The 57,671-nt window shown below is 57.3% G+C and carries 50 protein-coding genes (2 of these 50 running past the window's edge); 39 read left to right on the top strand and 11 right to left on the bottom strand.

What is annotated here, in order from left to right; genetic code table 11:
- The 7 genes from ruvC to QMG40_RS01860 form a co-directional block, all read left to right on the top strand.
- On the top strand, positions 1 to 28 hold the 3' portion of the coding sequence (gene ruvC / locus QMG40_RS01890; RefSeq protein ID WP_283527348.1) for a crossover junction endodeoxyribonuclease RuvC. Its footprint begins 644 nt before the window's first position; the window shows 28 of its 672 coding nt (coding positions 645–672); its start codon lies beyond the left edge, outside the window; the stop codon is at positions 26 to 28.
- 75 nt (positions 29 to 103) lie between these two features.
- Positions 104 to 733: a Holliday junction branch migration protein RuvA gene (gene ruvA, locus QMG40_RS01885; RefSeq protein ID WP_283527345.1), complete on the top strand. Its 630-nt coding sequence runs from the start codon at positions 104 to 106 to the stop codon at positions 731 to 733.
- Between the two features lie 3 nt (positions 734 to 736).
- Positions 737 to 1,867 carry a Holliday junction branch migration DNA helicase RuvB gene (gene ruvB, locus QMG40_RS01880; protein WP_283527342.1) on the top strand — a complete coding sequence of 377 codons (1,131 nt, stop codon included), beginning with the start codon at positions 737 to 739 and terminating at the stop codon, positions 1,865 to 1,867.
- A 281-nt stretch (positions 1,868 to 2,148) separates the two neighbouring features.
- Positions 2,149 to 2,589, top strand: coding sequence for a preprotein translocase subunit YajC (gene yajC / locus QMG40_RS01875; RefSeq protein WP_349361583.1), 441 nt, complete (start codon positions 2,149 to 2,151; stop codon positions 2,587 to 2,589).
- A 139-nt stretch (positions 2,590 to 2,728) separates the two neighbouring features.
- Positions 2,729 to 4,498, top strand: coding sequence for a protein translocase subunit SecD (gene secD, locus QMG40_RS01870; RefSeq protein WP_283527340.1), 1,770 nt, complete (start codon positions 2,729 to 2,731; stop codon positions 4,496 to 4,498).
- Complete coding sequence (gene secF, locus QMG40_RS01865) at positions 4,498 to 5,493, top strand: protein translocase subunit SecF (protein ID WP_283527338.1); 996 nt, start codon at positions 4,498 to 4,500, stop codon at positions 5,491 to 5,493. Before secD ends, secF begins: the two co-directional genes overlap by 1 nt.
- Positions 5,494 to 5,694: 201 nt before the next feature.
- The gene (locus QMG40_RS01860; protein WP_283527336.1) at positions 5,695 to 8,061 is read left to right on the top strand and encodes a RelA/SpoT family protein; all 2,367 of its coding nucleotides are present in this window, start codon (positions 5,695 to 5,697) and stop codon (positions 8,059 to 8,061) included.
- Between the two features lie 3 nt (positions 8,062 to 8,064).
- On the opposite strand, the gene QMG40_RS01855 is transcribed toward QMG40_RS01860, so the two are convergent.
- From QMG40_RS01855 to QMG40_RS01840, 4 genes are all read right to left on the bottom strand, one after another.
- Positions 8,065 to 9,015 (bottom strand): hypothetical protein, encoded by a 951-nt coding sequence (locus tag QMG40_RS01855; protein ID WP_283527334.1) that lies wholly within the window; start codon positions 9,013 to 9,015, stop codon positions 8,065 to 8,067.
- A 183-nt stretch (positions 9,016 to 9,198) separates the two neighbouring features.
- Positions 9,199 to 9,786, bottom strand: a complete 588-nt coding sequence (locus QMG40_RS01850) for a hypothetical protein (protein WP_283527332.1) — start codon at positions 9,784 to 9,786, stop codon at positions 9,199 to 9,201.
- 94 nt (positions 9,787 to 9,880) lie between these two features.
- Positions 9,881 to 11,494, bottom strand: coding sequence for a DUF349 domain-containing protein (locus QMG40_RS01845; RefSeq protein ID WP_283527330.1), 1,614 nt, complete (start codon positions 11,492 to 11,494; stop codon positions 9,881 to 9,883).
- Between the two features lie 121 nt (positions 11,495 to 11,615).
- The gene (locus tag QMG40_RS01840) at positions 11,616 to 12,416 is read right to left on the bottom strand and encodes a peptidylprolyl isomerase (RefSeq protein ID WP_283527329.1); all 801 of its coding nucleotides are present in this window, start codon (positions 12,414 to 12,416) and stop codon (positions 11,616 to 11,618) included.
- 235 nt (positions 12,417 to 12,651) lie between these two features.
- Here QMG40_RS01840 and hisS point away from each other — a divergent pair, with 235 nt between their 5' ends.
- Together hisS and aspS are read left to right on the top strand one after the other, a co-directional pair.
- On the top strand, positions 12,652 to 13,998 hold the full coding sequence (gene hisS / locus QMG40_RS01835; RefSeq protein WP_283527326.1) for a histidine--tRNA ligase: 1,347 nt from the start codon (positions 12,652 to 12,654) through the stop codon (positions 13,996 to 13,998).
- A gap of 234 nt (positions 13,999 to 14,232) precedes the next feature.
- A complete protein-coding gene (gene aspS, locus QMG40_RS01830) occupies positions 14,233 to 16,038 on the top strand; it encodes an aspartate--tRNA ligase (protein ID WP_283528571.1) in 1,806 nt (601 codons plus the stop codon).
- Between the two features lie 117 nt (positions 16,039 to 16,155).
- Here the strand turns inward: aspS and QMG40_RS01825 are convergent, their stop codons facing one another.
- Complete coding sequence (locus QMG40_RS01825; RefSeq protein WP_283527324.1) at positions 16,156 to 16,788, bottom strand: acVLRF1 family peptidyl-tRNA hydrolase; 633 nt, start codon at positions 16,786 to 16,788, stop codon at positions 16,156 to 16,158.
- 32 nt (positions 16,789 to 16,820) lie between these two features.
- On the opposite strand from QMG40_RS01825, the gene QMG40_RS01820 reads away from it, so the two are divergent.
- From QMG40_RS01820 to nusB, 14 genes are all read left to right on the top strand, one after another.
- Complete coding sequence (locus QMG40_RS01820; protein WP_283527322.1) at positions 16,821 to 18,350, top strand: replication-associated recombination protein A; 1,530 nt, start codon at positions 16,821 to 16,823, stop codon at positions 18,348 to 18,350.
- A gap of 238 nt (positions 18,351 to 18,588) precedes the next feature.
- Complete coding sequence (rpsD, locus tag QMG40_RS01815) at positions 18,589 to 19,215, top strand: 30S ribosomal protein S4 (protein ID WP_283527320.1); 627 nt, start codon at positions 18,589 to 18,591, stop codon at positions 19,213 to 19,215.
- Positions 19,216 to 19,582: 367 nt separating this feature from the next.
- Positions 19,583 to 19,957 carry a DUF948 domain-containing protein gene (locus tag QMG40_RS01810; protein WP_283527318.1) on the top strand — a complete coding sequence of 125 codons (375 nt, stop codon included), beginning with the start codon at positions 19,583 to 19,585 and terminating at the stop codon, positions 19,955 to 19,957.
- Between the two features lie 26 nt (positions 19,958 to 19,983).
- A complete protein-coding gene (locus tag QMG40_RS01805) occupies positions 19,984 to 20,217 on the top strand; it encodes a hypothetical protein (RefSeq protein ID WP_283527316.1) in 234 nt (77 codons plus the stop codon).
- A gap of 183 nt (positions 20,218 to 20,400) precedes the next feature.
- Positions 20,401 to 23,082 (top strand): alanine--tRNA ligase, encoded by a 2,682-nt coding sequence (gene alaS / locus QMG40_RS01800; RefSeq protein ID WP_283527314.1) that lies wholly within the window; start codon positions 20,401 to 20,403, stop codon positions 23,080 to 23,082.
- Positions 23,083 to 23,142: 60 nt separating this feature from the next.
- Complete coding sequence (ruvX, locus tag QMG40_RS01795; protein WP_283527312.1) at positions 23,143 to 23,700, top strand: Holliday junction resolvase RuvX; 558 nt, start codon at positions 23,143 to 23,145, stop codon at positions 23,698 to 23,700.
- Positions 23,697 to 24,992 carry an endolytic transglycosylase MltG gene (mltG, locus tag QMG40_RS01790; RefSeq protein WP_283527310.1) on the top strand — a complete coding sequence of 432 codons (1,296 nt, stop codon included), beginning with the start codon at positions 23,697 to 23,699 and terminating at the stop codon, positions 24,990 to 24,992. Before ruvX ends, mltG begins: the two co-directional genes overlap by 4 nt.
- Entirely contained in the window at positions 24,993 to 25,904 is a 912-nt protein-coding gene (locus tag QMG40_RS01785) for a shikimate dehydrogenase (RefSeq protein WP_283527309.1), read from the top strand.
- A gap of 5 nt (positions 25,905 to 25,909) precedes the next feature.
- Entirely contained in the window at positions 25,910 to 27,109 is a 1,200-nt protein-coding gene (gene aroC / locus QMG40_RS01780; protein ID WP_283527307.1) for a chorismate synthase, read from the top strand.
- A gap of 16 nt (positions 27,110 to 27,125) precedes the next feature.
- Positions 27,126 to 27,704, top strand: a complete 579-nt coding sequence (locus QMG40_RS01775) for a shikimate kinase (protein ID WP_283527305.1) — start codon at positions 27,126 to 27,128, stop codon at positions 27,702 to 27,704.
- A gap of 3 nt (positions 27,705 to 27,707) precedes the next feature.
- Positions 27,708 to 28,868, top strand: a complete 1,161-nt coding sequence (gene aroB / locus QMG40_RS01770) for a 3-dehydroquinate synthase (RefSeq protein WP_283527303.1) — start codon at positions 27,708 to 27,710, stop codon at positions 28,866 to 28,868.
- A 10-nt stretch (positions 28,869 to 28,878) separates the two neighbouring features.
- Entirely contained in the window at positions 28,879 to 29,370 is a 492-nt protein-coding gene (locus tag QMG40_RS01765) for a tetratricopeptide repeat protein (protein WP_283527301.1), read from the top strand.
- A gap of 147 nt (positions 29,371 to 29,517) precedes the next feature.
- Positions 29,518 to 30,081 (top strand): elongation factor P, encoded by a 564-nt coding sequence (gene efp, locus QMG40_RS01760; protein WP_283527300.1) that lies wholly within the window; start codon positions 29,518 to 29,520, stop codon positions 30,079 to 30,081.
- On the top strand, positions 30,081 to 30,527 hold the full coding sequence (nusB, locus tag QMG40_RS01755) for a transcription antitermination factor NusB (RefSeq protein WP_283527298.1): 447 nt from the start codon (positions 30,081 to 30,083) through the stop codon (positions 30,525 to 30,527). Before efp ends, nusB begins: the two co-directional genes overlap by 1 nt.
- Before the next feature lie 106 nt (positions 30,528 to 30,633).
- Here the strand turns inward: nusB and QMG40_RS01750 are convergent, their stop codons facing one another.
- A complete protein-coding gene (locus QMG40_RS01750) occupies positions 30,634 to 32,091 on the bottom strand; it encodes a PrsW family intramembrane metalloprotease (RefSeq protein ID WP_283527296.1) in 1,458 nt (485 codons plus the stop codon).
- A gap of 230 nt (positions 32,092 to 32,321) precedes the next feature.
- On the opposite strand from QMG40_RS01750, the gene pyrR reads away from it, so the two are divergent.
- The 13 genes from pyrR to QMG40_RS01685 all read left to right on the top strand — a co-directional run bounded on the left by pyrR (position 32,322) and on the right by QMG40_RS01685 (position 47,670).
- Positions 32,322 to 32,933 (top strand): bifunctional pyr operon transcriptional regulator/uracil phosphoribosyltransferase PyrR, encoded by a 612-nt coding sequence (pyrR, locus tag QMG40_RS01745; protein WP_283527294.1) that lies wholly within the window; start codon positions 32,322 to 32,324, stop codon positions 32,931 to 32,933.
- Positions 32,930 to 33,970 (top strand): aspartate carbamoyltransferase catalytic subunit, encoded by a 1,041-nt coding sequence (locus QMG40_RS01740; protein ID WP_283527292.1) that lies wholly within the window; start codon positions 32,930 to 32,932, stop codon positions 33,968 to 33,970. The genes pyrR and QMG40_RS01740 overlap by 4 nt, the downstream gene beginning before the upstream one ends.
- Positions 33,967 to 35,292, top strand: a complete 1,326-nt coding sequence (locus QMG40_RS01735) for a dihydroorotase (RefSeq protein WP_283527290.1) — start codon at positions 33,967 to 33,969, stop codon at positions 35,290 to 35,292. The genes QMG40_RS01740 and QMG40_RS01735 overlap by 4 nt, the downstream gene beginning before the upstream one ends.
- Positions 35,292 to 35,903 (top strand): PH-like domain-containing protein, encoded by a 612-nt coding sequence (locus tag QMG40_RS01730; RefSeq protein WP_283527288.1) that lies wholly within the window; start codon positions 35,292 to 35,294, stop codon positions 35,901 to 35,903. The genes QMG40_RS01735 and QMG40_RS01730 overlap by 1 nt, the downstream gene beginning before the upstream one ends.
- 2 nt (positions 35,904 to 35,905) lie before the next feature.
- Positions 35,906 to 37,117: a glutamine-hydrolyzing carbamoyl-phosphate synthase small subunit gene (gene carA / locus QMG40_RS01725; protein WP_283527286.1), complete on the top strand. Its 1,212-nt coding sequence runs from the start codon at positions 35,906 to 35,908 to the stop codon at positions 37,115 to 37,117.
- Positions 37,117 to 40,428, top strand: a complete 3,312-nt coding sequence (gene carB / locus QMG40_RS01720; RefSeq protein WP_283527284.1) for a carbamoyl-phosphate synthase large subunit — start codon at positions 37,117 to 37,119, stop codon at positions 40,426 to 40,428. The genes carA and carB overlap by 1 nt, the downstream gene beginning before the upstream one ends.
- Positions 40,418 to 41,266 carry an orotidine-5'-phosphate decarboxylase gene (gene pyrF / locus QMG40_RS01715; protein WP_283527282.1) on the top strand — a complete coding sequence of 283 codons (849 nt, stop codon included), beginning with the start codon at positions 40,418 to 40,420 and terminating at the stop codon, positions 41,264 to 41,266. Before carB ends, pyrF begins: the two co-directional genes overlap by 11 nt.
- 112 nt (positions 41,267 to 41,378) lie before the next feature.
- Positions 41,379 to 41,699: an integration host factor, actinobacterial type gene (mihF, locus tag QMG40_RS01710; RefSeq protein WP_283527280.1), complete on the top strand. Its 321-nt coding sequence runs from the start codon at positions 41,379 to 41,381 to the stop codon at positions 41,697 to 41,699.
- Positions 41,696 to 42,310: a guanylate kinase gene (gene gmk / locus QMG40_RS01705; protein ID WP_283527278.1), complete on the top strand. Its 615-nt coding sequence runs from the start codon at positions 41,696 to 41,698 to the stop codon at positions 42,308 to 42,310. The genes mihF and gmk overlap by 4 nt, the downstream gene beginning before the upstream one ends.
- An 80-nt stretch (positions 42,311 to 42,390) precedes the next feature.
- Positions 42,391 to 42,648, top strand: coding sequence for a DNA-directed RNA polymerase subunit omega (gene rpoZ / locus QMG40_RS01700; RefSeq protein ID WP_283527276.1), 258 nt, complete (start codon positions 42,391 to 42,393; stop codon positions 42,646 to 42,648).
- 30 nt (positions 42,649 to 42,678) lie between these two features.
- Entirely contained in the window at positions 42,679 to 44,085 is a 1,407-nt protein-coding gene (locus QMG40_RS01695; protein ID WP_283528569.1) for a bifunctional phosphopantothenoylcysteine decarboxylase/phosphopantothenate synthase, read from the top strand.
- 69 nt (positions 44,086 to 44,154) lie between these two features.
- On the top strand, positions 44,155 to 45,357 hold the full coding sequence (gene metK / locus QMG40_RS01690) for a methionine adenosyltransferase (RefSeq protein WP_283527274.1): 1,203 nt from the start codon (positions 44,155 to 44,157) through the stop codon (positions 45,355 to 45,357).
- A 171-nt stretch (positions 45,358 to 45,528) separates the two neighbouring features.
- The gene (locus tag QMG40_RS01685; protein ID WP_283527272.1) at positions 45,529 to 47,670 is read left to right on the top strand and encodes a primosomal protein N'; all 2,142 of its coding nucleotides are present in this window, start codon (positions 45,529 to 45,531) and stop codon (positions 47,668 to 47,670) included.
- 974 nt (positions 47,671 to 48,644) lie between these two features.
- On the opposite strand, the gene QMG40_RS01680 is transcribed toward QMG40_RS01685, so the two are convergent.
- The 5 genes from QMG40_RS01680 to QMG40_RS01660 all read right to left on the bottom strand — a co-directional run bounded on the left by QMG40_RS01680 (position 48,645) and on the right by QMG40_RS01660 (position 53,598).
- Positions 48,645 to 49,391 (bottom strand): hypothetical protein, encoded by a 747-nt coding sequence (locus QMG40_RS01680; protein ID WP_283527266.1) that lies wholly within the window; start codon positions 49,389 to 49,391, stop codon positions 48,645 to 48,647.
- Between the two features lie 154 nt (positions 49,392 to 49,545).
- Positions 49,546 to 50,655 (bottom strand): glycosyltransferase family 4 protein, encoded by a 1,110-nt coding sequence (locus QMG40_RS01675; protein WP_283528566.1) that lies wholly within the window; start codon positions 50,653 to 50,655, stop codon positions 49,546 to 49,548.
- A gap of 14 nt (positions 50,656 to 50,669) precedes the next feature.
- Positions 50,670 to 51,626, bottom strand: a complete 957-nt coding sequence (locus QMG40_RS01670; protein ID WP_459252952.1) for an alpha/beta fold hydrolase — start codon at positions 51,624 to 51,626, stop codon at positions 50,670 to 50,672.
- Positions 51,627 to 51,682: 56 nt separating this feature from the next.
- The gene (locus QMG40_RS01665) at positions 51,683 to 52,516 is read right to left on the bottom strand and encodes an aldo/keto reductase (protein WP_283527261.1); all 834 of its coding nucleotides are present in this window, start codon (positions 52,514 to 52,516) and stop codon (positions 51,683 to 51,685) included.
- 71 nt (positions 52,517 to 52,587) lie between these two features.
- Positions 52,588 to 53,598 carry a sugar-binding transcriptional regulator gene (locus QMG40_RS01660; RefSeq protein WP_283527259.1) on the bottom strand — a complete coding sequence of 337 codons (1,011 nt, stop codon included), beginning with the start codon at positions 53,596 to 53,598 and terminating at the stop codon, positions 52,588 to 52,590.
- A 119-nt stretch (positions 53,599 to 53,717) separates the two neighbouring features.
- Between QMG40_RS01660 and QMG40_RS01655 the strand changes: the two genes are divergently transcribed.
- The 3 genes from QMG40_RS01655 to glpK all read left to right on the top strand — a co-directional run.
- On the top strand, positions 53,718 to 55,493 hold the full coding sequence (locus QMG40_RS01655; RefSeq protein WP_283527257.1) for a glycerol-3-phosphate dehydrogenase/oxidase: 1,776 nt from the start codon (positions 53,718 to 53,720) through the stop codon (positions 55,491 to 55,493).
- An 82-nt stretch (positions 55,494 to 55,575) separates the two neighbouring features.
- Positions 55,576 to 56,316 carry an MIP/aquaporin family protein gene (locus QMG40_RS01650; RefSeq protein WP_283527255.1) on the top strand — a complete coding sequence of 247 codons (741 nt, stop codon included), beginning with the start codon at positions 55,576 to 55,578 and terminating at the stop codon, positions 56,314 to 56,316.
- Positions 56,317 to 56,366: 50 nt separating this feature from the next.
- Positions 56,367 to 57,671: the 5' portion of a glycerol kinase GlpK gene (gene glpK / locus QMG40_RS01645; RefSeq protein ID WP_283527252.1), read on the top strand. Its footprint extends 210 nt past the window's final position; the window shows 1,305 of its 1,515 coding nt (coding positions 1–1,305); the start codon lies at positions 56,367 to 56,369; the stop codon falls past the right edge of the window.

Here is a 57,671-nt window from a genome sequence, read left to right as displayed (position 1 = left end):
GGAAAAACCGGGCTCCACCTGGCACTAGGTGTTAGTACGTATGTTCTATATGCTTGTTAGTGTGTAGCCACCAGTCAGTTTGGTTTTGTCAGGAGAAGTTCTAATGATCAGTTTTGTCCGTGGGCCTGTGGCCGCACTTTCCTTGGCTCAGGCCGTCATTGATGTCAACGGGGTGGGCATGCTGGTGCACGCAACACCAAAGACTCTCGGCGGCTTGCGGCTGGGGGATGAGGTGCGCCTCACCACTGCCATGATTATTCGTGAAGATTCAATGACCCTGTATGGGTTCGCGGATGAACAAGAGCGTGAAGTGTTTGAGGTGCTGCTCTCAGTGAGCGGAATTGGTCCCCGGTTGGCATTGGCTATTTTGTCGGTGCTGGAGCCTGAGAGCATCAGAATCGGCGTGGACACAGGAGACGGCAAAGTGTTTACAAAGGTTCCGGGTGTGGGGCCCAAGGTTGCTGGCCGGATAGTCCTTGAGCTCAAAGGAAAACTCAAACCCACAGGTGCCCCGATTGCTTCGGCGCCTGCGGCCGCGCTTGAGTGGAAAGACCAGGTCGTAGCAGCCATGACAAGTCTTGGCTGGAATGAGAAGGATGCTTTGAAGGCTATTGACGCCGCTCTGGCGGCAGAACCTGAGCTGGCCGAGGGCGCCAACGTGCCCGCTGTTTTGCGTGCCACACTACGTTGGCTGGGCCAAGATAACACCAGGGCGAAGAACGGTGCGCGGTAGACGATGGCTGGTGTAGAAGAACCAACACCGTTGCTGCCTGGGCAGATCAGCATCGGTAACGGCGGCGCCCCCGCCGGACCAAGTGCCGCACGCGAACTGGCCGCGCCTCTTGTGGAACCGGCAGAACGCGAACTCGAAGCAGCGCTGCGGCCCAAAAATCTTGATGACTTTGTTGGCCAGGAGCGGGTGCGTAAGCAGCTTGCGCTAGTGTTGGCAGCATCAAAGATCCGGGGCCGTAGCGCCGACCACGTGTTGATGTCCGGCCCCCCAGGGTTGGGCAAAACTACTCTGGCCATGATTGTGGCTGCGGAAATGAACGCACCCCTTCGAATCAGTTCCGGACCGGCCATCCAGCATGCTGGTGACCTTGCCGCCATTTTGTCTTCGTTGTCTGAAGGCGAGGTACTCTTCCTCGATGAGATCCACCGGATGTCCCGCCCGGCTGAGGAAATGCTTTATATGGCCATGGAGGACTTCCGGGTTGACATCATTGTGGGAAAAGGAGCCGGGGCCACAGCTATTCCGCTGGAATTGCCATCGTTTACCCTCGTGGGTGCCACAACGCGCGCAGGCTTGTTGCCCGGGCCGCTGCGTGACCGTTTTGGGTTTACCGGGCATCTGGAATTCTATTCGGTGGCTGAGCTGGAGCTTGTCCTGCGCCGTTCTGCCGGCATGATGGATCTAAAACTAACTAGTGCTGGTTTTTCGGAGATTGCTGGCCGGTCCCGGGGAACTCCTCGCATCGCAAACCGGCTCCTGCGCCGAGTACGTGATTGGGCGCTGGTGCACGGGGTTGAAACGATTGATGCACGCACAGCATCGGCGGCCCTTGACATGTATGAGGTTGATGTAAAAGGCCTCGACCGTTTGGATAGATCGGTGCTGGAGGCGTTGGTGAAGAAATTCAATGGCGGACCTGTGGGACTCTCCACACTTGCCATTGCGGTCGGGGAGGAACCTGAAACTGTTGAAACGGTTGCCGAGCCGTTCCTGGTACGCGAGGGATTGTTGGGCCGGACTCCGCGGGGACGCATTGCCCTTCCAGCCGCGTGGGAGCACCTTGGGCTAAAGATGCCCGGAAACGCCGTAGCAGCAGCCATGCTCCCCTACGAGGAGGAACAGCTGGAGACTTAGTCAGCGCAACGCTCGATGCGTGCGTGGACGTTCAGCTCTGTCCAGCGGGCTCGGACGGACACACAGATAGTGCAGAGGTAAGGGCGTGAAAAAATTTAGTTCTCAAGAGAGAACAGCACACGACAAGCAGCTGTGTTTGGGGAATCTTTTACAACGATGTGTGCATTTGAGTGCAGATTCTGACTCGAAGTTCAGCTTTACCCCCTAGACTGTTATGACGTCGGGCACGTTCGCTCCGTGCCGGGCCTCCACCACTTACTTAGACGAATGGAATCCCAGCTGTGTCTTTTAGCAGTATATTGGCCAACGACCCCGCCCCGCAGGCGGGTTTCCTGAGCCCCATGAACCTTCTTTTGTTCGCCATGTTTGGCCTGCTCATCTTCATGATGGTCCGCAAACAAAAAAAGACCAAAGCAGCAGCGCAGGAGCAGCGTTCCAAGCTGGCGCCCGGCGTTGAGATGATGACTAACTTTGGCCTCTTCGGCAAGGTTCTTGCCATTGATGAGGAAGAAAACAAAATTCTGTTGGAAATCTCCCCCGGCACCACAGCAACTGTGCACCGTCAGACTGTTGCCAAGATCATCACTGCCGCGGATGAAGAAACCATTGTCCCTGATGATGCATCTTCACTGACACTAAACCTGGACAAGGCGTCAGAGTCAGGAGAGTCCGCAGAGGACTCGATCGAACGCCTGAAGAACGAAAACAACAAAGACAACTAACCATATCCGGGTTGGCAGCTGCTGGGCCTGTGAAGTTTCTGGGCACAGCAGCATTGTCATGTTCATAACTGCGCGGAGCGTTGCCGCACTCTTTGACTAATAGCTTGACCAATAGCTTGACCAATAGAAGGATCCCTTGATGGCACGAACTGGTCCCACGTCAACAGCTCGCAGAACTCTTCTGTGGCTTGCGGCGATCATCATCGCATGCACCCTGGCAGTAGGCGGCGGCGTTCTAGCCGGCGCAGCCACGTGGGCACCAAAACTTGGGCTTGATCTCGAGGGTGGTACCCAGATGATTCTGGCGCCCAAGGTTGAAGGTGCCGGTAACATCACCTCCGAGCAGTTGGATCAGGCCGTGTCCATCATCCGTCAGCGTGTTGACGGTTCAGGTGTCTCAGAAGCAGAGATTTCAACCGAGGGTGGACGCAACGTTGTTGTGAGCCTGCCGGGCAAGCCCACGGACCAGGAACGCGAACTCATCAAGGCATCCGCCAACATGAACTTCCGCCCGGTCATTGCGGCAACGCAGGCTCCCAGCGGAGCTGTTCCAGAGGCTGAGCGAACCCCAGAAGACAAGCTTCCTGTTCCCACGGCGGCTCCGGTGAATTCCAGCGACACTGACTGGGTTGATGCCGCGTTGATGAAAAAGTTTGAAGCCACCAGCTGTATCCCTCCGCTGACTGAACGGCCCACCACATCCGATCCGGATAAGCCTCTTGTGAGCTGTGAGCCCGATTCCGGTGTCAAATACATCCTGGGCCCTGTTGAGGTCCCCGGAAAGTGGATCAAAACTGCTTCCTATGGTCTTCAGGCTGGTGCCCAAGGCGCCACAACCAATGAGTGGTCTGTGCAGCTGACATTGCAGAAGCCTGACGGTGCGAAGGCTTTCAAAGACGTTACCCAGCGCTTGAATGCCAAGTACCAGGCAAACCCCAATGATCCGCAGGCCCGTTTCGCCATTGTTCTTGACGACAGTGTTATTTCGGCGCCGTCCTCTATGGCTGTCATCACTGACGGGCAGTCTTCGATCACAGGCCAGTTCACGGAAGACAGCGCAAAGTCACTCTCAGATAAACTGAAGTTTGGTTCGCTGCCGATCAGCTTCGAAATCCAAAGCGAAATACAGATCTCCGCAACACTGGGACTGCAGCAGCTTGAAATGGGCATGTTGGCAGGCTTGATTGGTCTTGGCCTGGTTGTTATTTACTCGCTGTTCCAGTACCGCGCCTTGGGCTTTGTGACCATTCTTTCCCTGGTTATTGCGGGTCTAATCACCTACCTGGCCATCATCTTGTTGGGTTGGGCTGAGAACTACCGGCTTTCATTGGCCGGTGTGGCGGGCATTATCGTGGCCATCGGCCAAACAGCTGATTCATTCATCGTTTACTTTGAACGGGTCAGGGATGAACTACGCGATGGACGAGGCTTGGTTGCCGCCGTTGAAAACGGTTGGGCGCGAGCCAAGCGGACAATTCTGGCATCCAAGGCAGTGAACATTTTGGCTTCCTTGGTCTTGTACTTTGTCTCTGTTGGCAGCGTTAAGGGTTTCGCCTTCACGCTCGGTTTGACTGCAGTTGCCGACCTCATTGTTGTCTTCATGTTCACTCACCCGGCTTTGCAGTTACTTGCACGCACCAAGTTCTTTGGTGAGGGGCACGCCTTCTCGGGTCTTGACCCCGTCCAGTTGGGTGCTGTGCCGCTGTACCGCGGTGCCGGCCGTTTCCGTACCCCCGAAGAGAGCCAAGAGGTTCACAAGGGCAAGAACGCCCGCGCTGCCGGTGAAGCTGAACGCCGACAAACCATTGCCGAGCGTCGCCTAGCTGCCAAGGAAACTCAATTGGTCGGCAGTAGAGGCGCAGGGACTGCAAAGTCCGAGTCACGTGACGACTCCGAGGAGAAGAAGTAATGAAGAGTTTCGCCACTTTCGGCAACGAACTGTACACCGGAGAACGGTCCTACGAGTTCGTTGGAAAACGTAAAATTTGGTTTGGTATTGCCGGCATCGCGGTACTGCTTTCAATCCTCTTCCCGCTGTTTGGGGGAGGGTACAACTTCGGAATTGAGTTCCGAGGTGGTTCACAGTTCACTATTTCCCAAGTGGCCCATACTGATGTGCTTATTGGTGAAGAGGCGGTTGCTAAAGCTGAACCCGGAACTGTTGCCGTTGTCACAAACATTGCAAGTGACACCATGCAGGTTCAGACGGACAGGCTCAGCGATGATGCGACGTTGAAGGTCAAGGATGCGTTGAAGGCTGCCTACGGGGTTACCGAGGACCACATCACGTCAACCTTTGTGGGCCCCACTTGGGGACAAGACGTTTCGCGTCAGGCCATCATCGGATTCTTTGTGTTCGTGCTGCTTGCCACTGTCTTGATGGCGTTGTATTTCAGGACCTGGCGCATGTCCATTGCTGCCATTGTTGGTTTGCTCGTGGTCATGGTGGTGACGGCGGGAGTCTACGGTGCCTCCAACTTTGAGGTCACGCCGTCGGCCATTATTGGATTCCTAACGATTTTGAGCTACTCCCTCTATGACACAGTGGTGGTGTTCGATAAGATCCGAGAGAACACTGTGGACATCACCAAATCTACTCGGCGAACGTTCGCCCAGGAGGTGAATCTGGCTGTCAACCAGACTCTTGTCCGCTCCATTAATACGATGATGGTTGCTGTGCTTCCGGTGGGCTCCATTTTGTTCATTGGTGCCCTCCTACTCGGTGCCGGAACCTTGCGGGACTTGTCCCTGGCGCTGTTTATTGGCATTATCGTCAGCACTTTCTCCACCATTTTCGTAGCAGCCCCTATGTACTCATGGCTGCGTGAGCATGAGCCCGAGCTGGTCAAACAAGCTAAAAAGGTTCAGCAGCGAGAGGCAACTGAAACGGCCGTCGCGCTCTAGCACATAGACACCCGTTGGGCGCAGGTCACTGAACCTTCCACCGGATGAGTCTGCGAACCAAACTGCAGGGGTGAAACCCGAAGTTCGAAACCAGGAGGCGTCGGATGCTCAGCATCCGGCGCCTCCTACTTTGGTCAATTCCACTTGCCAAGCACCTTAGACTGGATTAATGCCCCGGAGTTGGGGGCGCATGGTGAGCAAATGCGTGAGGGAGGTAATGCGTTGAACGAAGAATCGCCCTCGCATGAGATTTTGACTGATAGCAGCAGGAAGAGTGCATCGGGCGCTCCAGAGCGTCCGCTGGCCGCTGAACCCAAGCCCACGTTCCCAGGACGTCGTGAACGGACAAGGTCTCGCCTTGCCCGGCTTACAGGATGGTCGAACGAGAGCTATTCCCCTATTCTGGAACCGTTACTTCGCATAGTGCGTGCCAGGAATCCCAAAGAAGACTTTGACCTGATCCAGCGAGCTTTCACTGTTGCTGAGCAATACCATGAGGGCCAGAAGCGCAAGAGTGGGGACCCCTACATCACCCACCCTGTGGCCGTGGCCACCATCCTCGCCGAAATGGGGATGACCGGGAGCACTCTAGCCGCGGCACTGCTGCACGATACCGTGGAAGATACCTCGTACACGCTAGTTGAATTGGAACGCGATTTCGGGCCCGAGATCACGATGCTTGTTGATGGTGTAACTAAGCTGGACAAGGTCGAGTTTGGCGACGCTGCACAGGCCGAAACAGTGCGAAAAATGGTCATTGCCATGGCCAAGGACATTCGTGTGTTGGTCATTAAACTTGCCGACAGGCTGCACAACGCTCGTACTTGGCGGTTTGTTTCGGCAGCATCCTCAGGCAAGAAGGCCCGTGAAACCCTAGATATCTTCGCGCCTTTGGCCCATCGATTAGGTATGAACGCCATGAAGTGGGAGCTTGAAGAGCTTTCCTTCGCAGCACTTTATCCCAAAGTGTATGAAGAAATTGTCAGGATGGTTCAAGTCCGTTCACCCGAACGTGAGAAGCAACTGAGCATTATTCGGCGTGAGATCGTTGAAATGTTGCGTGTCTCAAAACTCAAAGCGGATGTCACGGGCCGGCCCAAGCATTACTATTCGATCTACCAAAAAATGGTGGTTCGAAACAAAGACTTTGATGACATCAATGACCTCATAGGTGTCCGCATACTAGTTGACTCCGTGGGCGATTGCTATGCTGCGCTGGGACAAATTCACGCGTTGTGGAGTCCCTTGGTTGGACGGTTCAAAGACTATATTGCGTTGCCTAAGTTCAATATGTACCAGTCACTGCACACAACGGTTGTTGGCCCAGGTGGCAAATTAGTTGAGATTCAAATTCGTACCCTTGAAATGCATCAGCGTGCAGAGTACGGTGTTGCAGCTCACTGGAAGTATAAGACCGGAAACAAGGCCCCAGTAAGTGTCCAGGAGGACATGAATTGGTTGCGCACCCTTGTCGACTGGCAGCAGGAGACCAGTGACCCCAATGAGTTTCTAGAGTCGCTGCGTTATGAAATGAACACCAAGGAAGTGTACGTCTACACTCCCAAGGGACAAGTTATAGCCCTTCCTGAGGGTTCAACCCCGGTAGACTTCGCTTATTCCGTGCACACGGAGGTGGGTAATAGAACTATCGGTGCACGAGTCAACGGTAAATTGGTGCCTCTGAACAGTGAGTTGGCGCACGGTGACACGGTTGAGATCTTCACGAATAAAGCGGAAGGTGCCGGGCCCAGCCAGGACTGGCAGAAGTTTGTTAAGAGTGCACGTGCCCGCAATAAGATCCGGCAGTGGTTCACGAAGGAACGCCGTGATGAGTCCATCGAAAAGGGCAAGGATCTCCTGACTAAGGCAATGCGCAAGCAAAACCTTCCGCTGCAAAAAATGATGACCCATGATGCTTTGATGGCTGTCACGGAGCACTTCCACTACACCGATATTGCTGGACTCTATGCCGGAGTAGGGGATGGGCACTCCTCCGCCCAGTCAGTGGTTGAACGCCTTCGTGACCTCCTAGGGGTCAATGAGGATATCGAAGAGGTGCCGGCGCCTCTTGAGACCCGTGTACCGGCAGCCCGTTCACGGGTGTCAGATTCCGGTGTCATTGTTGATGGCATCGATGACATGCTGGTTAAACTTGCCAGATGCTGTACCCCGGTACCGCCTGACCCCATTTCCGGTTACGTCACCAAGGGCTCGGGAATTTCCGTGCATCGCCAGGATTGCCCTAACCTGCTGAACCTGAAAAAAGAGCCTGACAAACTCATAGACGTTAATTGGGCGCCTACCCAGTCGGGCGTCTTCCTTGTAGAGATTCAGGTAGAGGCTTTTGATCGGAAGAATTTACTTTCGGATGTGACACGAGTTCTTGCTGAAAGTCACGTCAATATTCTAGCGGCCAGCATGAATACCTCGCGTGACCGGGTGGCCTTGTCCAAGTTTGCTTTTGAAATGGGTGACCCAAAGTATCTTGACCACGTGCTGAACTCTGTGCGCCGCATCGACGGGGTTTTTGACGTCTACAGATCAACGGGTTCACACAGACGCGCCTAGCCATCATCTACCGACGCGGGTAGGCCCATTCTGGCAAGCATGCCGGGAAGGGCTGCCCCGTCCACTGGCATGCCCCACATGTCCCGAAGCTGGCCCGTTGAAAATTCCAACAGCTCGATGGCGGCACCACCGCCCGTCGCCACCTGCCATCGAGTGCCCCGGTGCGCGGTGCTCAACGATGAAGTGCGCTATCGCCTCGGCGACGGCGGTGTTGGGCAGCGCATCCAGGCGGTAAGGGGAATCGACCTTCCTTCGGGCCCCGGGCCCGACTGTCAATGCTAACTTGGCCGAAAGTTTCCGGTTGTCCGCGTTACCCGGCGCCAGCGGCCAGTGCGTTTCCTGCCATGCGAGGCACGCGTGCCCCCCTTTGCCCAGATAAGCAATCATGTCCCTACGGGTATCTTCCGGCGACGGGCGGGTTTCCACTACCTGCACCACGGCCAACGGCGTGCGCAACGGTTGCGTGAGCAAAAGTGCGGCCGGGGTTGCCCGGCCGTTGGAGGCAACGAGTGAGAACTGTAACAGGGTCTTGGAAGGGCCATCTGGTTTTCCCATGGGGGCCCGCACCGTGTAGTTGCGCCACATCAGGTCGGCGGCTTCCGCATCTAGTAACGGACCCTCCGAGCAGGCTAGTGAGTGACCACGCCGCGCTGCCGTCCAGGCTGGCAGCTGTGCCGGGCTACCGTCGTCGTTGATGATGGGTGAGATGCCCTCAACCTGGCGGATCCAGCGGGGGCGCAGGGCAGCGGGCATCCACCAGTAGCTGAAAATGAGGCCCACGACAAAGACAATGACTCCGGTCCCGGCCAGGGCCGTGAGCAGCAACTGCCACCAAGTTCCTTCGGGAGTTGGCTGCGCATCGAAGCCATCGGCGATCAGACTCACCAGGCAGGTTGCCGCAAAAAACAGCAGTCCCACCCCCATATACGTCATGGCAGGACCCGGGTACGCCATCAACCTATTCCACGGCCGCCATTGGCCGCGATAGCTTCGAAGCCCCCACGGCAGGGCGGTTGCCCCGGCCAGGAGCAACACGAAGAAGAAGCCAAACAAAGTAGCCAGGTCTGTGGTGTCTATTGTGCCTGTGGTGTCGATGGTGTCTGTACCTTCGTCGGGGTGTTCTTGCTGTCGGTGGAATCATGGGGACTGGTCCTCGATCATACTCGCCAGCAGCGCCTCGCCGCGGCATTTCCCCGGCACGTGCCTTGCCTCTGCCAGCCCTTGACGGATCCTGCCCAGTGGGCAGTGCATTGCCGGGTGGCAACTGATGGCTGCTAAGACGGCTCTAGCCAGAGGCGCGGGAGCGCTCCGTGCCACATCTAGAGCCGTACGCAGCGGGCTTGTTATAAGCACCCCTCCCATTCTGAGCACATCAAACCTATCTAAATACACTTGGCGGAGGTTGCACCCGCTGAACAGCGGGAGCGAGGCGCTATTGCCGTCATTGTCCAGCAGAAGCGATATGACCTGTGGCGCGGGGGCACAGCCGTAAACCCAGGCGGCGGAGAGTTGTCCTAGGGCGGCCCGGTATGACAGAGCTGCCGGGACATGGTGCGCCAGGGCTTGGGCCCGCAGCCCCGGTGTTTCTTCCGTGTCGGATCTGCGAAAAGCGTGACCTGTGACTTGAACGAGAACGCCGTCAAGTTTCATTGCATGGAGTTCAGCAAGTATGAAAGGGACACCTGGCACAAGCAATGCGCTGGCAGCGTTTGGGGTTTCGTTCATGAGTCCACACTGCACCTCGGCTGCGAGAAGGAAAAGGCCCCTGGGCCGGGTTGTGGACAACCCGGCGCAGGGGCCTGATGAAACAGTTAAACCTCTATGAGAAGTCTGCTGCTGCCTTCTGAATTTGCTCCAGCCACAGTTCACGGGCCTCGAGTGCCTCAGTTGCTTTAGCGACCTTCCTGGCGTCCCCGGCCTTCTGGGCTTTCTCGAGATCTTCGCGCAAGCCTGCAATGGTCGCTTCAAGTTGACTCAAGGCGCTGCTGGTGCGGGCTTTCGCTTCCGGATCACTGCGGCGCCAGTTGTCTTCATCGGCAGCCCGAACAGCATCCTCGACCTTGCGCATTCCCGCCTCAACACGCTGCATGTCATCGCGTGGAACTTTACCGGCGACTTCCCAGCGGTCGCGGATGTTCTGCAGTGACTTCTTGGCGGTATTGAGATCCTTGATGGGAAGCAGTGCTTGTGCTTCGAGGATCAACGCTTCCTTGACAACAAGGTTGGCGCCGAATTCTTCATCGAGAGCGTTATTGGCGCCCTGTCGAGCGGCAAAGAACTTGTCTTGGGCCCCGCGGAAACGGGCCCACAGGGCGTCGTCATCTTTGCGGCTGGCGCGAGGGGAACTCTTCCACTGGTCCATTAGGCGACGGTACTCGCCAGCGGCGAAGCCCCAATCGGTCGATGAGGATAGCTGCTCGGCAGCTTCGATCAAGGCTTCCTTGGCAGTCTTTGCTGCAGCATTGTTGTTATCCAGCTGCGAGAAGTAAGCACGACGATGACGATCAAACACTGTTCGGGCGCTACGGAATCGCTTCCACAATCCCTCTTCTGTTGCTCGGCCAAGTCGCATGCCTGACTTTTGAGCCTGCTTCCAGGACTCAAAGAGCTCGTTCATACGGGCGCTGCTGACCTTCCACTGAATGGCCGCAGGGTCTTCGCCAGCAATGCCTTCGGCTTCGGCGACGATTGCTTCGCGGGCAGCCAGTTCTACTGCGCGGGCTGCGTCGTGAGTGGCGCGTTCGGCACCGGCAAGGGCTTTGATGCTGGCCTCGAGAGTGACAAGTCGGGTCAAAGCGGCGTTGACGTCTCCCACGGCAGTGCGTTCCCCGAGTTGCTCGCGCAGGTGTCCTACTGTCTTGTGCATATCCGTTGTGGCTGCTTTGGCCTCAACACGCTGTTCCAGCAAAGTTATCTGGGCAAGAATGTCATCAAATTTGCGGGCAAAGTAGGCCAACGCCTCATCTTTGCTGGCGCCTGGATATTGTCCCACGGGAAATTCTTCGCCATCGAGGAGCAGAAAAACGTGTCCGTCTTCCTCCGCCCGACCAAATTTGGCGGCCTCAACGAGGTCCACTACGGGCACGGCGGCGGCAGGAGCACCCGGTGCAGGTGCTTGAGCTGTGGCAGCCACCTTGGGCCGGGCGGCAAAAGCTGCCGGGGAAGGTGACGGCGCCGGTACCCGCGGTTTTGCTGGTGCAGCCGGTTTTGCCGGCGCAGGGGAATCAGTGGTCGGGGAATCTGTGGCAGGAGAGTCTGTGGCAGCGGAGTCAGCTGCTACTGAGGATTCTGCAGGCTCAGCACCTTTCGCAGGCACGGCCTCCTGGACAGGAGCCGCAGACGGGTCTTCCTGAGCAGGTAAACCAGGCTCTGTTGTGGAGTCATGCCCTGTGGCCGAGGCAAGTGTTTCGTCGGATTCTTGACTGTGTGTCACCGCTAAAAATCTTTCGCTTGTTGGAAACTGGCAGATGGTGCATGGGCACGGCCGGGACCTCAATGAAACTTTTCCCTCGGTGAGCACAAGCGTGCAGGACCAAGGGATGGCCTGGTGAAAATTAGTTGAGCTTGAACGAGTCTATCGTCACCTTGGTCTTGGGCGCACCGTCAGTGCTGTCGCCCTCAATCCCGGTCTTGGCTATTGCAGTTACAACGTCAAGACCGCTAGTGACCTTGCCAACAATGGTGTAGCCGCCGTCTTCCTGGGGGAGGATGGTGTCTTTGAAGGTGATGAAAAACTGTGTGCCGTTTGAATAAGTAGTTCCTGCGCGCGCCACAGCAATGGTTCCGGCTGGGTAGGTGCCATCTGCCGGGGTATTTTCTACCGGACCCCATTGGTACCCGGGATCACCCTCTCCATTGCCTTTTAGCGAGCCGCACTGCAGGACGCCAAAGTTGGGTGCGTCGGCCAAACGGTGGCAGAGCTTACCATTCATGAAATCTGAGTCGGCCAAGGACTTGAAGACGGCGGCCGCTTGGGGAGCTTTGGTGCCATCGAGGCTGATCCCCAGAGGCTTGCCATTGAGCGTCAACGTGCCGGTGAACGTTTTGCCAGCGGCCGCTTCTGCCTTGGGGACGGTGGGGCTGTTGGTCCCGGCAGGAGTGCCGGCTGGGGGAGTTGCATTATTCTCTGTTGCAGCTTTGTCCCCCGTGCTGCCGTCCGCTGCGCCGTTGTCCTTGGGCATGAACACAGTCAGTGCCAGCACGATGGCGATCACTAGAGCCACACCCATGGCGACGAAGGCGATGATATTGTCGCGCTTGCGTCGCTGCACTGCTCGCTGGTGCATCGCCTGGTTGGCTTGCATGCGGGCAACACGTGCCTTGGTTTCACGGCCTGGCTTACTTTTGTTGGCCAACTGTGCCTCTCCTTCAAATCGAGCGGTATGTTCACCCGGCGCGGACTTACTCAAGCGGGGTAGGTTAGGGATGGACCGCCGAAGAATATAAAATGGCTGTCGGTGCCAGTTTACCCATGTATTTCTCGCATAGAGGCGAGCATGACAAGGCAAGCTGGGCGCCATTACGTTTACCCGTCCCGCCGCATCCTGTGATTGAACTACGGATGCGGTGCATGTTAGGAGTCCAACCCCCATGGCACGCAACGCCTCCTTGTCTGGTTTTCCCGAATGGCTTCCCGAGGAACGGTTGGTGGAGCAGCATGTGCTTGACACACTGCGCCGGACTTTCGAGCTGCACGGGTTTAGTTCCATAGAGACACGAGCCGTGGAAACCGTTGGCCATCTGCTCCGCAAAGGCGAGATCGACAAAGAGGTTTACGGGTTATCACGCCTTCAGGACGACGATGGAAACGCGACAGTTGCTGCCAAAGAAGACCCGAACCAACTGGCTTTGCACTTTGATCTGACGGTGCCCTTTGCCCGTTACGTTGTGGAGAATGCCGGCTACCTGTCCTTCCCGTTCCGCCGGTACCAGATTCAGAAAGTCTGGCGAGGTGAGCGTCCGCAGGAAGGCCGAGCGCGCGAGTTCACCCAGGCTGACATTGATGTAGTGGCCGACGGCGTACTTCCCTTCCGCTACGACGTGGAACTTGCGCTGGTGATCGCCGAGGCGTTATCTGCTTTGCCCATCCCTGCTTTCAAGCTCAGGATCAATAACCGCAAGTTGGCGGAGGGTTTCTATGGCGGTATTGGACTAACCGACACGGCAGGAGTGCTGCGCAGCATCGATAAGTTGGAAAAAATTGGTGCCGGCGCCGTCGCCCAGTTGCTGATCACCGAGCTTGGCGCCACGCAGGAGCAAGCTGCGAAGGCACTGGCTCTAGCCTCGATTCGTACCGAGGACACCTCATTTGTTGCTGCAGTCCGCGCCCTTGGGGTCACGAATGAATTGCTAGAGGAAGGCCTTGACGAGCTCGAGCAGGTCATCTCTGCCGCTGTCAAAAGCGCACCGGGCTCCGTTGTGGCCGACCTCTCGATCGCTCGCGGACTCGACTATTACACAGGCACAGTTTATGAAACGGTGCTCGTGGGCCACGAGGCGCTTGGCTCGATCTGTTCAGGTGGGCGTTACGACGCACTTGCCTCCAAGGGGAACCGTAAGTTCCCTGGCGTGGGGTTGTCGATCGGAGTCACTCGCCTGGTGGCCCGGATCTTGAGCCAAGAATTTGCCAAGGCATCACGCAGTGTTCCCACCGCAGTGCTTGTCACCCTGGCAGATGAGGACAGCTGGAGTGAAGCCCAAGACGTTGCAGCGAATCTGCGTCGCCGCGGCATTTCCACGGAAGTGGCCGCAAAAGCAGACAAGTTTGGCAAGCAGATCAAGTACGCCGATAAGCGCGGGATTCCGTTCGTTTGGTTTACTGACGAATCAGGCGCCCACCAAGTCAAGGACATCCGTTCAGGAGAACAACTCGCCGCTGACCCGGCGACGTGGATGCCACCAGTCGATGACCTCAAGCCTCGCATTGTCATGGTCTAACGCTTTGAGCCTGAAATCGCGTTGAAGTTGGAGATGATGACACCCCCGTCATTCCCTCCGGGGTGTCATCATCTCCAACCTCAACCAGGGGGTGGACGGGTCACTGGGTGCCAACCCGCCGCGGAGCTAGTTCAGCCCGTGACCGGACCATGCTTGATCAACGCTAAACTTGATGGCAACTCCCTTATCTGGCCCCGCAACGTAGGGCCTTACATCACCATTGAAAGGACTGTTGTGCTGCGCACACATGACCTGGGCTCCCTGCGGGCCGAGCATATTGGACAGACTGTAACTCTCTCGGGCTGGGTTGCCCGCCGTCGAGATCATGGTGGAGTAGCCTTCCTTGACCTGCGAGACGCCTCTGGCTTCGCGCAGATTGTGGTTCGCGAAGAAGAAGTTTTTCATTCTCTGCGCAATGAATACGTGCTCCAAATTACCGGCACCGTTGCGCGGCGTCCTGAAGGTAATGAAAACGCCGGTTTAGACACCGGTGAGATCGAAGTGATGGCGGATACGGTCGTTGTACTGAACGAAGCTGCTCCCCTTCCTTTCCAGATTGACGAGCATGTTGAAGTGGGCGAGGAAGCACGCCTCAAGCACCGCTACCTTGATCTGCGCCGTCCGGGTATGCAGCGGAACCTGCGTCTGCGTTCGGAAGCCAACCGTGTGGCCCGCGAGTTGCTGCACGAACAGGGTTATACCGAAATTGAGACCCCGACGCTGACCCGTTCCACCCCTGAGGGTGCTCGCGACTTCGTGGTGCCTGCCCGTCTGGCGCCAGGCTCCTGGTATGCATTGCCGCAGTCACCGCAGCTGTTCAAGCAGCTTCTGCAGGTAGGTGGGTTTGAAAAGTACTACCAGATCGCCCGCTGCTACCGTGATGAGGACTTCCGTGCTGACCGTCAGCCGGAGTTCACACAGTTGGACATTGAAGCCAGCTTCGTTGACCAGGATGACATCATTGCCTTGGGCGAAAAGATTGTTTCGGCACTGTGGAAGCTGATCGATGTGCAGATCCCGCTGCCGATCCAGCGGATGACCTACCGGGACGCGATGGCCCGCTTCGGTTCGGACAAGCCAGACCTGCGTTTTGGTTTGGAACTGACCGATCTGACCGAGTTCTTCAAGGACACCGAATTTGGGGTCTTCAAGGCTCCCTACGTTGGCGCCGTTGTCATGCCAGGTGGGGCCACACAGCCGCGCCGTCAGCTCGATGCATGGCAGGAATGGGCCAAGCAGCGCGGTGCCAAGGGCCTGGCCTACGTCTTGTTCAAGGAAGAGGGTGAGCTGACTGGTCCGGTTGCCAAGAATCTAACGGATACAGAACGTGCCGGTCTGGCCGACGCCGTGGGCGCCAAGCCCGGTGACTGCATCTTCTTCGCAGCCGGTGAGGTTTCCCCCTCCCGGGCACTGCTAGGTGCCGCCCGTGTTGAGATCGGCCACCGAACCGGCCTGATCAACCCGGCCGACTGGGCGTTCGTCTGGATCGTGGACGCCCCCATGTTTGAGCCCGCCTCAGAGGCCGTTGCCTCAGGGGACGTGGCTGTTGGGGCAGGTAAGTGGACAGCTGTCCACCACGCGTTCACCTCACCCAAACCGGAGTTCATGGACACTTTTGATACGGATCCGGAATCTGCCCTCGCCTTTGCCTACGACATTGTGTGCAACGGCAACGAAATTGGTGGCGGCTCCATCCGTATTCACCGCCGCGAAGTCCAGGAACGAGTCTTTGAAGTCATGGGCTTGAGCCACGAGGAAGCGCAGGAGAAGTTCGGCTTCCTACTTGAAGGCTTCAAGTTTGGGGCCCCTCCCCATGGTGGAATTGCCATTGGCTGGGACCGTGCCGTGTCCTTGCTGGCCGGAGTGGATTCCATCCGCGACGTCATCGCATTCCCAAAGTCCGGTGGCGGCTATGACCCACTGACGGCTGCCCCTGCCCCCATCACGGCTCAGCAGCGCAAGGAAGCCGGAGTGGACTTCAAGGCCGAAGCCAAGGCCGAAGCCGGAGTCCAAAACCTGAGTTCAAAGCCGGAGTCCTAAGCGCTTGCGGCACATAATCCAGGCCCATTAATCTAGGCCCAAAGAAAGATGCTGCCCCGATGGGCAGCATCTTTTTTGTGTTGGCGTCAGGTGACTGCTGCGCAGTGGTGCAGTTCGTTAGCGCGTGGCGGGGCTCTGATGTTCGGTGCTCTGATACTCAGTGATCTGAACCCGGATGGCACAGAAATCAACTGCCGCCCGCTGAAGTACGGCCATATTAGGATCCGCCACGGCAAGGGCCCCTAACTGAGGTCGGTTCCTATGGCTACGCAGTAGCGGCGAGGCCAGAACAGCCTCCACCAGCGCCTTGTCACCTCCGGGGCCCATATACTCAAAATTCTCTCCACTGAAAATCTTTGCGGCTTCCTGCGCGGTGCGCTGGGTAATCGCCCACGCCTGGTCTGCGCCACGGGAGCGGGAGGAAACGGTTCCAACCTTGTGAACCACGAGTTTCCCGGCCACGGCAACTCCCACGGCGTAACCGCCACGTCGGATAAGGACCAGGCCCAGCCTGCGTTCCTGGACGCCCACGGACGCCAGCCGTGCTAACAAATCAGTGCCTCGCCCCGGTCTGCCATCGTCGGGCCACGGAGGTGCCAGCAGCGCTACCGAGCCATCATGCAAACGCAACCTCACGCCGTCGTCCGTGTCTTCGGTGACGTCGATGCCCTGATGGGCGGCGGCAAAACGCTCTACCCATCCGGTGAGGCGGTCTGCGGGGACAAAGGCCATACGGCGAGCGGTGTTCACGATGCCAGACTACCGCGCGCTAGCCTAGAGGGGTGAGTGACCTTTTTAGCAGCGCCTTCGATGGCGATGAAGCGGACGACGCCGGCACCCTCGCCTTTGGGGGAGGTCGGGAGGATGCGTCCTCGCGCCCTCGCAGTCCGCTGGCAGTGCGTATGCGTCCGCGAAGCCTTGCGGAAGTGGTGGGCCAGCAACATCTTCTTGGTGCCGGTTCGCCATTGCAAATGTTAGCGGCAGGCGGGGCCGCCGGGGGAGCGGCCGGGCCTGCCTCCGTCATGCTGTGGGGACCCCCTGGAACAGGGAAAACCACTCTTGCCCACGTGATTGCCCGTGGCCCGGGACGGAAGTTTGTGGAACTTTCGGCCATTACTGCCGGTGTTAAAGATGTTCGCAGGGTGATGGATCAGGCGCTGACGGACAGAGACTTGCACGGTCGCACCACAGTCTTGTTTCTGGATGAGATCCACCGATTCAACAAGGCTCAACAGGATGCGCTGCTACCTGGGGTGGAGAACCGTTGGGTGGTGCTGATAGCGGCAACAACAGAGAATCCATCATTCTCTGTTGTTGCCCCGCTACTCTCGCGTTCAATTCTGCTCACGCTCAAGCCACTGACCAATGCAGATATCCAAGACCTCCTTGAACGCGCTATCACCGACCAGCGCGGATTGGATGGGTTGCTCACCGTCACAGATGATGCCATGGATCACCTTGTGCGTCTGGCAAGCGGTGATGCCCGCCGTGCCCTGACCACATTGGAGGCGGCCGCCGGTGTGGCCCTTTCTGAGTGTGAAGGCGCCCGGGCCGGTTACGGTGACGCCACACTTACGCCCAATGACCCGCCCAATCATGCGGATGCCCAGAACGGGGTGGTGGAGAATGCGGTGGTTATTGACTTAGCTGTTGCCGAACGTGCCATTGACGCCGCCGCTGTGCGTTATGACAGGGCGGGGGATCAGCATTACGACATCATCAGCGCTTTCATTAAGTCGGTGCGCGGTTCTGATGTGGATGCGGCGCTGCATTATCTGGCCCGCATGCTGGAGGCGGGGGAGGACCCCCGTTTCATCAGCCGACGCATCATGATTTCAGCCTCAGAAGATGTGGGCATGGCTGATCCAACTGCCCTTCAAACAGCCGTGGCTGCGGCCCAGGCCGTCACGCTGATAGGCATGCCGGAGGCGCGGATCATCTTGGCCCAGGCAGTAGTTCACGTGGCTACGGCGCCGAAGTCAAACGCTTCCTACAACAGCATCAATGCCGCCGTGGCAGATGTCCGCGCTGGCAAGGGCACAATGGTTCCGGCTGCCCTTCGGGATGCCCACTATGCCGGTTCGAAGGGGCTAGGTCACGGCAAGGGCTACATCTACTCGCACGACTCCCCGCACGCCATAGCCACACAGCAATATCCACCAGATGATCTGATCTCGCGCGACTACTACTTACCCACCGCCAATGGGCATGAACGGGATCTAGGCCCACGGGTGGCTCGCCTGCGTGAAATAATTCGCGGAAAAAGTCCGTCCCCGGCTAGTAAATCTGAGAGTAAAGGCGAGCCGAAGTAGGCCGCCACCGGTGTCAATACCTGCGTCGCGAAGGCCACAGCGTAGGTGGTAGAGTTGATGGCGCACTGGCAAGCCTTGGCTCCATGCCCAACACCGCGAACTTCCGAGTGGCCCACAAGCCGCCCGATTTACCCGCGGATGGTCATGCCCAGGTGCTGTAGCGAAAAGGCGGCAATAGCCCCAGCTCTCCATAATGGAGGCCAGGACACTACTTATTGCAAATATTGGAAGGACACAAGTGGCTAACAACACACGTGCCCGCCGGCAGGCCCGCCTTTCGCGGTCCCTCGGCATTGCCCTGACTCCCAAGGCCGCCAAATACCTGGAGCGCCGTCCGTACGGCCCCGGTGAGCATGGACGTGCCCGCAAGAAGCAGGACAGCGACTACGCAGTACGGTTGCGCGAAAAGCAGCGTCTGCGTGCCCAGTACGGCATCCGCGAAGCACAGATGACACGTGCCTTCGAAGAAGCCAAGCACACCAAGGGCATGACCGGTGAAAACCTGGTTGAAATCTTGGAATGCCGTTTGGACGCCTTGGTCCTGCGTGCAGGCTTCGCCCGCACCACCGCTCAGGCACGCCAGTTGGTTGTGCACCGCCACATCATGGTTGACGGCGCCCGCGTGGACCGTCCCTCGTTCCGCGTTGCAGAGGGTCAGCTGATCCACGTGCACCCGCGCAGCCAGACCATGACACCGTTGCAGCTTGCTGCAGCCGGCGCCCACCGCGACGTGCTCCCCGCCGTCCCGGCATACTTGGACGTAAAACTGGAGAGCCTGCAGGCTCGCCTGGTTCGCCGTCCCAAGCGTGTTGAAGTTCCCGTAACCTGTGAAGAGCAGCTGGTTGTGGAATTCTACTCACGCTAAATTCATTTGGCGCGAAGTAGAGTTCGAACTACTCGCAGTTTGAAACACAAAACAGCCCGCGGCACCTGCCGCGGGCTGTTTTGTTAGCAAAACCTTATCTATGCACCAAGAATTGTCTCCTAGAACAGGTTTTTTACTAGTAAATTGGCCCGCAAAGCCCTTTTGTCACCCAAGCCTCGAGCCTTTTGGACTAGGGTATTTTGGAAAGACGTTGCCACAGGCACTGAGGCTGCACTTAGAGACAGATCATTAGAAACGAATCACCAGGTTGATGGCATGCGTAAGCGGGCCATGTAATAGCTGGCCATGTAATAGGCGCCGAATGACGGCGAACAGCCAACGAGTAAGGAATTGAGGCGGCACGCACATGAGTGGTGGCGACATTGCAGGATTGATTGCGGCAGGGGTCTTCGCCGTCTTGGTGGCCTTGTTGGCTGTGCCCATCTACAAGCTCGGCAAAGTGTTCGATGAAATTCGCACCACCATCAAGCAAATTGGAGACGGCACCACGCCGCTCATTGACGAAGTCACGGCCACTGTCGTTACGACCAATACACAATTGGGCAAGGTAGATGGGATCTCAAACAACGTCTCCGATGCCACTGCTAACATCTCAGCTCTGTCAGCCTTGGTCGCAGCGACCATCGGCTCACCGCTAATCAAGGTTGCGGCGTTCTCCTATGGTGTGCGCCAGGCCTTCGACAGCCGCAAGAAGCCCACCCGCGCCAGGCGCAGCCGCTAAAAGAAGCCACTAAAGGACGAAAACTGATGAAAAAGATCTTTTGGCTTGGCGTCGGCATCACGATTGGTGTCATTGCCGCCCGTAAAATTGCTGCCGCACAAGGGGTCATCGGCCCTGAAGGCCTCAACCGCGCTGTAGGGCGCATGAGCGATGCCGTTCATGACTTTGCTGAGGCGATGCGTGAGAACATGGATGAACGAGAAACTGATTTACGGGTGGCCCTGGGTATGGACCAGGCACCGAAAACCGCACGCCACTGACCAAATTTATCGGTCGTGAAGAGTCTCAGAGTGAAGCGCAGTGGCCAATACGCAGCAAGTTCTCACCCTGTACGGCGTCGGTGCACCCTCGCCCGAACTTCAAGGCAACAGGGGACTAAAGCAAACAACTCTAGGGTGCCTGAACTCTAGAACTCCAGAACTATTGAAGGAGCCACCAGGCTAATGAAATCGCACGATATTGCACGCCGCTGGGTAGATTTTTTTACCAGCAAGTCCCACACCCCCGTGCCCTCGGCTTCTCTGGTGTCCTCCGACCCGTCACTTCTGTTTACTGTGGCAGGAATGGTCCCTTTCATTCCGTATCTGACAGCCCGGGAAGTTCCACCTTTTGCCAGGGCAACAAGCGTGCAGAAGTGCATTCGTACTGGCGATATTGAAGAGGTAGGCAAGACTGTCCGCCACGGCACTTTCTTTCAAATGTGCGGAAATTTCTCCTTTGGTGACTACTTCAAAGAAGGCGCCATCAGCTATGCGTGGGAGCTGCTGACCACACCGTTAGAAGACGGAGGCTATGGCCTGCCGGCAGAGAAACTATGGGTCACTGTTTACCTTGATGACGAGGAAGCATTGGAAATCTGGCGTGACAAGATTGGTGTTCCGGCAGCCCGCATCCAAAAAATGGGGAAGGCTGATAACTATTGGTCCACTGGTCAGCCTGGTCCGGCCGGACCCTGCTCTGAAATTTTCTATGACCGTGGCCCGGAGTATGGGATAGACGGTGGCCCTGAGGCTGATGACACCCGTTACATCGAAATCTGGAACCTGGTGTTCATGCAGTACCAGCGCGGTGAGGGCACAGGCAAAGATGATTTTGAGATCCTCGGTGACTTGCCTAAGAAGAACATTGACACCGGTTTAGGGCTTGAACGCCTAGCCATGATTCTCCAGAATGTACAGAACATGTACGAGACGGATCAGGTCCGTCCCGTCTTGGACAAGGCTGCCGAGCTAGCCGGAAAAAATTACACTTCTACTGAGGATCCAAAGGATCCGCATCACACTGACGATGTCCGTCTGCGCGTTGTTGCTGACCATATCCGCTCCTCACTGATGCTGATTTCCGATGGTGTTTCCCCTTCCAATGAGGGCCGGGGCTATGTCCTGCGCCGTCTGATTCGCAGAGCAGTGCGCTCCATGCGTTTGCTGGGCGTGGAGAGCGCTGTCCTACCTGAACTGCTGCCTGTCTCGCGTGACGCCATGAAGGGCGCCTACCCCGAAGTTGAAACCGACTTTGCCAGGATCGCACGCATAGCTTATGCCGAGGAGCGCTCCTTCTTACGCACCATTGCAAGTGGCACGGCTCGCCTAGAAGAGTCCGTCAAAGAATCCAAGGCAGCAAATACTCCGCTCTCCGGAGGCGAAGCCTTTGCCTTGCATGACACTTACGGCTTCCCGATTGACTTGACCCTTGAAATGGCTGCAGAGGCTGGGCTTGAAGTTGATGAGCCGGGTTTCCGCAAGCTCATGCTTGAGCAGCGTCAACGTGCTCAAAAGGATGCCAAGGCAAAGAAGAGCGGCCACGCAGACCTTTCCGTTTTTCACGATGTGCTGGCACAAGGGGAGACAGTCTTCACCGGCTACACCGAGCTCGTCGGGGAAGGCCGGGTTCGCTCAATCCTCTCCAATGGTGCCGCCGTCCAGCATGCCTCAACGGGGGAAGAGATCTCCCTTGTCCTTGATGCAACACCTTTTTATGCTGAGGCTGGCGGTCAAGCCGCTGACACTGGGCTGATCACCGGGGATGGGTTTGTTGTTGAAGTTCTTGACGTGCAGCGGCCAATCAAGGGACTGAGTGTACACAGGGCGATTGTCCGTGAAGGAGAACTGCCAGCGGATGCACTGGTTCAGGCCGCCGTGGACCGTGAACGGCGTCGTGCAGGTGAACAGGCCCACACTGGGACACATATTGTGCACGCGGCCCTGCACCAAATTCTAGGCCCGGAAGCGCTGCAGCGTGGTTCCTTCAACAAGGCCGGCTACCTGCGCTTCGATTTCGCCTGGGGTGAAGGTCTGAGTACGGCCACACGCTCGGAAATTGAAGAAGTAGCGAATATCGCTATTCGCAATAATTTCACGGTTGAAACCAAAGTTATGGATCTTGACGCCGCGAAAGAGCTCGGTGCGATGGCCCTCTTTGGCGAAAACTACGGCTCCCAGGTTCGTGTGGTGGAGATCGACGGCGCCTGGTCACGCGAGCTTTGTGGCGGCACCCACGTGGACACCACATCCCGGATTGGTTCCCTCACTTTGCTTGGTGAGCAATCCGTAGGTTCCGGGAACCGGCGTGTTGAAGCTTTTGTTGGTTTGGACGCGTTCCGTCACCTCGCCGCAGAACGGACCCTTGTCGCTGAACTCACCGACATGCTCAAAGTGCCGGCAAACCTTCTCCAAGACCGGGTAGCGGCAACGCTGGCCAAGCTCAAAACGGCCGAAAAGGAACTTGACCGCCTACGCAAGGAACAACTCAGCGCAGCAGCAGCCAACCTTGTTGGAACGGCCGTAGACGCCAACGGAGTTCGCTTCATTGGCCATGATGCTGGCGATGTCAACAGCGCTGACGACCTGCGCGCACTGGCTCTTGATCTACGCGACCGTCTTGGCTCAGCTGCGTCCGCAGTAGCTGTTGCCGGTGCAAGCAACGGGCGCCCGATCATCTTGATAGTGACTAATGAAGGGGCGCGTCAGAACGGCGTGAAGGCCGGGAACCTCGTGAAGTTGGCCTCGGGTATCCTCGGGGGAGGCGGCGGTGGTAAGCCTGATATGGCCCAAGGCGGTGGCTCCGACGTCAACGCCATTGGTGCGGCCCTGGCCGCCGTGAGCAACGCTGTTAAAGAGCGGCCGTAACGCTCCATGTCCGAACTAGAATTCCCGCAGGGAGCAAGACAATTCCCGCAGGGGGCCAAAATGGGTGTGGACGTAGGTATGGTTCGCGTCGGTTTGGCTGCCTGCGATCCGGACGGTATTTTGGCTACTCCCGTCAAAACACTCAGCCGTGATCTGAAACGCCACAGCGACATTAAAATCATTGTCAATGAGGCTACTTCCCGCGGGGTTTGCCAGATCATTGTGGGTCTGCCAAGGACCCTCAAAGGGGAGGAAAAGTCTTCGGCGCAGATGGCCCGGGATTACGCCCAGCACTTGGTCTCAGCACTACAGAGCGCCGGACTAGATGTCCCGGTACACTTGTTCGATGAACGTTTGAGCACAGTCAGCGCCCACCAGGCGCTGCATCGGGCTGGCATGAGCAGCCGCGAGCACCGTAAAGTAGTAGATCAAGTGGCAGCTGTTGAAATATTGCAGCACGCTATTGATACGCAAAAAGCGCGTAATGCCGATGTTGGCTTAGCTGTGCGCGCAGTAACGGCGGAGGTTGTGGGGACCGCCGGATCATCCGACTATGAAGAGGTTTCCACCATTTCAACGCAAATCGGCGTGTCCGAAGAAACGACGCCGGAACCATGAGCGGTCTATTTCGCGGCCCCGCGCACGTTCCCGGGAATGATTCCGGCGTTTCCTGGGACGATCCCTCCTCGACCCAGGAACCCACCAGTGCCCATGATTATGACCATGCTTTAGCCGATGATGATGATCAGTATCAGCAACCGGTGCCGGAGTCAGCCATGGCTCCTCTCTACCATGGTCAGGCATCTGCGCAAGGACTGCCATCGCGGCGATCGAGCCGGGTGTCAAAACGTGTGCGCAAGCGCCGCCGTAGTGTGATCTTCTTTATCATCCTGTTGCTTTTTGGGGTAGTTGTATTTTTTGCCGTGCAGGCTGCCAAACCTCTCCTGAGTGGCTTTCAGGCCGCCGATTATCCCGGACCGGGCACCAGCTCAGTGCAGTTTGTGGTCCCGGAAGGTGCCACTGCCAGGATGGTAGCGAATGATCTAAAGACAGAGGATGTCGTTGCCAGCGAGCAGGCGTTCCTTGATGCTCTGAACGCTGCAGATGGGGCCAGCGCGTTACAGCCGGGCACGTTTGGCATGAAACTGCAGATGAAAGCTGCAGATGCCGTGAGTGTTCTTCTGGCTGTGGGAGATGACAAAGTGCACTACGCAGCCGTTGCCCAGAACCTGCGTATGAGTGACACCCTTGCAGTCTTGGCCAAAGACACGGGCATTCCCGAGGCCGAGTTTGAGTCGCTGGCAAAACAGCCCCAGTTGTTTGACCTCCCCGAAGAGGCTAAAAATCTTGAAGGTTACCTGGCACCCGGTGAATACCGTTTTCCGATCGAACTCGATGCCAAGGCGATCCTCAGCGAAATGGTGGCCGGCACGAAGAAGTCGCTGACTGACACTGGGGTGAAGGATCCAACGGAGCAGTACCGGGTTCTAACCATTGGAAGCATCATTGAGTTCGAAGGCAACGCGGCGAATTACGCCAAGATTTCTGGTGCAATTGAGAACAGAATCAACAACCCCAATGGAGAAACGGGTGGACGCCTTGAGTCCGATGCCACCGTGGCTTACGGGCTTGGTTTAAAAACGTACAACATCACGTCGGCCCAAAAGGCTGATAAAACAAATCTCTACAACACATTCGCCAATCCCGGTCTGCCCGTGGGTCCCATCGGTTCGCCAGGGATCAAAGCAATAGAAGCTGCGGCTCACCCTGAGGCGAACCCGTATTACTTTTGGGTGACGGTTGATCTAAAGACGGGTGAGACGTTGTACGCTGCCACGTTTGCTGAGCATAAGACCAACGTGGCGAAGTACGTTGCCTGGTGTGATGCAAACCCGGGAGAGTGCAAGTAGGTGACGGTTTTGCTTCAGGGCGCCGTTTTGGGTCATCCTATTGGGCACTCCAAATCTCCTGCGATGCACAACGCTGCCTATGACGTTCTAGGCGCGAACTTCAACTATGGCGCCATTGATGTGGATGTTTTTGAACTTCCAGCACTGATGGCGCGGGTGAAGACAGAAGGAAATTGGTATGGCCTGTCCGTGACCATGCCGCTGAAACAAGCAGCAGTAGGTCTTGTTGATGAACTAAGTCCGGTAGCCCGGGTTTTGGGCGCCGTCAACACGATCGTCGTGAGGCAGGACGACGCCGGTGCCCCCATGCTTCGGGGAGAGAACACCGATGTGGCTGGCATTGTGAACGCCCTTAAACATGCTGGAGCCGGTGAGCGTCCGCGAGCCGCGATTCTAGGTGGGGGAGGTACCGCCGTTTCTGCGATTGCGGCGCTGTGCCAACTGGAGGCCACAGAAATAGTGATTTTTGTGCGTAACCCAGTCAATGCAGCCCCAACGCTGGAAGTAGCCACAGCATTAGGGGCCACTGCTTGTCTTGCTGCATTCGAAGGTGCGGCGGAAGCACTGGCAGGGTTCGACGTCGTAATCTCCACCCTGCCACCGCACGGTGCCGATGAGCTGGCTGATGAGTTTGCTGACAGTACTACGAGCGTGTCCGGTTCAGTGCTGCTTGATGTGGCATACGATCCTTGGCCCAGTGCACTGGCGAAGGCTTGGGAGAACCACGGCGGCACAGTGGTGGCCGGGATTGAGATGCTTCTTTACCAAGGTGTTGAGCAAGTCAAGCTGTTTGCGGAGGCGGGAGGTTACGGCACCCTCGCAACAGATCAAGTAAGGGACGTCATCAATGTGATGTGCGACGCAATTGGCGTGCATAGGCGGGCACCCCACGAACAGAACATGGCAGGATAGAGAGTATGTTGCGTTGGTTGACCGCCGGAGAATCACATGGCCCGGCCCTTGTCGGAATTATTGAAGGCGTGCCTGCCGGTGTGGAGCTTACGAGCGTCCACATCCGTGAGGCACTCGCCCGTCGTCGTCTGGGCTACGGCCGTGGTGCGAGGATGAAGTTTGAGCAGGACGTTGTCACCATTTTGGGCGGAGTCCGACACGGTCTGACACAAGGCGGGCCCATCGCCATCCAGATCGCTAACTCCGAATGGCCCAAGTGGGAACAGATCATGTCAGCGGATCCTGTAGATGCTGGCGAACTTCAGGGTCAGGCCCGCAATGCCCCGTTGACTCGCCCTCGCCCAGGTCACGCCGACTTTACCGGCATGCAAAAGTACGCTTTCGATGAGGCGCGACCGGTGTTGGAGCGTGCCAGCGCCCGTGAAACCGCAACCCGCGTTGCCCTTGGTGTTGTTGCGGGACAGATGTTGGCCGCAGTTGGTGTGAGACTTATCAGCCATACAGTCCAAATCGCCGGGGTTAGCTCACCGGACACTGCTGCCCTGCCCGGCTTTGCCGATGTTGGTGCACTTGATGCAGACCCACTGCGCTGCTTTGACGCAGCAACCTCAGCTGCCATGGTGCAGGAAGTGGATACCGCCCAAAAGCAGGGAGAAACCCTCGGCGGTGTTGTTGAAGTGTTGGCCTATGGGCTGCCCCCAGGACTTGGCAGCTATGTTCATTGGGACCGTCGCCTCGACTCCAGACTGGCGGGGGCCCTGATGGGTATCCAAGCCATCAAGGGAGTGGAAGTAGGTGACGGCTTTGCCACGGCAGCTCGCAGAGGATCCGCAGCACACGATGAGATGGTCCATGATGAGAACGGACGGATTGTGCGTACCTCAAACCGTGCCGGTGGCATCGAGGGTGGTATGAGTATCGGGGATGTGTTGCGCGTCCGTGCAGCAATGAAACCGATTGCGACGGTGCCGCGTGCCTTGAAAACCGTTGACGTCGCTACGGGGAAGGCTGCTAAGGCTCACCACCAGCGTTCCGATGTTTGTGCCGTGCCGGCTGCCGGAGTTGTGGCTGAGGCTATGACAGCCTTGGTTCTGGCAGAAGCACTTGTGGAAAAGTTTGGTGGAGACTCCATGGCAGAGACCAAGCGCAATATGGAGAGTTTCTTGGCAGCCATACCCTCGAATCTGGATACGCAGGGGCACTGATGGGACGCGGTCGCTGATGGCAACGGGCAAGGAGCCGGTTGGGACGCCGGACTTCACGCCCCAGCGGCCCATAGTCATTATTGGGCCCATGGCCGTTGGGAAATCGGTGATAGGCGCAGAGCTTGCTCGTGTGTTGAGGCTGGACTTTGTTGATTCGGACCACAAAATTGTTGCTAAGCACGGTCCTGTCCCACGAATTTTTGCGGCGAAGGGTGAACATCACTTCAGGCAGCTGGAAGCGAGGGCTATTGCGGAGGTTTTAGACTCCCAGGAGCCTGCAACAAAGTCAGTTGTCCTGTCCCTTGGCGGGGGTGCGGTTCTAGACTCTGGGACGCAACAATTACTCGCCGGGGCCACTGTGGTCTACCTCAGTGCCGATCTGGCAACTGTAAGGGAGCGAATAACGCGCAACACCGGACGCCCGCTTCTCGCCGCCGACCCGGTGGCAACCTGGCAGCGCCTGGCCGCCGCACGCGAACCCGTCTATGAACGCCTGGCAAATATCAACCTAAATGTTAGCAATTCAAATGTGCCACAGCTTGTTGCGCGGCTGATCCACCTGTTGGCAGCAGAATCAAGGAAAGAGAATCTGTAAACCATGAACACTGAGAACACCGTGCACCCTGCCGATTCAGAACCTGTAGCTAGTGCAGAGATCCCAGCTGGCCCCGGTTCCACCAATACCATCATCAAAGTTACCGGGGCCTTGCCCCAAGAAAACTACGACGTTGTTGTAGGGCGCGGGCTGTTGGCACAGTTGCCGGCACTGCTAGGTGAACGGGTAAAAAAAGTTCTGGTGATTCACCCTCGCGCATTGCGCCTGACAGGTGACACGGTTCGTGATGACCTGGAAGGCGCCGGCTACACCACACTGACGGCAGAAATTCCTGATGCGGAAGAAGGTAAACACATCCAAGTTGCCTCCTTCTGCTGGGAAGTTCTAGGCAAAAACGATTTCACCCGCTCTGACGCTGTTGTCGCTGTGGGTGGAGGGGCTGTCACCGATCTTGCAGGTTTCGTTGCCGCCACATGGTTGCGCGGAGTGAAAGTTGTCCACCTGCCTACCTCCCTGTTGGGAATGGTTGATGCTGCTGTGGGTGGCAAGACTGGCATAAATACGGCAGAAGGTAAGAACCTGGTTGGTTCTTTCCACCCGCCAGCAGGGGTCCTAGTTGACTTGGACACCCTCGATACGTTGCCCCCGAATGAGCTGATTTCAGGAATGGCAGAAGTCATTAAATGCGGGTTCATTGCAGACCCTGTGATCCTGGAATTGATCGAGGCCAACCCGGAGGCAGTCAAGGATCCCAAGTCACCGGTTCTTCGCGAGCTCATTGAACGTGCCATCGCCGTGAAAGCGAAAGTTGTTTCCGAGGACCTAAAAGAGTCCGGGGTACGGGAGATCCTCAATTATGGCCACACCCTGGGCCACGCCATTGAGCTAACAGAGCGTTACTCTTGGCGCCACGGTGCGGCAGTGTCGGTAGGCATGATGTTCGCTGCCGAGCTAGCCCGCAGCGTCGGTCGCCTCAGCGATGAGGACGCCGACCGTCACCGCTCCATCCTTGAACTCTTTGGGCTACCCCTGAGCTACCGCAGGGACCGCTGGCAGGCACTCCTGGATGCCATGCGCAGGGACAAGAAGACCCGAGGGGATCTGCTGCGCTTTGTTGTGCTCGACGGCGTTGGCAAGCCAGGAATCCTAGATGTCCCTGATGCTTCCTTGTTGTTTGCCGCCTACCAAGAGATTGCTTCCTAGTATGGGTTTGATGGACTGGCCCTCAGCAGGTTTCCCGGGCACGGCAGTGAACCCGCAGACACTGCTGCCCGAAGTGGTCGACGAGGACGCCTGCAATTCCGCGCTTGAGAGCTCCACTGACGCAGGAGATAAAATCTTCGTGTTGCTGGCTCGCGGACTCACTGCCGAGGCCGCCGAAGCCGCGGCAGATGCACGTCTGATTGACCCCGAATCAATTAGACTCCAGGTACTCGATGCCGAGGTCCTGCGTGCAACAAAGAACTTTGATAGAGCCGAAAGAGTCCTGCGCACCATTCTGCCCACAGTTGCCGGGACACCCATGGAACCGTGGGTATTTCAACAACTGGGCAAGGTGCACTTCAGTAACGGACAGTTTGAAGCCGCTGCCAAAAACTTTGCCACCTCCCTTGATCTTCGCGTGGCGTCAGGTTCGGACGCGACGGCAATTTACTCGGCAACGGTCTCGCTGACGCGCGCTTTGGACTTGGCCGAGAGGGAATAGTCCCCACCCACCTGCTGAGACCACCGCAACGGCCGGGTAAGTGCAAGTGTTTGAGCGGCTGTGGTGAGCCTCATGCCATGCAGTGCTGCTAGGTACGGTAGTGTGGTCTATGGATTTTTGATAATACTTATACGCTAAGAGGCTACTGTGGCAACGACTAACGACATTAAGAACGGCACTGTACTCAAACTTGAGGGACAGCTTTGGAACGTCATCGAGTTCCAGCACGTCAAGCCCGGCAAGGGCGGCGCTTTTGTCCGGACGAAGATGCGCAACATCCTCTCGGGAAAAGTAGTTGATAAGACATTCAACGCCGGGCTGAAGATTGAAACTGCAACCGTTGATCGCTCGGACTTCCAGTACCTGTACCAAGATGGCGAAGACTTCGTTTTCATGGACAACGACAACTATGACCAGCTCACCGTGCCGGGTAAAACCGTTGGCGATGCCACCAACTTCATGCTTGAAAACCTCAACGTGACCATCGCACTGTACGAAGGTTCCCCGTTGTACATTGAGCTGCCGCCGTCGGTTCAGTTGCGCATCACCTACACCGAGCCGGGTCTTCAGGGCGATCGGTCCTCCGCAGGCAACAAGCCCGCAACAGTTGAGACAGGCTTTGAAATCCAGGTTCCCTTGTTCGTTGAGAACAACACCTTGGTCAAGGTCGACACCCGTGACGGTAGCTACTTGGGACGTGTCAGCGAGTAGTGGCAAGTAGTCAACCCAACACCACGGGCAAACCGAATTCAGCGCGAAGCAAGGCTCGACGCCGTGCTTTGGACATCCTGTTTGAGGCAGAGCAACGTGAAGTCAGTGCCATGTCTGCCCTGACGGCGCGCCGTGAAAAAACAGGTCAAATTATTAACCTCTACACAGTAGATTTGGTCGAGGGCGTCACAGCCATGGCCGAAAATATTGATGAGTTCCTAGCCACCTATTCCCAGGGCTGGACACTTGAGCGCATGCCCGCCGTGGACAGGATTATCTTGCGAATCGGTACTTGGGAACTGCTCTACAACGATGATGTCCCTGATGGTGTCGCAGTTAGCGAGGCAGTGGAGTTGGCCAAAATGCTCTCCACTGATGAGTCTCCCCAGTTCGTCAACGGCCTACTTGGGCGGCTTCAGCAGATCAAGCCGACTTTGCTTGCCTAAGAGGCAATCAAGAGAATAGTAGTCGTATCCCTGGTCCAGGGGAAGCACAAATCGAGATACAGTAATGGCCCGGTGCACTCAATGCACCGGGCCATCGGTTTAACCGCTATTGCACAGGTGGCTGCCAATTATTCTGCTGCTGATGCGCCTGTAATTGTTGGGCTTGGAGTTGTTGTAGGTTCCAGACGGTGGCGGCATGCCGGCCCAGAAGGTCGCTGCGTACTGCTGCGATCTTGTTCAGTAGTGTCATCTCAAGTGCTTGTCCGGAGACGAAGCGACCGGCCGCGGCGCCGCGCTTCCCGCCCTTGGCGTCAACAAGTAGTCGTTGACGTGTAAAGGCCAGCCTGGTTGCGAGGCGGATGAATTCCTTCATAAGGGGTGCTGCAGAGAATGTTTTAGACCAGGTCAGCGCCCGACGCCGGCCACCTCCTGTGGCGAGCATCGGCACCTCCTGCTGGGTGAACCAGCCTGACGGAACGTATTCGTCGAGCCGTTTGCGCGTCAGCTTGGCTTCGCTGCGATGCAAGAGGATCACACCGAGTATGAACAAAATGAACAGCGGCACCTGAAGAACTATATAAACAATGAAGAAGTTTGCGCCTAGGAATGAGGAGCCGTTCCACAACCCGTGCAACGCCATGGCGGGAACCAAACCAACTACCCAAGCCCCCAAGACCAGGGAAGTGCCGCCGTTGCGGGCCGCCCAGCCCACACAGACACCAAGTGTTGCTGTAAACATGACGTGCGCAAAGGGAGACATGAGACCGCGCAATACAAAGATGGCAATGAGCCCACCGGTAGCCCCGTCCGTCTCTACAAGAGCCTGGCCAAAGTAAAGAATGTTCTCGGTAAAGGCGAAACCAGCGGCGACTATGCCGGCATACACAACTCCATCGATAGGCCCGTCAAAGGTTTTCCGTCGTAAGAAGAACAGCAAGAGCACCCCTGCGCCTTTGCAGAGTTCCTCAACCATGGGTGCTTGGACCACTGCGCCAACCATGTCGGCGTCAGCTCCGCTCGCTCCACTCATGATCAGCGGCTGGACCCAGCTGCCCACCACCAAGGTGGTAATAACAGCCATGCCTGCACCCCAACAAAAACCTAAGATCAGGGCGGAGATGGGTTCTGGTTCCCACCTGTCGATCCACATCAGTGTGGCTACACAGATGGAAAGGGGAATCAAAGCGAGGGCACCACAGATCAAAAACACGTTTGCACCGATAGAAATGGCGAAGAACGCCAAAGTGATAACGGTTATGAGTGCAAAGGCACACAGTAAGATGAGGTTTGTCACCTTCACTGCTGCACCCGGTGACTTTTTCCGGCGGGGATCGGGAGCGTGGTGGACCCAATACTCAGAGGTGTGACTTAGCGCAGTTCCCTGCGCGTTGGCTTGGGCGAAGTTCTGGTTCCCTTGGGGGAGCGGCTGTGCATACTGTTGCTGTGCATACTGTTGCTGGGCGTACTGCTGGTGTCCATATTGTGGCTGTCCATGCGGGTCTTGTGGATATTGTTGCTCCGGGGCGCCTGGGGCGGGGGGTTGCCATCGGCCTGGTTCACTCATGAGTTCAAGACTAGGGCCACAAGATGCCGCGACAAAGATGGCGCGCGTAATCTTCCCTCTGTAGCTTATTCACGAACGGGCCGTGAGCTTGCGCTAATCTCCCACCAAACTGCGTCCCAGCTCGAGGCGCTTTAATCGTGAAACTGCCCAGGACTGCTGTGGTAGTTTGAGGTGTACGCAATCAACCTTTTAATTCCGTCCTGTGAGGCGGGGAAAGGGGACGCGAGAAAATGAACAACTCCTCTGATGAGTTTGAGGAAGTTTTGCAAAACTCAGTGCCAGTCGCTGTGTCCCGTGTGGTTCTCACCGCAGCGGACATCGAGCGGGCACTGACTCGTATCGCCTATGAAATTCTTGAAGCCAACAAAGGTGCAGGGAACCTGTTGCTGCTGGGTATCCCGCGGCGAGGCTATCCTTTAGCCCAACGGTTGGCCACCAAATTGGCCGCCAGCGATCCCGCAGTGGATCCTGCCGCCATCGTAGGCCAATTGGACGTCACCATGTTTCGTGACGACCTGGCCCGGCACCCAACACGGGCCCCACAAAGAACACAACTGCCCGCTTCGGGTATCGATGGAAAAACCATAGTCCTTGTGGATGACGTGCTGTACTCAGGTCGCACCATCCGTGCAGCCCTTGACGCGCTCGTCGATCTAGGCCGCCCTCGCGTTGTCAGACTCGCCGTGCTCGTTGACCGAGGACACCGTGAACTGCCCATCAGAGCAGACCATGTGGGCAAGAACCTTCCCACGTCTTCCAGCGAGAAGGTGCGTGTGCGTCTTTCTGAGATTGATGGTGGCAGCGTCGAAAATGACGAAGTGCTCATTGAGGCGGGCGCATGAGGCACCTGCTGTCAACAGAGGAACTGAGCCGGGCGAACGCCATCCAGATTCTGGACACTGCACAGGAAATGTCTGCCGTTGGTGAGCGAGAAATTAAGAAGCTTCCGGCTCTGCGCGGCCGAACCGTGGTGAACTTATTTTTTGAAGACTCAACCCGCACACGCATTTCATTTGAAGCTGCGGCAAAGCGGCTTTCCGCCGACGTCATCAATTTTAGCGCCAAAGGCTCCTCAGTGTCTAAGGGTGAATCTCTCAAAGACACAGCCCAGACTCTGGAAGCCATGAGTGCTGACGCAGTTGTCATAAGGCACTGGGCCTCCGGCGCACCAGCAAGACTAGCCAACTCCGGGTGGATAGACGCAGCGGTGATCAACGCCGGGGATGGCACCCATGCCCACCCCACACAAGCATTGCTTGATGCCTTCACTATGCGGGCCCATTGGGCCAAACTCAGTGGCAGCGCATCTGTTGGAGCTGACTTGACGGGCATGCGGGTGCTCATCGTGGGGGATGTCCTGCACTCGCGCGTGGCGCGTTCCAATGTGTGGCTGCTGCACACCCTTGGTGCCCACGTCACTCTCGTGGCACCGCCCACCCTGCTCCCTATTGGAGTGGAGCATTGGCCCTGCGAGGTCAGCTACGACCTTGATGCAACGCTTGAGAGCGGAGTAGACGCAGTCATGATGCTACGGGTGCAGGCAGAGCGCATGAACGCCTCATTCTTCCCTTCCACGCAGGAGTATGCCCGCCGGTGGGGGTTCGACGACGCCCGCCTGGCCAGACTTGACGCGCTGAATCTCAAGGACACCATCATCATGCACCCCGGGCCGATGAACCGTGGCTTGGAAATCTCCTCTGCAGCCGCCGATTCTCCACGCTCAACGGTGCTTGCACAGGTACGCAACGGTGTCTCAGTACGCATGGCAGCCCTGTACTTGCTGCTGTCCGGGGAAATGCGTGAGGAAAAAATCGTGCCAGTTCTCCCGTGGCTTTCAACAAATTCAAGCACCATCCCGTCTGTAAAGGACCATTCATGACTTCCACAAGTTATTTGATTCGTTCGGCTTCCCTGTACGGCAATACCACTGCCGACATCCTCATCAGCGGCGGGGTCATCACAGCCGTAGGAGCCGACCTTGGCCCCGACGTTGTGGTCGGTGCCACGGTTATTGAAGGCGACGGCCTCGTGGCGCTGCCGGGGATGGTTGACTTACACACTCATCTGCGCGAACCAGGCAGGGAAGACGCCGAGACTGTTGAAACGGGAACTCGTGCGGCAGCCCTGGGCGGCTTCACAGCAGTGCACGCCATGGCCAATAGTTCACCGGTTGCAGACACTGCTGGCGTTGTTGAACAGGTTTACACTTTGGGACGTGAATCTGGTTGGGTTGACGTGCGGCCGGTAGGGGCCGTAACAGTTGGGCTGGCTGGCAAGCAGCTTGCCGAGCTTGGCGCCATGGCGGACTCTAGGGCCAGAGTCAGGGTTTTCTCTGACGACGGTATTTGCGTCAGCGATCCCGTCATGATGCGCCGCGCTCTTGAATACGTGAAGGCGTTCGACGGCGTCATTGCCCAGCATGCGCAGGAGCCCCGCCTCACCGAGGGTGCCCAAATGAACGAGGGTAAAGTTTCTGCCGACCTGGGCCTGGCCGGCTGGCCAGCTGTGGCAGAAGAATCCATCATTGCCCGGGATGTTCTATTGGCTCAACATGTGGACTCGCGCCTCCACATATGTCACGTCTCAACAGCTGGCTCAGTAGAAATCATCCGCTGGGCCAAAGAGCGTGGCATTAAAGTCACCGCCGAGGTCACCCCCCACCACCTGCTTCTGACCGAAGAACTGGTCCGAAGCTACAACCCCGTCTATAAGGTCAACCCACCTTTGCGCACGGACGCCGATGTCCACGCCCTGCGCGCAGCATTGGCCGATGGCACCATCGACATTGTAGGCACCGACCATGCTCCGCACCCCAGCGAAGCTAAGGAATGCGAGTGGGCCGCGGCGGCCATGGGCATGACGGGACTGGAAACAGCGTTGTCGGTAGTGCAGGAAACCATGATTGAGACAGGCCTAATGACGTGGGAAGACTTTGCCCGCGTCACCTCAACTGCACCTGCACGGATAGGTCAGCTCACTGACCAGGGCCGTCCGTTGGAAGTTGGGGAACCAGCCAATATTGTCTTGGTGGATCCGCATGCCCGATGGAACGTGGATCCGAAAAATATGGCTACGAAGGGACGTAATTCCCCCTTTGCCGGACTGGTTTTGCCCGGCAAGGTTGCTGCGACGTTCTTCCATGGGCACCCAACAGTCCTCGGAAGCAAACTGAACACCCCCTACATCCACGGAGCCAACTAGTGGATGAGAGAATCCTGCCAGGCATCCTGACCTTGATGCTTGTGGTTGTTGTCTTTGGATTGATGGGTTGGGGATGGCGCAACAAACTTAAACGTCAGGCGGAAGTAGCGCCGTTGCCACCCATCCCCGCGGACCTCGGCACAGCTTTGATCAGTGTGCCTGGAACGTATGTAGTCACAACCACCACTGGCGACTGGCTTGACCGGTTGGCAGTTCACGAGCTCGGTATCCGCACACCGGGCGTTGTCCATGTCTATCCCCGCGGGATTGTCATGGACCGCTCGGGCGCGCAGGACATCTTCATTGCCAAGGAATGCCTCACCGATGTGGGCACTGCGTCCGGGATGGCCGGGAAATTTGTTGAAAGGGACGGGCTGGTTGTTATCAGCTGGTTCCTTGAAGAAACCGAAGTAGACACCGGTTTCCGCACCACTGAAGCCGGAGCCAAACGCCCCCTAATGGAGGCGTTGCAGGGATTGTTACCCACAGAGCAAACCGCCACAGTACCTAACGTGGCGGAGAATGACTTAGAAGATGCAGAAGAAGCGACCGTGAATGGTACGCCCTTAACGGACACACCCACAGCCGAGCACAACGGAAAGAACAATTGAGAATGAGTGATGCAATCATGCCTACACAGGCACTTTTGGTCTTGGAAGATGGACGCACTTTCCGCGGCAGCAGCTACGGTGCTCAGGGCACGGCCCTGGGTGAGGCGGTCTTCACCACCGGAATGACCGGCTACCAGGAAACGTTGACAGACCCCTCTTACGCACGCCAGCTGATAGTGCAGACGGCACCTCACATAGGTAATACGGGTGTGAACAAAGCAGATAATGAGTCAGCCAGAATTTGGGCTGCGGGTTACATTGTCCGTGACGCGGCACGCCGCCCGTCCAACTGGCGCAGCGAAGGGACCCTCGATGAGGAACTGTCTGCGCAGAACATTGTTGGCATTCAAGGAGTAGACACTCGCGCCATCACCCGGCACCTGCGTGAACGCGGTGCCATGAAGGCCGGTATTTTCTCCGGTGCCGATGCAGCGCGTCCTGAGACTGAACTCCTCACCGAAGTTCAGGCTCAGCCGTCCATGGAGGGCCTGCGCCTGGCCGAGGAGGTCAGTTGCAAGGAAGCGTACGTGGTTGAACCTGCCCAGCACGGCTGGACGGGGGAGACCCTCTTTACAATCGTTGCACTGGACCTTGGCATGAAAGCCATGACCCCTGCACGCTTCGCCGAGCGTGGGGTGCGCCTGCATGTCCTGCCCGCAACTGCCACTTTCGAAGAAGCCCAAGCGTTGAACCCGGATGGCGTGTTCATCTCCAATGGCCCCGGTGATCCAGCTACGGCCGACCGCCAGGTTGGCTTTGTCCGTAGCTTCCTGGACGCTGGGGTGCCGTACTTTGGCATCTGCTTTGGAAACCAAATTCTGGGACGCGCCCTGGGCTTTGGCACCTACAAGTTGCGCTACGGACACCGTGGCATGAACCAGCCGGTTCTGGACCGCAGCACTGGCAAGGTGGAAATCACCAGCCAAAACCACGGCTTCGCCGTGGACGCACCCCTTGACGGACCTGGCCAGGCGCCCGAGGATCGTTTTGGCAGGGTTGAAGTTTCCCACATCAGCCTCAACGACCACGTGGTTGAAGGGCTGTCCTGCCTGGATATTCCAGCCTTCTCCGTGCAGTATCACCCGGAAGCCGCGGCCGGTCCACACGATGCCGCCTACCTGTTTGACAGGTTCATCAATCTCATGACTAAGTACAAAACCGCACAGAGCCAGACCACACAGAGCCAGACCACACAGAGCCAGGAAGACAAGTAATGCCAAAGAGGGAAGATCTTAAATCAGTTTTGGTTATTGGCTCCGGCCCGATCGTGATCGGACAGGCTGCCGAGTTTGACTACTCGGGCACCCAGGCGCTGCGCGTTTTGAAGGAAGAGGGCCTGCGGGTCATCCTGGTAAACTCCAACCCGGCAACGATCATGACTGATCCAGAGTTTGCCGATGCCACCTACGTTGAACCCATCACTCCCGAGGTGGTTGAACAGATCATCGCCAAGGAACGCCCCGATGCGATCCTGCCAACCTTGGGTGGTCAGACGGCGCTGAACACCGCCATCGCCTTGGACAAAAACGGTGTGCTCGAAAAGTACAACGTTGAGTTGATCGGTGCCAATATCGCCGCCATTGAGCTGGGTGAGGACCGTGAAAAGTTCAAGGGCGTGGTTGAGCGTTGCGGAGCAGAATCTGCCCGTAGCCACATCATTCACACCTTGGATGAGGCATTTGTTGCTGCTGAAGATCTTGGCTACCCCATGGTGGTGCGCCCGTCATTCACCATGGGTGGGCTGGGTTCCGGACTGGCTTACAGCCCAGAGGACTTGTCCCGCATTGTTGGCCAGGGACTGCAGTACAGCCCCACCACTGAGGTTTTGCTTGAAGAGAGCATCCTTGGCTGGAAGGAGTATGAGCTTGAAATGATGCGCGACAAAAACGACAATGTTGTTGTTGTTTGCTCCATTGAGAACTTTGATCCGGTGGGCGTTCACACCGGTGACTCCATCACGGTGGCCCCGGCCATGACGCTGACGGATCGTGAATACCAGAACCTGCGCGATATTTCCATCGCCATCATCCGTGAGGTGGGCGTTGACACCGGTGGTTGCAACATCCAGTTCGCCATTGAGCCAGACACCGGCCGAGTAGTGGTCATTGAGATGAATCCGCGTGTGTCACGCTCATCGGCATTGGCCTCGAAGGCAACCGGTTTCGCCATCGCCAAGATCGCCACGAAGCTCTCACTTGGGTACACGCTGGATGAGATCCCCAATGACATCACGCAGAAGACTCCGGCTTCCTTTGAACCTGCTTTGGATTACGTGGTTGTTAAGGTTCCCCGCTTCGCGTTTGAGAAGTTCCCTGCGGCCGATGACACATTGACCACCACCATGAAGAGTGTTGGTGAGGCTATGGCCATGGGGCGTAACTTCACCGAAGCGCTCCAGAAGGCACTGCGCTCACTGGAGCAAAAGGGTGCCAGTCTTGAATTCCAAAGTGTCAATGAACTGGACGTTCCTGACCTCATTGAGGCTTCCAAGCGCCCCACCACCGAGCGCCTTGGCCAGGTGCAGCGTGCCCTGCTGGGCGGTGCCACCATTGAGCAAATGTACGAAGCCACAGGCATTGACCCCTGGTTCTTGGACCAGCTGGTGCTGCTGAACGAGGTCTCGGCAACTATCCGCCAGTCCACCGCGCTGACACCGGAGATGCTCAAGCTGGCCAAGCGCCACGGCTTCTCCGACGCTCAGATCGGTGAGCTGACACACAACTCTGAGGCGGTGGTGCGCGGCGTCCGCCAGGCATTGAACATCCGCCCCGTGTACAAGACTGTGGACACTTGTGCAGCTGAATTTGCAGCGTACACCCCGTACCACTACTCCACCTACGACGAGGAAGATGAGATTGCGCTGCACGAAAAGCCCTCTGTCATCATCTTGGGTTCCGGGCCCAACCGCATCGGTCAGGGTATCGAGTTCGACTACTCCTGCGTGCACGCCTCCATGGCACTGCGCAAAGCCGGCTACGAGACAGTCATGGTCAACTGCAACCCGGAAACCGTCTCCACCGACTACGACGTCTCCACGCGTCTTTATTTTGAACCGCTGACACTCGAGGACGTCCTGGAGATCATCGCGGCTGAAGAGCGTACAGGCGGGGTGCTGGGTGTTTTTGTGCAGCTCGGTGGCCAGACCCCGCTGAAGCTTGCTGCGGAACTGGCTGATGCCGGTGTGCCCATCTTGGGAACCTCTCCGGAAGCCATCGATTTAGCGGAACACCGCGGTATGTTCTCGCGTGTGCTTGATGAGGCCGGCCTGATAGCGCCAAAGAATGGCACCGCTGTGTCCTTCAACGATGCAAAAAAGATTGCCGATGAGATTGGCTACCCCGTCCTTGTGCGCCCCTCCTACGTGCTGGGCGGCCGCGGCATGGAGATCGTCTACGACGAGGCGCATCTCTCCCGCTACATCACGAACGCCACCGAGATCACTGAAGCACACCCGGTGCTCATTGACAGGTTCCTTGAAGACGCCATTGAAATTGATGTTGACGCGTTGTTTGACGGCAAGGATATGTACCTTGGCGGCATTATGGAGCACATTGAAGAGGCCGGTATCCACTCTGGCGATTCCGCTTGCGTGCTGCCTCCCATCACTCTGGGCAAAGACGTGCAGGAGCGTGTCCGCAAGGCCACCCGTGCCATTGCCGAAGGTGTTGGTGTACGTGGCTTGATCAACATTCAGTTCGCTTTGGCGGCTGACATTCTCTACGTACTTGAAGCCAACCCGCGGGCTTCGCGTACTGTCCCGTTTGTGTCGAAGGCCACGGGTGTGCAGATGGCCAAGGCCGCGGCTTTGATCGGTGTTGGCGTTTCCATCGCCCACTTGCGCAGCGTGCACCACATCCTGCCTGAAGTGGGCGACGGCGGCAATCTGCCAGATAACGCCCCCGTGGCTGTCAAAGAAGCTGTTCTACCCTTCAACCGTTTCCGCACCCCCGAAGGGCACGTAGTTGACTCCCTGCTGGGCCCGGAGATGCGCTCCACCGGTGAGGTGATGGGGATCGACAAACATTTTGATACTGCTTTCGCCAAGAGCCAGGCTGCTGCCAGTGGTGCCTTGCCGGTCTCCGGGACTGTCTTTGTTTCGGTGGCGAATCGTGACAAACGCTCCATCATTATGGCCGTCAAGCGTCTCGTGGACCTGGACTACACGATTGTTGCCACCAGTGGTACCGCGGACGTGCTGCGCCGCAACGGCATTGCCTCCACCACTGTGCGCAAGATCAGCCAAGAAAGCACAGTGTCCGGGGATCAGAGCATTGTCGACCTGATCAACAATGGCAAGATCGACATGATCTTCAACACCCCCTCAGGTGGTCAAGCGCGCGGAGATGGCTACGAGATTCGTGCGGCAGCAATCTCCAACGGCCGGCCCTGCATCACCACTGTTGCTGAATTCAACGTGGCAGTTCAGGCCATGGAAGCCTTGCGTTCCTACGAATGGGATGTCACCAGTTTGCAGGAACACGCCATTGTTCTTGCCGCAGGACTGGCAGCTCAGAATGCCAACTAACAGCGGTGAGCGGGAGCCTTTTGGGGCTCGGCTTGCCGCAGCCATGCTTGCCAGGGGACCCCTTTGTGTGGGTATCGACCCGCATCCGGCCCTCCTGGCAGCATGGGGGCTGGATGACAGCGCCGATGGCGTGCGGAGGTTCTCACGAACTGTGCTTGAGGCTGTGGCGCCGATAGCAGCAGCCATCAAACCACAGGTGGCTCTCTACGAGCGCCACGGCTCCGCTGGTATGGCCGCCTTGGAGGAGTTGCTGGCTGCCGCTGCTCAGGCGCAGCTTTTGACCATCGCTGACGCTAAACGCGGAGACATCGGCTCTACCATGGCTGGCTACGCTGACGCATGGCTGCGAGATGGTTCAGCCTTGGCGGCTGATGCCGTAACGCTAAGCCCTTACTTGGGTTTTGAATCGCTGCGCCCGGCTCTTGAGATGGCAGCAGCGAACGGCAGGGGTGTCTTTGTGCTTGCCCTAACCTCTAATCCGGAGGGTGCCTCGGTACAGCACGTGGGTGGCAGCGATTCTGTTGCCAAGCGCATCGTGGAGGCTGCAGGCGTCGAAAATCAACGCTATGCCGCTGAAGCACTGGGATCTGTGGGCCTGGTTGTTGGTGCCACAGTGGGAGGTGCACTAGCTGATTTGGGTATAGATCTTGCTGCGGTCCACGGGCCGCTACTGGCGCCGGGTCTCGGAGCGCAAGGCGCCACCGGGGTAAATATGCGGGCTACATTTGGTACTGCGTATCCGGCTGTGCTGGCGACCTCCAGCCGGGGTATCCTCGTTGCCGGACCGCAGGTTGCCGCGTTACGCGCAGCCACGGTGGAGACGCTGGCGGGCTTATAGCAGCACTTCAAGCTTTCCGACAGATTGATTTGCCTCCCCGGTAGGGATATGTTCGAAGAATTACTGCGTTCGTAACCCGCACCGGGGAGAGCCATCAACAGGGAGCTTTTTCGTGAATTTGCCGCAATTGTCCCAACATGAACGCGCAGAGGCACGCATCAAAGCCCTGGCTGCACGAGCCGTACGCTCCCAAGCCAAAGCTGACTTGAAGTCCGGGCACAAGAGTGTTGCCGCAGTGCTTGAAGCGGCAGCTTGCGAACCCGCTCTCGAGCGACTTAAAGTGTGTGAATTACTTGAAGCCCTCCCGGGCATAGGAAAGGTACGTGCAACTGTGATCATGAGCGAGCTGGGGATTGCCCCAACCCGCAGGGTGCGTGGCCTGGGCGTACACCAACGCCGGGCTTTGGTTCACTACCTGGGACAGACGTCATGAGCGAGGTTCATGTCCCAAGTGAAAAGACCACCCGCCTAAAGAGCCGTTGTGGCGTGACGGTGCTGGCCGGACCAACCGCTGTAGGAAAAGGTACTGTCTCAACGTTCATCCGGGACAATTATCCGGATGTCTGGCTTTCCGTCTCCGCCACTACCCGTGCTGCACGGCCAGGGGAAGAGGAAGGTGTTCATTACTTCTTCAAAAGTGCTAAGGAGTTTGATCAGCTGGCCGCCAGTGGGGATCTGCTGGAGTGGGCGGTGGTTCATGGCGTAAACCGTTACGGCACATTGCGCAGCACCGTCCAGGAAGCCGTTGCCGCTGGAAAGTCAGTCCTGCTTGAAATTGACTTGCAGGGGGCCCGACAGGTTAAAGCCGCCATGCCTGAGGCGGATTTCGTGTTCCTTTCCCCGCCAAATTGGGCAGAACTTGTCCGCCGTTTAGTGGGACGCGGCACAGAAAGTGCGCAGGAACAGCAACGTCGCCTAGAAACGGCTAAACTGGAACTTGCTGCCGCGCCGGAGTTTGATTATGTCATCGTCAATGACGATGTAAGCCGTGCCGCAGCCGCGCTTGTTGAACTGATGGGGCTCACCCCCCACCACCTTGTTTGATCAGATTGTGTAGGCACTTAAAAGTGTTGTCACAATTTTCTGATCTGCAGGACACCCTTTCGATTTTTTTGGAGAAGTAATTGACTACACAACCCGAAGGCATCATCAATCCCCCGATCGATTCACTGCTTGAAGCAGCAGATTCGAAGTACGGACTGGTCATCTTTGGTGCAAAGCGCGCACGCCAGATCAACGCCTACTACGCACAGCTCCACGAGGGCCTGTTCGAGTACGTTGGCCCACTCGTTGATACCAGGCTGAACGAGAAGTCCCTCTCAATCGCCTTCCGTGAAATCGACGAGGGCCTGCTGGTTTCCACGCCGAACGAAACCGCGTAAGCGATTTAAGAAAACTACAAGGTGACTGAGCTGAACATTGTCCTAGGGGTAGGCGGCGGCATCGCCGCCTACAAGTCGGCCTTGCTACTGCGTCTGTTTACTGAAGCAGGGCATCTGGTCACTGTCATCCCTACTGACGCGTCCACGAAATTTGTGGGCGTGGCAACGTGGGAGGCATTGAGCGGACAACCCGTCACCAACGATGTTTTTGCGGCTGTAGACCAGGTGAACCATGTCCGGATTGGTCATGAGGCGGACCTGATTGTTGTGGCGCCGGCAACCGCCGACCTTTTGGCTAAGGCTGCCGGCGGCCATGCCAACGACCTTTTAACAACCACGTTGTTGATGGCTCGCGGACCTGTCCTCTTTGCTCCAGCCATGCACACAGAGATGTGGCAGCACGCATCCACGCAGGCCAACGTAGCCACCTTGCGCTCCCGTGGGGTGCATGTGTTGGATCCTGCAGTGGGCAGGTTGACTGGCCCTGACACGGGTCCCGGCCGCCTTCCCGAGCCCGAAGCAATATTCGCTGCAGCCATAGCCTTGGTCCGGGACGTCTCTACGCAAGAGACTCCCACAAGGGCGGCAGAGCTCAAGGTAGCCCAGAACCGCTCTGATACGCAGGACACACAGCTCAGCGAGCTGGCACCTCCCCATGAGTTGCGAAGCAGCGAAAAGTCTTCCAGTGAGACGTCCGTCTCGGAAGGTCCTCTCTCCGGAGTTCACGTACTTATCACGGCAGGTGGGACGCGGGAACCTCTTGACCCTGTCCGCTACCTTGGCAACAAGTCCTCGGGCAAGCAGGGCGTGGCACTTGCAGAAGCGGCCCTGGCTGCCGGCGCCCAGGTCACCCTGATCCACGCTCCAATGGAAGTAGCGGCGCCTGCCGGGGCCAAACTTCAACGAATTGAAACGGCCCTTGAATTGCGCTCGGCCACGCTGGCAGCGGCGGCAACGGCGGATGTTGTCATCATGGCCGCCGCCGTGGCTGATTTCCGCCCGTCAAGTATTTCAACGGGCAAGATTAAAAAGCGGGACAATACGCAGGACCCTGTTATTACACTTGTCCGTAATCCGGACATCCTTATCGAGGTTGTTGCCCATCGGGCGGCGCAGAACCAGCAGCAGCTGATTGTTGGTTTTGCTGCAGAAACCGGTGATGAACAAGGCGACGTCCTTCGCTACGCACAGGAAAAGCTGATGCGAAAAGGATGCGACTTGTTGGTTGTCAATGAAGTCGGGCCCGGGGACACCAATACTGAGCGCGTCTTTGGGCAGGATACCAACCAGGTAGAGATTCTTGCCTTGGACGGTGCCAGCCCCGTGCAGGCCGGTGGCAGCAAGCGTGAGGTGGCCAACGCCGTCGTACATCTCATAGCGCAGCGCCTTGATGCAACGAAGACCGTGTCGGCACAGGATAAAGCACAAGCCACCTAGCTCCGACCACTATGACAGCCCATGTCAGGCGCCCATGAAGCGCAGCACAAACCAAAGTAAAGTAGAGACGTGACTTCAGCGAACCCCCTGCGCCTATTTACCTCCGAATCCGTGACGGCAGGCCACCCCGATAAGATTTGTGACCAGATCAGTGACGCCATCCTTGACGCGCTGCTAGCCGAAGACCCGGAATCGCGAGTTGCGGTTGAAACGATGGCAACCACTGGCTTGGTCCATGTGGCCGGCGAGGTCACGACCAATGCCTACGTGGAAATTCCGCAAATCGTGCGCAACACCATCCTCGACATTGGCTATGACTCCTCTGCCAACGGGTTTGACGGTGCCCGCTGTGGTGTTTCGGTTTCTATCGGGCAGCAGTCCCAAGATATTTCCGACGGCGTGTTTAACGCTTTCGAGACCCGCGAGGGAACCGCAGTTGATAAGTATGACGCCCAAGGTGCTGGCGACCAAGGGTTGATGTTTGGCTACGCCAGCAACGAAACAGCCTCATATATGCCGACCCCCATTTACTTGGCGCATAGGCTTTCCGAGCGCCTCTCAAGCGTGCGCAAATCGGGTGAATTGGAGTACTTGCGACCGGATGGTAAAACGCAAGTGACCATTGGGTACGACGGCGAAAAGCCTGTTTCGGTTGACACTGTTGTCATCTCCAGCCAGCACGCCGAAGGCACCTCCCTTGATAAGTTGCGAGCCGACTTGCAAGAATTCGTCATTGCCCCGGTCATGGAGGCTTCTGGTCTGGATGTTTCTAAGATTCAAACCTATTTAAACCCTGCAGGCCCCTTCGTTGTTGGTGGTCCCGTAGGTGATGCGGGGCTGACGGGACGCAAGATCATTGTTGACACTTATGGTGGAATGGCACGCCACGGAGGTGGTGCCTTCTCGGGTAAGGACCCCTCAAAAGTTGACCGTTCAGCGGCCTATGCCATGCGCTGGGTTGCCAAAAATGTGGTGGCCGCTGGCCTTGCGGATCGTGCCGAAATTCAGGTGGGCTATGCCATTGGCGTGGCCAAGCCGGTGGGAACCTATGTTGAGACTTTTGGCACCGAGCATGTTGACCCTCGCATGATTGAAGAAGCCATTGCGGCTATCTTCGATTTGCGTCCGCTGGCCATCATCGACAGCCTTGATCTGAAACGCCCCATTTACGCCAAAACGGCAGCACATGGTCACTTTGGCCGCGACGACCCCGATTTCACGTGGGAAAATCTTGACCGGGTAGCTGCGCTGAAGGCGTTCTTCAACGCCTAAGCTCGAAGTTGTCCACAGCCAAGCACAGTTCGCCGACTCCTTTGTCAGCGGGCTGTGCTTAGCTGGTTTCAGGACGACTAATGGGGACCTGCACAGTTGGGTTTGGAGGCCCTGTCCATGGCCTACAGTTTTTGCCCGTAGGTCTGGCAACACATATCAGAGGAGGATGCCGTGACCGAAGCCGAGAACCACACTGCCGCTAGTCACGCTTCGCCCAATCACGGTGTGCAGTTAAGTCTTTTGAGTGGATTCGTCACCAAGGATCGAGTAGCAGATCCACACAGTGGAGTCGTGTTGGCGCCGTCGCTACCAGTTGCCCAAGTTGCGATTGATTCACCGCTGCCCCATCTTGACCGAATGTTTGATTACTCCGTCCCCCTGGAGTTGGACGCAGAGGCCCGGCCAGGGGTTCGGGTGAAGGTAAAATTCTCTGGCCAAGACCTCAACGGGTATCTCGTTGCGCGCACTGCTGAGTCTGAAAGCGAAAGGCTGGTGCCACTGAGCAGGGTTTATTCAGCTGTCCCTGTGCTCACCCCACAGGTACTTGAACTGGCCCGGAGGGTTGCCGCACGGTACGCCGGCACAGTAGCTGATGTGTTGCGGGTAGCTGTCCCACCGCGTGTCGCCAGCCTCGAGAAGATCTACCTGAAGAAGGAAACCGGACCCGCGCCCGTGGAGATGCTTCCCGAGGCTAAACCCGGGCATTCTCTCTTCACTGAGTTTGCTCATGCCGAGGACTTCTTGACGAAATTGGCTTTGGGCCAGTGCCCCAAAGGCGTACTCGGTGCACTCCACGGTTGGGGGCCCCGGTCATGGCACCACCAACTGGCTCAAGTAGTTGCATACTGCCAATTGTCAGGGCGGGGAGCCATCGTGGTTGTTCCCGATCTACGGGACCTCGAATTATTGGAGCAGGCATTTACCGCGGTCCTTCCGAAGGGCAGCTTCGTCAAGCTCACCGCTGACGATGGTCCCAGCAAGAGATACGCCAACTTCCTGCAAGTTCTTTCAGGCGACGTGCGCATTGTGATCGGTACTCGTTCCGCGGCGTACGCGCCAGTAGCAGAGCTAGGTTTGGTTTGTTGCTGGGATGACGGTGACGAGCTTCATATTGAACGTAGAGCTCCCTACCAACACAGCCGTGACGTTCTGTTGTTACGCTCTGAAGTTGAGGCAACGGCGGTGTTGATGGCCGGGCACAGCCGAAGCAGTGAGTCCCAGCGGTTGGTCGCCACAGGATGGGCCCAAGAGCTCTTAGCTGAACGCCCAGAGGTGCGCAAGGCCACGGCGCGGGTCATTAGCACGTCGGATTCCTATGAGCTGGAACGTGACCCCGCCGCCGCCATGGCCCGGCTGCCACACAGGGCCTGGGAAACCGCAAAGGCCGCGCTGAAGATGGGCCCGGTATTGGTTCAGGTGGCCCGAACCGGCTACGCTCCGGCATTAGCCTGCCAGCGCTGTCGAGAGGTGGCCAGATGCAGACATTGCACAGGGCCTCTGATGCAAACACGGTCCCCGGGGTCGGCTTCTTCCATGGTCACGTGCAAATGGTGCGGGCAGGCGGAAACTGCCTTTAGCTGCGGTACGTGTGGGAACCGCCAATTGCGGGCTATTTCCATCGGTGCACTGCGGACCGCAGAGGAATTGGGCAGGGCTTTCCCCTCAGTGCCAGTGATTTCCTCTTCAGGGGATCACATTAGGACAACTGTGCCTGACAGGCCCGCCATAGTTGTGGCAACTATAGGTGCTGAACCGGTGGCTCATCACGGCTACTCGGCGGCACTGCTCTTGGACGGAGATTCTATGCTCCGGCGTGAGTCGTTGCGTGCTGGAGAAGAGACACTCCGTCGGTGGATGAATGCCGCAGCACTGGTGAGATCTGCCAAAGACGGAGGAATTGTTGTAGTCACGGCTGAGGACTCAGTTGAGGTTTCGGCGCTAGTTAGATGGGACCCCGCCGGGCATGCTGAGCGGGAATTTACTTTGCGGCAGGAGCTCGGGCTTCCCCCGGCCATGCGCCTTGCCTCGCTGACTGGAGCAGAAAAGGACGTTGCGGCATTTGCGGCGGCCTTGCAACTCCCTGAGTCCGTGCGCAGCATTGGCCCTGCTCCTGTGTCTGTGGGCAGGCCCGCCTCGGGTGGCACTTCCGGCCAGACAGGTGAAGAGGCTCCAGATTATCGAACGATTCTACTTTTCCCATACTCACTGGCGGCGACTGTCACAACGAACATGAGGGCATTGAAGGCTTCCAACGCGGCTCGACGAGTGGGCTCTCCTGTACAAGTTCGGTGCGATGGCCTAGACGTTTTGTAGCTGCTGTGCAACGAGCCTTCACCCTCGGTTGAGGTTGGAGATAATAACGTCCCCGGGCGAATCATCGGCAGTCGTGAACCCTTAGCTCGTCTCGGATGTCTCTGGGGATTCCCGAATTGACGGCCGCTGCTGGCGTACACTGCGAGTCTCTCGATGGAAAATGCGGCTGCGATGGAGACTCGGTTGTTAGTTCTGGCGGGACATACCACGGTGTGCTCTTTTGCGGGAAAGGCGGGCAGGACACGGGAGAAGATGTACCCGAGACCGTCGTCACTCGTGTGAAGGAAGCGCTGATAGAGCGCAGACGCAGCTGTGACGCTGGAAGCGAAGGGATGTCATGGCCAACGTTGTACGTGTTGACTGTCAGCGCTTCGGGCATGTATATCGCTGCACGTTTCTGGAGGGGCTGTCAAAGCTGGCGCGTCACCATATACTGCTAAATCCACTATTGCCGGAGCCGTTGGTGCTGGACACACAACGGTGTACATTGCGGCTGCCGAGAAGGCCGTGTTGCAGGCGTTGGCCGAAGGCTGTTAAATGCCCAATTGTCCCGATCCTGAGATGGACACTGAGTTTGATCACTTACGAGCTTTTGAGTTTGGTGGTGCCTCAACCATTGGAAACTAACGCCCCGCCTGCGCACGCCATCACACGATGAAGCACTTCAAGGATAAGGAGAATCGGCACGGACTCCGGCGCTGCATAGATGAACCCGATCGGCAAGGAACCAAGTGGCGCAGGTGGACTCCCAAGCTTGGCCCGGACGGCAAGATTGGGTGGATTACGACTAGTGGCAGTTATTCTCCACTCTTGATCACCGATCCGCACCGGCCCCAATACTCCAAATGGCTAAAGGCTCTTATTACTAGGACAACAAGAAGGCTGTAAGCCAATCGATCATGACAAACGCGCAAAACCAACAGGTGTGCTGGATGTCCGGGAGCCCCAAGCCACGGCGTGAGGGTATACAGGTTTTAGGACGTCACCTTGGGGATCTCTGAGGTGTTGCGTTTCGGGTTTCGGCCACGTGCTGCATCGAGTAGGGATTGAGTACGTCGGTGGACGTCGGTGTTGCGTAGGACAAGCGTCTGAACCGATTGTTTCAACTTCGCAATTTCAGCCACGTACCCGGGGTCAAGGCGCTGCGATAAGGGACGTTCCTGGAGGTCATCGGCCAAGCGCCATGCCATAGCCAAGGCGCTTTCAAATATCCGCTGGTCAGATTCAGCTGACATGTTCTTTGGAGCTGTCCCAAGCATCACTACGGTGTTCAGCCGTGTGTCATCCAGGGCCAGGGCAAGCTCAAGTGCATCGAGGCTCAGCACCACGCCGGCGAGCAGGTGCTGAGCAGTGGTGAGTCTGCGAAAGATCAACTCATGACGTTGGCGTTTGGAGAGTGAGAACGCCAGCGTCAGTATCGTCAGACCAAGACCGGTGACAGTTCCTGTGAGCCAGAATAACGGAGATTGGATAGGACCCGTATCCAGGAGTTTGGCCGTTCGTTGTGCTGCTGCCGCAACGGCCGTGGGGCCATGTCCCAGTGTCACATTGGACTCGTAGGCACTGTATATCTGAAGTGCGGATTGAGAGTTTTCCAGATGCTCAGCCTCGGCAGGATAGATACCTGTGCTCCAGTACCGGTATTCCTGGGCGCGGATCCCCTGAGCATTCGTGATGGTGGTGGATAAAATGACCTCAGCACCCGGATCTTCGCGTCCCAACTTCTCCTCGAGACGCAGGTGCCCAGGGGTGACAAGTATTCGCAGCGGCTTCTAGGTCCTAATGGGTTCGCGAACCACGGCTTCTAGCTCTGCTGAGAAATAGGGCGGCCGAAGTGCGGCTTTTTGCGGACGCGGACCAGCTGCGTGGTCATGGCTAGCGGCGCAGCTCCTGTGCAATTGCCAACAGTTCGCGCGCGGAGGAATCCCAGCTGAACGTGCCCGCTTGGGCAATGGACGCCGTCGAACTCTCCGCCCATTGATCGGGTTCAGCCAGAGCATGCACAGCAGCCGCAAAAGCCTCAGGTGAATCAGCTGGCACATAATGAGCGGCATCTCCGCCAACTTCACGGAAAATCTCAGTGTCCGCCACCACCACCGGTGTCCCCAAGGCCATAGCCTCAACCAGCGGCAGGCCGTAGCCTTCGGCTTTACTTAGAGTAACTAACGCAGTTGTGCGCAGAAGCATCTGATCGTACTGCTCGTCCGTGACACCGTTGTGGAACACCACTTTGGCACCAGAGGGCACCAAAGCCGCGAGTTCACTACGGCGTTCGTCGGTGATGCGGCTGAGTAAGTTAAGCGTGAAATCTGGCAGTTCTGCCATAGCCCGGATCAACGTTTCCACGTTTTTATAGGGCATGAATGAACCCATATAGGTGAGCGATTTCTCCGGCGAAACCAACGGATCTCGTGGGGTCCGCTGCGCTTGGGGTGCATTTCCAATGATCCGGACAGGGCGTTTGGTGAGCCCGTGTTTGCGCATCAGAGACAGAGTGGTTTCGCTGATAGTCGCCACAGTATTGGCGCGGTTGAGCAACATCCGCTGCGGCCAATACGCCTTGTGGTAGAGACGCCACAGCACCCGGACGGGGGCTGGGAGGAACCCGGGGGGTGCCGGGTGCTCATAGTAAATGAGGTCGTGCAGTGTCAGAACCAGCGGGTATTTTCTGCCCCAACTTCCCATAGTCTGCATGGGACAAAACACCACGTCGGCGCCAAGCTTGTTCACATGGCGGGCCACGAACAATTCCATGGGCGAGAGCGGCGAGTTGATTTTCACCCAGGGCAAATCCGGTAGCAATGCCAGCTGACGTTCGTCATGAATGAGCATTGTCACATCAGCGTAAGGGGCGACGGCGGCCATGAGGCTTGCGCCGTAGCGGCTGATGCCGTCGTGGTGGTCCATGCGGGTGAATCGGGCATCCATGACGATGGCTGGCCTACCGTCTGCTTGTTTCTGGAGCGCATTTTCGTGGTTGTTCATGGATTCGGAAATACTCACGGTGCGGGGTGCCTTTCAAGAAACTCGATGATAGCGGCGGCAGCCGGCTCGGGTGTTTCGTAGTGGATCAGATGGCCAACGTTGTTAATGACTTGGAGTTCACCGTCGGGTAGAAGTTCCATCAGCTTGTGCTGATTGGGCAGAGTTGCTATTTCATCCTCGGATCCGGCAATCAAGAGTGTAGGCAGGGAAAGTTCAGTGGCGACTTGGCGTACAGTGCCACTGACGGAGGCGCGGAAGGACTCAAGCAGCATATCCCTGTCTGCGAAACCGCTAAAGTACGCATGATGCTGGCCATGGATGAACTTGAGCAGCTGTGGGTCGCGCGTTTTAGCCATAGTCACGCTCATGACATGGACAATGAGTTTGCTGCGCAATAACGCATTACCCAAGGCGGCGGGAAGTTTCGCTGCAGCCCAGTAATAGAAAACCGCAAGCGTGGTCATAATGCCCTTTGGGCCTTCCAAAGCAGGGGCTGCGATGGGGTTCACAAGAATCAGCGGATACACGCGCTTCGGCCGTGTTGCCACAAAATGGCTGACAACGATTGAACCAAAAGAGTGGCCCAGCAAGACAGTGTCCGGTCCCAGGTCCAAGGCCCTGAGGAAGTTCTCAAGGAAGTTCCCGTAGCCGGCTATGTCATGCTGGCCATGGGCGAACGCTGGGGATGCTCCAAACCCGGGGAGATCGGCCATGATGACACGAAAATCAGGCAGCAGTTCAACCACGCGTTCCAGTCCGTGATGGTCACCACGGAAACCATGGACCATCACAATGGTGCGTGCGGGCACCGCTGGTGAGGTGGCGGCATGCACAGCGTCAGCTACATGCACAGCGTCTGAGTCAGCAACAGCATCGCTACACGGCACAGCTGCGTATTCCCAGTAGTGCACCGCAGTGTCGGCGACCTCGAGGACGTGGGCACTCTCGCGGTTGGCCAGGTTCAACCCGATTGGTGAGCCGGACGCCGTCGTACTCTTCTTTTCGGCTAGAAATTTTAGGACCAAGGCTAGTTGACCTCGCTCGGGTGGGAGCCAGCGCGTTGGCCCTTGTCCATGGCATTAATCCGGGACATCTCCGACGCGTCGAGAATAAAGTCAAAGACGGCCAAATTCTCTGCAATTCGTTGCGCCGAACTTGCTTTGGGGATCACTAGATGTCCGGATTGAACATGCCAGCGCAACACAATTTGGGCAACCGAGCGGCCGTGCAGTCCAGCAATCTCAAGCAGCACAGGATCGTCCAGGATGGTGCCTCGGGATAGCGGGCTCCACGCCTGAGTGGCAATCCCGAGTTCAGCGTGAACTGCGCGTAATTTAGTCTGGGTCAGCCAAGGATGCAGCTCAATTTGGTTCACTGCTGGAACAACGTCCACAGCCTCAAGGAGCTGACGCAGGTGGGGTTCTTCAAAGTTACTCACCCCAATGGCCCGCACGCGCCCTTGGTGGTACAGGGTTTCAAGTGCTTTGTAGGTGGGGATGAACAGGTCTTGGGCTGGGCAGGGCCAATGGATCAGGTACATATCCAAATAATCCAGTCCCAGACGCTCCATGCTTGACGCAAATGCGGCAAGCGTTGAGGCATAGCCTTGCTCCGTGTTCCACACTTTGGAGGTGACAAAAAGTTCTTCTCGAGGAGTCCCGGCCGCTATGGAGTGATTGATAGCCGCCCCCACACCCTCCTCGTTGCCATACAGCGCGGCCGTATCCACCATCCGGTACCCGGCATCCAGCGCGGTCGAGACCAGGTCCAGGCACTCTTCGGCAGGCACTTTGTAGACACCATAGCCAAGGACATCGATTTTGACGCCGTTGTTGAGCTCATACTTGGGGGAGAGTTGCATACTCGCAACTTTACCTATCCGCGGGCGCCAGCGCTCAGTGCCGCGCGGCCAATACTTGCAGGTGTTGCCGCTCAGAGACCGTCCAGTCCGTTGAGGAAGCCAAAGATCGGGTCTGTTGCGTGACTGTCTTGCTCTACTAATTCCCGGGCTGTGCCCTCATCCAAAATCAGGTCAGTGGCAAGTCCGGCTGCGAGCGCCCCGCGCAGGCCAGTGATCTTTTTGCGTCCAGAGACTACGCAGATACGACGGCGGACCTTGCGCAGGGTGTCAAGGCTGGGTCCGCTCGAGCGATCGTTGAGCACAATGCCGTCATCGCTCCCATCCGAGCGGAAGAAGACTGTCGCCACATCGCCCGCCACACCACTGGCTTCAAGGGCGTCGAGGTCAGTGGAGTCAAGGTAGCCGCCGGAGTACACATGACTGGGAATTTCAGCGTCCATGGAGCCGACACCAAAGATAGCGATCGTCATGCGGTCTTGTAAGTCGAGAATGCGTTGGACACTGCGTTCTTGCCACATCATGTTTTTCGTCTCGGCTTGGTCAAAGAAGGCAGGCACAGGAAATTGTTCAACTTTCGCTCCGTAGGCCGTGCCGAAGCGGCGGACGATCTCAGAAGCGTACGTGATGCCAGAGGTCTGTGTGTTCCCTGCACCGTTCAACTGGACAATGGTGGTGCCGTGGGTTGTTTTCCGTGTCAGGTGTCGGCTGACAGTGCTGACGGTTGATCCCCACGCCACACCTATCACAGCGTTGGAGTCAACTAATGGACCAATGGTGCGTGCAGCTTGCATGCTGACACGCTCAAGCACCTCCACCTCGTTGAGCATGTCCGATACTGGAACAACATGCACCTCCACTTTGTGGCGCTTACGGATCACACGCTCCAACTCCGGAGCCCTATCTGAGGGTGTCTTGATTTGGACCTGCACAAGTCCTGTTTCACGAGCAGTAGAAAGCAGCCTGGAAACGGTTGACCGCGAGGTGCGAAGTTCACGGGCAATGGCATCCATTGTTTGATCCTGCAAGTAGTACATTTGTGCAGCGCGGAGGGCATCTTGCTGTTTTGTTCGCTTCACAGGCATGTGATCTGCGTCCTTTCTGCACGTTCGTGCAGACGTGTTGACTATATTTTCCATTTATTCAAACAATAGTGGGAACAGGCGCTAAACGCGCAACACAACGGGACTCGAACGAGGTCAAAATGAGTATCGTCGGCAGCAGTGGCAAGAATCAAGAATCCCAGGACCAGCACCCCGTAGTTCGTGCAGAAGTGGAGGCGCTGAAGAAGCGCCCGCACGCTCAGGTTTTGATCATTGGCGGCGGCATCAATGGTGTTGGCACGTTCCGTGATTTGGCGCTGCAAGGTATTGATGTTGCCCTCGTTGAACGGGGAGACTTCTGCCAAGGAGCCTCCGGCGCCTCTTCCCACATGATCCACGGCGGTATCCGTTACCTTGAGAATGGTGAATTCCGCCTTGTGAAGGAATCTGTCGAAGAGCGCAACGGGTTGCTGAAGATCGCACCGCATTACGTTAAGCCGTTGCAGACAACCATCCCCATCTTCAGCACCTTCTCAGGGATTCTAAGCGCCCCCATTCGCTTCCTAACTCACAAGCAGGGCAAGCCTCAGGAGCGTGGAGCATTCCTAATCAAGGCGGGCCTAACACTTTATGACGCGTTCTCTCGCGACGGTGGGACCGTCCCTCGGCATGAATTCAAGGGCCGCAAGAAGGCTCTTGCCGAGCTTCCCCAGCTGCCGGCGAACCTGAAGTACGCAGCAACTTACTACGACGCGTCTGTGCACAACCCGGAACGACTCACCCTTGACGTCCTGCAAGACGGGGAGAAGGCCGGAACGGCAGCGGACGGTACCGAGCACGCCCGTGCCAGCAACTACGTTGGTGTCACTGCAGTTAATGACAAGGGTGTGGAAGTTACCGATCAGCTGACAGGTGAGACGTTTACGTTCACAGCTGACGTCATTGTCAACACCACTGGTGCTTGGGTTGATATGACCAACAGCGCCATGGGCAAAGCCTCTCGTTTCATGGGCGGTACTAAAGGCTCGCACATTGTGCTGGACCACCCGGGTCTGCTGGCCGCCTGCAATGGACGTGAAATATTCTTTGAGCACACTGATGGCCGCATAGTTCTGATCTACCCCATGGGTGACCGAGTTCTCGTGGGGACAACAGATGTTGATGCGGATATGACCAAGGATGCTGTCTGCACAGAAACTGAAATCGATTACTTCTTCGACCTGATTGGCCATGTCTTCCCCAGGGTCCTGGTGACCCGCGATGACATCGTCTATAGCTTCTCGGGTGTTCGCCCACTACCTCGCCACGATGAAACAGCGCCGGGCTTCGTGTCCCGCGATTACCGCATTGAGCGAGCAGAGCGCACCATTGGCGGTTCATCGGTGCCCGTCTTGAGCCTGGTTGGCGGTAAGTGGACAACCTTCCGTGCCCTGTCCGAGCACATGGCCAATGACGTACTGGCCATTCTGGGGTCTGCTCGGAAAACTTCCACAGCCAAGCTACCCATCGGTGGCGGCGTGAACTTCCCCGCAACCAGTGAGGGCGTTGAAGCCTGGATTGCCTCGCACACCAGCGGATCAGTCGACGCGGCCCGATCAGGGGTATTGCTGACCCGTTACGGCACCCGTGCCGAAGAGGTGTTGGCTTTCTTGAACGACGGTGAAGACACGGTGTTTGACTCTACGGATGAGCTCAGCGACCGCGAAGTGCTCTTCATGGTTGAGAACGAACAAATTGGACACCTCATCGATGTCATGATCCGCCGCACCTCTCTGGCGTTCCGTGGTCTTGTCACCAGTGAACTGCTGGCAGAGACGGCGGCAGCCCTTGCCAAGCCACTGGGCTGGAACAAAGAGAAGGTAGCGCAGGAAATTGATCACGCCATCGATGTGCTGGCGCGTTATCACGGTGTCCAGGTAGAAAGCTTGATTGCCTAAGCCCCTAGGGCGAAGGGGGCTCAAGAGGGCCAGTCAATACGGGCTGGCCCTTTCATGTAAAAATAACCAGTTGGAGTCAAAGATGTCTCTTGGAATAGTCTTCGCATCCGAAGTGATGGGAACCATGATGCTCACCCTGTTGGGTTGCGGTGTCGTTGCAAACGTTGCACTGAAAGGAACCAAGGGTAATTCCGGCGGTTTTCTTCTCGTCAACTGGGGCTGGGGCTTGGCCGTATTCGCAGGTGTATTTGTTGCCGCGAAGTCAGGTGCCCACCTCAACCCGGCAGTCACGATTGGTCTACTGGCCAACGGCAAAGCCGAGTATGCCCCGGATGTGGCAGTAACGTTCGCATCTACCATGACCTACTTCGGTGGCGAAATGGTTGGTGCCATTATCGGTGCGGTGTTCTGCTACATCGCCTACAAGCAGCACTTCGATAGCGAACCGGATGCAGCCACCAAACTGGGCGTATTCTCCACAGGTCCTGCCATCCGCAGCTACGGCTGGAACGTTGCCACTGAAGTCATCGGTACCTTCGTTCTTGTATTTGTTATCCTTCACTTCTCAAATGGCCCAGCCGAACTTGGCGCGTTGCCGGTGGCCTTGCTGGTTGTTGGAATCGGTGCTTCACTCGGTGGACCTACCGGTTACGCCATCAACCCTGCTCGTGACCTTGGCCCGCGTATTGCCCACGCATTGCTGCCCATCAAGGGCAAGGGCTCAAGTGACTGGAGCTACGCCTGGGTACCGGTTGTAGGACCGATGATTGGTGGAGCTTTGGGTGGCGGTGTGGCAGCAGCGCTGCCGCTGGTAGTGGGCTAATCCACTCACCAATGTGTTCTTAAAACGAATCACAAGCAAAGGAAACAATGATGTCTCAGTATGTAATTGCCATTGATCAAGGAACTACCAGCAGCCGTGCCATTGTGTTTGACCACGACGGGAACATTGTTTCCACGGGGCAGCTTGAACACGAGCAGATTTTCCCCAAGGCAGGCTGGGTTGAGCACAACGCGACAGAGATCTGGAACAATATTCGCGAAGTGATTGGTACTGCGTTGGCACAAGCCAACTTGACCCGTCACGACATTGTCGGAGTTGGCATCACCAACCAGCGTGAAACCGCGGTTGTTTGGGACAAGAACACTGGCGTTCCCGTATACAACGCCATCGTGTGGCAGGACACCCGCACACAGCCGATCGTTGATGAACTGGCTGCCGACGGTGGCGTTGAGCGTTTCAAGTCCAAGGTTGGCTTGCCGCTGGCTACCTACTTCTCAGGTACCAAGATCAAGTGGATCCTTGACAACGTTGAGGGTGCCCGCGCCAAGGCAGAAGCTGGGGATCTCCTCTTCGGCAACACCGATAGCTGGGTTACTTGGAACCTGACCGGTGGCATTGATGGGGGTGTGCACATCACCGATGTCACCAATGCATCACGCACACTGTTCATGGATCTGGAAACGCTGCAGTGGGACGAAGAGATTCTCGAGATCTTCGGTGTTCCGAAGTCAATGATGCCTGCCATCAAGTCATCCTCTGAGGTTTACGGCCACGTCCACGGCAGCCAGCTGCTGCGCGAAGTTCCCGTAGCCGGCATCCTTGGCGATCAGCAGGCTGCCACCTTCGGTCAGGCGGCGTTCAAGACTGGTGAAGCCAAGAACACTTATGGCACGGGTTGCTTCCTGATCTTCAACACGGGCGAGGAAATTGTCCACTCGAAGAACGGCCTGCTCACCACGCTTGGCTACAAGCTTGGCGATGCTGCCCCGCACTACGCACTTGAAGGTTCAATCGCCGTCACCGGGTCCCTGATCCAGTGGTTGCGTGACAACATCGGGATGATCAAGTCTGCACCTGAAGTTGAGGAGTTGGCTGCGGCAGTAGAGGACAACGGTGGCGTTTACATTGTCCCCGCGTTCTCCGGTCTGTTTGCACCGTACTGGCGTTCAGATGCTCGCGGCGCCATTGTTGGCCTCACCCGCTTTGTGAACAAAAACCATATTGCCCGGGCTGCGCTGGAAGCAACAGCATTCCAGACGCGCGAAGTACTTGATGCCGTCAATGCTGACTCTGGTGTTGACCTGACTGAGTTGAAGGTCGACGGCGGAATGGTCGCCAACGACGCGCTCATGCAGTTCCAGGCTGATATTCTTGGCGTTCCGGTGATCCGTCCC

The organism is Arthrobacter antibioticus, from assembly GCF_030063205.1.
In the GTDB taxonomy this organism is placed as follows: Bacteria; Actinomycetota; Actinomycetes; order Actinomycetales; family Micrococcaceae; genus Specibacter.
The sequence above is the reverse complement of the archived record's forward strand: the minus strand, read 5'-3'. Positions and strand labels throughout refer to the sequence as shown.

Coding starts and splice junctions, on each gene's coding strand:
- ruvA (WP_283527345.1), top strand. CDS start 104: ATGATCAGTTTTGTCCGTGGGCCTGTGGCCGCACTTTCCTTGGCTCAG.
- ruvB (WP_283527342.1), top strand. CDS start 737: ATGGCTGGTGTAGAAGAACCAACACCGTTGCTGCCTGGGCAGATCAGC.
- secD (WP_283527340.1), top strand. CDS start 2,729: ATGGCACGAACTGGTCCCACGTCAACAGCTCGCAGAACTCTTCTGTGG.
- secF (WP_283527338.1), top strand. CDS start 4,498: ATGAAGAGTTTCGCCACTTTCGGCAACGAACTGTACACCGGAGAACGG.
- QMG40_RS01860 (WP_283527336.1), top strand. CDS start 5,695: ATGCGTGAGGGAGGTAATGCGTTGAACGAAGAATCGCCCTCGCATGAG.
- QMG40_RS01855 (WP_283527334.1), bottom strand. CDS start 9,015: ATGGCGTACCCGGGTCCTGCCATGACGTATATGGGGGTGGGACTGCTG.
- QMG40_RS01850 (WP_283527332.1), bottom strand. CDS start 9,786: ATGAACGAAACCCCAAACGCTGCCAGCGCATTGCTTGTGCCAGGTGTC.
- hisS (WP_283527326.1), top strand. CDS start 12,652: ATGGCACGCAACGCCTCCTTGTCTGGTTTTCCCGAATGGCTTCCCGAG.
- QMG40_RS01810 (WP_283527318.1), top strand. CDS start 19,583: ATGAGTGGTGGCGACATTGCAGGATTGATTGCGGCAGGGGTCTTCGCC.
- QMG40_RS01805 (WP_283527316.1), top strand. CDS start 19,984: ATGAAAAAGATCTTTTGGCTTGGCGTCGGCATCACGATTGGTGTCATT.
- alaS (WP_283527314.1), top strand. CDS start 20,401: ATGAAATCGCACGATATTGCACGCCGCTGGGTAGATTTTTTTACCAGC.
- ruvX (WP_283527312.1), top strand. CDS start 23,143: ATGGGTGTGGACGTAGGTATGGTTCGCGTCGGTTTGGCTGCCTGCGAT.
- mltG (WP_283527310.1), top strand. CDS start 23,697: ATGAGCGGTCTATTTCGCGGCCCCGCGCACGTTCCCGGGAATGATTCC.
- aroC (WP_283527307.1), top strand. CDS start 25,910: ATGTTGCGTTGGTTGACCGCCGGAGAATCACATGGCCCGGCCCTTGTC.
- QMG40_RS01775 (WP_283527305.1), top strand. CDS start 27,126: ATGGCAACGGGCAAGGAGCCGGTTGGGACGCCGGACTTCACGCCCCAG.
- aroB (WP_283527303.1), top strand. CDS start 27,708: ATGAACACTGAGAACACCGTGCACCCTGCCGATTCAGAACCTGTAGCT.
- QMG40_RS01765 (WP_283527301.1), top strand. CDS start 28,879: ATGGACTGGCCCTCAGCAGGTTTCCCGGGCACGGCAGTGAACCCGCAG.
- QMG40_RS01750 (WP_283527296.1), bottom strand. CDS start 32,091: ATGAGTGAACCAGGCCGATGGCAACCCCCCGCCCCAGGCGCCCCGGAG.
- pyrR (WP_283527294.1), top strand. CDS start 32,322: ATGAACAACTCCTCTGATGAGTTTGAGGAAGTTTTGCAAAACTCAGTG.
- QMG40_RS01740 (WP_283527292.1), top strand. CDS start 32,930: ATGAGGCACCTGCTGTCAACAGAGGAACTGAGCCGGGCGAACGCCATC.
- QMG40_RS01735 (WP_283527290.1), top strand. CDS start 33,967: ATGACTTCCACAAGTTATTTGATTCGTTCGGCTTCCCTGTACGGCAAT.
- carA (WP_283527286.1), top strand. CDS start 35,906: ATGAGTGATGCAATCATGCCTACACAGGCACTTTTGGTCTTGGAAGAT.
- carB (WP_283527284.1), top strand. CDS start 37,117: ATGCCAAAGAGGGAAGATCTTAAATCAGTTTTGGTTATTGGCTCCGGC.
- pyrF (WP_283527282.1), top strand. CDS start 40,418: ATGCCAACTAACAGCGGTGAGCGGGAGCCTTTTGGGGCTCGGCTTGCC.
- gmk (WP_283527278.1), top strand. CDS start 41,696: ATGAGCGAGGTTCATGTCCCAAGTGAAAAGACCACCCGCCTAAAGAGC.
- QMG40_RS01675 (WP_283528566.1), bottom strand. CDS start 50,655: ATGAACAACCACGAAAATGCGCTCCAGAAACAAGCAGACGGTAGGCCA.
- QMG40_RS01665 (WP_283527261.1), bottom strand. CDS start 52,516: ATGCAACTCTCCCCCAAGTATGAGCTCAACAACGGCGTCAAAATCGAT.
- QMG40_RS01660 (WP_283527259.1), bottom strand. CDS start 53,598: ATGCCTGTGAAGCGAACAAAACAGCAAGATGCCCTCCGCGCTGCACAA.
- QMG40_RS01655 (WP_283527257.1), top strand. CDS start 53,718: ATGAGTATCGTCGGCAGCAGTGGCAAGAATCAAGAATCCCAGGACCAG.
- QMG40_RS01650 (WP_283527255.1), top strand. CDS start 55,576: ATGTCTCTTGGAATAGTCTTCGCATCCGAAGTGATGGGAACCATGATG.